Origin of the sequence: Microcoleus sp. D2_18a_B4, from assembly GCF_036702475.1 — a bacterium.
Taxonomy (GTDB): Bacteria; Cyanobacteriota; Cyanobacteriia; order Cyanobacteriales; family Microcoleaceae; genus Microcoleus.
Window position 1 is genome coordinate 1 of sequence record NZ_JAUBTL010000054.1, and the last position, 57,067, is coordinate 57,067.

The window sequence follows — 57,067 nt, forward strand, 5'->3', positions numbered from 1 at the left end:
TGCACAAACAAGATGGTTATCAATATGCGTCAATTAACTCCGCTTTACTCCAATAAAGGCGTTTCTAGTAATTAGACAAAATGGCACAGTTCCCTTTGCAGAATGGTTTACAACCCTGCGGGATGTTAACGCTAAAATTAGGATTGATAAAAGGCTTCAGCGGGTTAGCGGTGGCAACTTAGGAGACTATCGCTCAGTTGGCGCAGGAGTCTGGGAATTAAGGATTGACTATGGCCCGGGCTACCGAATCTACTTTGGACAAGCGGGAGCTACGATTGTGCTTATCCTGTGCGGTGGAGATAAAAGCACTCAAGACCAAGACATTGTTAAAGCTCAGGAATACTGGAGAGATTATGAAAGACGCCAAAGTGCCGACGAGTGATAGTTATCATTCTTTTAAAATTTCCAATTTCAAAGACCCAAATTATGCTGCTGCTTACCTCTCACTGATCTTTGAAGAAGAGGAAGAAGGCGATTTAGAGATGGGAATAATGCGAAAATCGCTTCGAGATGTATTTGAGGCTCTGGGCGAACCAATTATGTCTGATGAGGAGGCCTCATTGCATCTGGAAAAATTAGATGTTTTGTTGTCGCAGAATGGAAGCGCCACAATTTATGCTTTGGCTAATTGGCTGAAGGCTTTGGGATTGAAGTTAACGGTTGTGGTTGATGAAGGGGATAAAGGGGAAGAGGAAGATTCTGTTGGTACTGCTGAATTGGCGGAAGTTGGTAATGTTTGATGACTCGCCCATTTCCCAAACATGGCTTTTTAAGTTTTTTTGATTTTAGGGTAGCACTATGTCAGAAACCGAACTAGATTTAGTATCAATAGCCACGAGAGTATTGCAGATTGAAGAAGAGCAAGTTATTCTGAAAAAATATTTAGCCAAACTTAAGAGGCAGTTAGAGGCACAGGAACAGCGATTTAACGATCGCCCTGAACCGCAAATGCTAGAAAGTTTGACTGCTGAAATTGCGTCCCTGCAACAGCCGTGTGATTTGGGAAATGGCGATATGTCTGTCATTGCCGATCGACCGATCGAGCTTGACACCGAGACAGAAAAGCAAAAGTCAGACTTTCAGTATCAGTTAGTATGCGATCGTCCCAACAGTCGTGCTGTGTTGATGGAAGCGCTATCACTAGGTCAAGAGCGGGTGATTATTGTTTGCCCTTGGCTCAATTGTAACAGCATTAATGATGAATTGCTGCAAAAATTTAGAGAGTGCTTGAACCGAGGATGTTTGATAAATCTTGGCTGGGGTTATCTGGGAGACAGGCATAAAATCGGCAAGGGATGGCGCTACAATGCTTTGGCTGATTTGCAAGAATTAGCCAGCGAATATCCCGATAAATTTTGTCTCTCTTTATTGGGAACTCACGAAAACTTTTTAGTGTGTGATTCTAGTTTTGCCATGTTGGGGAGTCATAATTTTCTGACTAACAGCGACCAAAGTGCAGAGAAAGAAGTGGGAATCCGCACGAATGACTGCCAAATAGTCAAGCAATTAATTGAGCGATTTGAAAGCAGCGAAGTATTAAATGAGGAGGAGATAGAAAGGCGGTTTGTAGCGAGTTCGGATTACTTGGATCGAGCAGATTATTTGGAAGGATTGGCGGTGGATGCTGAAGATATTGCTTTAGAGGATAGCTGTGAGGATGTGGAGGATGAGTCTGAGGAATGTCTGGAACCTGTTGTTAGTGTTGAGGAGTTTTTGCGGCGTTACAATGAGGGAGAAAAGGATTTTACGGGTATTAATTTAGCTGGTGCTGATTTGAGCGGAAAACCTCTAACTTCTGGTGGTGTTAATTTGAGTAATGCTAATTTTAATAAAGCTAATTTGAGGAGTGTAAATTTGCAGAGTGTAAATCTTAGTGGGGCAAATTTGAAGGGAGCAGATATGAGAGATGCTTTTTTTAAGAACACAAATTTTAGTCAGGCTAATTTAGGCGGTGTTAATCTTTCTAATACTAAGTTATCCAGCGCCAATCTGCATCAAGCAAATTTGGTAAATGCCAACCTTTCTCAGGCTAATTTATCCAGCGCCAATCTGCATCAAGCAAATTTGGTAAATGCTAACCTTTCTCAGGCTAATTTATCCAGCGCCAATCTGCATCAAGCAAATTTGGTAAATGCCAACCTTTCTCAGGCTAATTTATGCTCAGCTAAATTAGAAAAAGCCAATTTAAGGAAGGCAATTTTAAGAGGATCGAACCTGGAGAATGCAAATTTCAGTGAGGCTGATTTGAATGGTGTAAACCTCAGCGGATCTCAAATCAGTCAAGATTACCCAACAAAATTCACAACTGCAAACCTGGCTGAAGCTAACTTGAGCGGGCTATGCTTGAGGGAAGCAGACATGAGAAATGCTGATTTGACGAATGCAAATCTGAGCAATACTGACCTTTTAGAAGCAAATCTTGATGGAGCAAATCTCAAGGGAGTTCAGCTTAAAGGAGCGATTTGCAATCAAGCAACTTTATTTCCTGTTGATTTTGATCCTGTGAAAGCTGGTGCTTATTTACTTGCTCCTTATGTATCGCTGCAAAATGCCGATCTAACAGGTAGGGACTTGAGCAGTGTTAACTTGATGGGAGCCGATTTACAAGGAGCTAATTTGAATTCGGCACAATTGAATAGTTCCGATTTGAGGGATGCGAATTTGAGTGGGGCCAAACTTCAGGGAGCAAACCTTGATTTCACTAATTTGAGCAGAGCTAATTTAAGACAGGTTAACTTGAATGATGCAGAATTATCTGAGGCTGATTTAACCACAGCAGACTTAACCGAAGCTGACTTGCGGCAAGCGGGTTTATACGGTGCAAAGCTGGGTGGTGCTGACCTAATTTCAGCAGATCTCCGCGCAGCAAACTTAACAGATGCAGACTTATCTGGCGCTAACTTAACGGGTGCAAAAATAGGGGGAGCAGACTTTCAAGATGCTACGCTGACTGGTGCAATTATGCCAGATGGCTCTACTCACGAATAAAATTAGTTAAGGGGTTTGCTAAACGAACTCTACTCAAAAAGCCTCAATAAACTCTTTCACCATACAATAAATGTTCCGCAGCAACTGCACCTGCAATTCTGACAACCCTTGCTTAATCTTACCTACCAACTTACCCCAGTTGTAGAGTTCTTCCACACTACGAGACTGCCGAAATTTCCCCTCATAAAAATCTACCCAAAATATCGGTGCTTGATGTTGGCTGCTTCTCCAGCGTTTCCGCCACCGAATGCAATCTTGCAGCGTCGGCGGTTCGACTCCTAAAATTGGCGGCATATCTCCGTAGCTGACAAACCGACTAATCCCAACTCCGACAACGTGGATGACGTAAGCCCAGCAGCGAATGTCCCGAATCTGTTCTGGCTTGACTTTCAAGACTTTGGCAACTGCTTCTTTGGTTACAAAGCGAGAGAGTGGATTTATTTGCTTGGCTTCTGAGTTTTGTTTTGGTATCATGGTTGGTGACTCCGACTTGTTTGGGGTGACTCCGACTTTTTTGGGTGAAGGCGACTTGATTTTGGGTGAAGGCGACTTGATTTTGGGTGAATCCTACTTTTTGTTGGTGAATCCTACTTTTTGTTGGTGAATCCTACTTTTTGTTGGTGAATGCCAAATTGTCGGTCATTTGAATAAATAGCTGTTCGCTCTTCAGTTTTCGAGGCCGGGGGGCGATCGCTATTTATGATGTAAATATTTTAAGGCCAATACTGGCCTATTGTCAAGAAATGGGATTGGTTAAGTTGCGGATTCGAGAGCTGGCTGCCGAGAAGGGTTGGACTTTGACAGAGGTTTCTGAGCGATCGGGAGTTCACTACAGCACGCTTAAGAATTATGCTCGTTCGCCGGGGTTAGCAACGGTTGACGTTACTCATTTGCAAAAATTAGCTCGAACTTTTGACCTGTTGATTGAAGATTTGTTTGAGGTTGTGGAAGATTAGGCGCCGGGAGTGCGGTGGCGGTGGTCGGCGCTTTATATCTCATATATAGTATAGGTGAAATTTCACCCTAATGTCAAGAGGCGAATTGGTTAAATTGCGGATCAGAGAGTTTGCTGCTAGGGAAGGCTGGACGCTGAAGGAAGTAGCCGATCGCTCTGGAGTATCCTACAATACTGTTAAAAGTTATGCCCGATCGCCCGGTATGGCAATGGCTGACATCGGTGCTCTGCTAAAATTGGCCCGGACGTTTGATGTGTCGATCGAAGAATTGTTGGATTTTGTCGAACAACAGTAACAAATTACACTTAAAATAAACCAGCGCTACCAGCGCCAACCAGTTCGACCTCGCAGGGACGATCGACTGTGGGCCCAAGCAACAGATGCGAAAGTTGGCGGATGGGACGGGGCGAGGTCAGAAAGAGATGATATATTCTCAGCGGCAATTGTAGCTGTTCGATCGCCCATATCGGTCTACAATTTGTAACGTTGAGCCTTATTGAAGTGCAGGAGTGGAGCTGGCTTGGATAACGCTAGTCTGTCAAGAAAACCCGCGCAAGCCTCGGAGCTTGTCGCCGACGAAATTCCAGAAGCAGTGCGAGATCACCCATACCTAGAAGCAGGCCAGAGTCAGTCCAAGAAAAAAGGGCTGATTTGGAAACTGCTAGGGTTGGCCGCATTAGCCTGTGGGGTCAGCATCTGGCTGCACCTCAACTTTAACTTGTTCCCCGCCACCAGTCAGGCAGAGCAAACTCAAAAAAACCCAGCAACGGTGAGTTCGCCGTCTGCATCGGTCGCGAGTCCAGCTACCACCCCCAAAGCCACCGCCCCCGCCATCCCAGAAAACCTGCTGGGACACTTGCCGTACCCAGAAGCACCAGCAAAAGACTTGGTAAGCGTCACCCCCGACGGTAGCGTCAAACTCCGCACCTCAGCAGCAGCAAAATATCAGGAAATGGCCAACGCCGCAGCAGCATCAGGCATCTATTTCGCTCCCATATCCGGCTTTCGCTCCCTGCAAGACCAACAGCACGTATTTTTTGACGTGAAAGCCGAACGCAGGCAAAACGCCAGCAAGCGAGCGGAAGTCAGCGCCCCTCCAGGTTACAGCGAACACCACACCGGTTACGCGATCGACATCGGCGACGGCACCGCCCCGGAACACAACCTCAGCCCCAGTTTTGAAAATACCGAAGCATTCAAGTGGTTAGAAGCCAACGCCGTCGCCTTCAGCTTTGAAATGTCCTTCCCCAGAAACAATCGCCAAGGCGTCAGTTACGAGCCTTGGCACTGGCGGTTTGTGGGCGACAAGCAAAGCCTCGAAACTTTCTACAAAGCTCATTCCATGAAAAAGTAGAGGGAAGAAGGAAGAAGGAAGAGGGAAGAAGGAAGAAGGAAGAGGGAAGAAGGAAGAAGGAAGAAGGAAGATTTTCCACATCTCCGGCTTGGCCACTCTCCCACTCTCCCACTGCCCCACTCTACCCACTCTCCCCTTCCCCCACTCCTCCACTCCTCCACTCCCCCCACTCCGTTGAGCCAAACTCGTGATTGCAATCTATCCAGGCAGCTTTGACCCCATTACCTTCGGTCACGCAGACATTATCGAGCGGGGATCTAAACTGTTCGATCGGGTAATTGTTACCGTAGTCAGAAACCCCAGCAAAACCCCTCTCTTCACCGTAGAGGAACGGATCGAGCAGATCCTGCGCTCTACCCAACACTTGCCAAATGTAGAAGTAGACAGTTTTGAGGGTTTGACAGTAAACTATGCTAAGATTCGACAAGCCAAAGTGCTGCTGCGGGGGCTCCGGGTATTAACAGATTTTGAAATGGAACTCCAGATGGCCCACACCAATAAAACCCTTCTGGGTGAAATTGAAACAGTTTTTTTGGCAACTTCTAACGAGTACAGCTTTTTAAGTAGTAGTGTAGTTAAAGAAATAGCCAAGTTTGGTGGCTCCGTAGATCATCTTGTTCCGAAACACGTCGCCCTAGATATTTACAAATGTTACGCCAGCAGGAACCAACTCGCATCGAACCCGATAGTACCGGACGCGGCACTGAGAACGAATCACCTCAGAACACAGCCGCCTTCGGAGATCCCACCCGAACCGCAGGAGTAGACATCCAGCGGGAATTGAATCGGCTTGAGGAAATTGTTCTCGACAGTCCGCGAATTCCCCTGACCAGACGCACTCTGGTGGATGAAGAACAGTTGCTCGATCAGTTAGACTTGGTGAGGCTAAATTTGCCGATCGCCTTTCAGGAAGCCGAGACGATCATCCGGCACAAGGACGACTTGCTTCAAGAGGCGGAACTTTACGCTCAGGAAGTGATAGAAGCAGCGGAACAGAGAGCAGCAGAAATTTTAAACGATATGGGCCTGCTCCAGCAGGCGAAGATAGAGGCAGATCAGTTGCGGCAGCAAGTTTTGCTCGACTGCGAGGCAATTCAGCAGGCCACGCTGGCGGAAGTCGAACAAATTCGCTACCAGGCTCAAGAGGAATTGGAAGAGATGAGAGTCAGGGCGATGGCTGAATGCGAGGAAATTCAAAACGGAGCCGATGATTATGCCGACCAAGTGCTCGATAATATCGAGCACAAGTTAAGCGATATGCTGCGCGTGATCCGCAACGGGCGCGAGCAGTTGGATAGTGTTTCTGCGTCGCACATCCATCACAACAACGGTTAGCCAACAGTGAACTCATTGCTTGAACATTTCTAAAAGTCTACCTAATTTAGGTAGATTTTTTTTCGCAATAGTCTTTATAGTCTTTTTTCCTCAATCCCAGCACTCGGTGACTTATTTTTGCAGACATAAGTTTTGTGAAGATTAGAGCAAGTATAAAATTTTATGCTATTGTAATCCTCATACCAAATCCGGTTTAAAGACCCTCTTTATCTCTTAGTCCCCCTTTGCTCGGACTTCGTTTGACTCTATGCAGCGGTTTCAACCGCCGAATGATAAAAGAGGTAGCAAACCGGGATTTGGTATCAGACAAAAAATTCCTAACTTGATTCAAGTTTTTACAATCTAATTTGAACCATGCAAAAAGTTTCTAATCGGTTCGCTGAATTTGATTTGATCCGAGCTTTAGCGATCGTCAGTGTTGTGATTACTCATGCTGGGTTCTTCGCATTTCGCGATCGCAGAATTTTATTTGTGGGGATCGATACATTTCAACTATTTTGCGTACCTGCATTTTTACTGTTGAGCGGTTTTTTTCTCACCAACAAACTGGAAAATCAAAATAATCCCGCACTGGTAGTCAAAAAAAGACTGTCCAAAATTATACCCCCTTATCTGTTTTGGTCAGTAGCTTTGTACATCTTAAATAATTTGGGAGAAATCCAAAAATTTGATTTACTTTCATTACTCAGAGATATCTTGACGGGTTCAGTGATCCCTCCCTATTACTTCATCGTTGTGATTGTTCAATGCTACGGCTGGTGGTGGCTTCTCGTGAAATTAAGATTTTTAGATCCCCGAAAAGTTTTGGCTTTGGGCATAACAATTCAAGCAATTTTTACAATCTTCTTCTACTTAACCGCTTTCCAATACATATCAATACCTCTACCTTTGATGGAGCGCTGGATTTTCAGTTGGATTTTGCCATTTTCAACTGGTCTATTTTTGGGCGGCTCGTATGACAGAATTCAACCCGTTCTCGAACGGAAAAAACTGCCAATTTTAGGGGCAACGCTCCTTGTTTATCTAGCTAGCATTTGGGAATATTACCTGATAAGTGGAGTTAATTCGGAGGGATGGTTTCTCCGCTCGTTTTTTAAACTATCTGCTCAAGGATACGCAATTTTGTTCGTATTATCGATCCTCGCATTTTCTAAGAGTATCGCACTCCCCAGTAGAGTATCTGGGTTAGTCAAAATATTGGCTGCTTACTCATTCCCTATATATCTCCTGGATTTCACAGTAGTGAAATATGTGTTGTTAGTGTTTTATAAGTTTATTGACCCGGTAAATCCCCTGCTAAAGCTCGGCTTTTTAGTTACGGGGACTTTGTTAGGTTGTTGGGCGATTATTTACCTGTTGGAAAAAGTTTTGCCCAAAAATTACAGGTCGTACATTTTGGGAATTTAATCAATTTTTCGGTTTCAGCGGATGTCTTCATAAAACTGCTTGAGATACCTTGGGGAAACGCCAAAACCCCACAAAAAACCAATCGAAAGATAGATGGCAATAGCTTTAAATTCGCCCCAATTCGCAACTCGACGATCGCTACTTTCCACTACCCGATTGACTAACTTAAGTCTCCCCCGTCGCACTAACTTCAAACACAAATCCGCTTCCTCCATAATTGGCAGCGCAGCATCGAAACCCTCGCATTCCCAAAAATCGGTACGGCGACAAAACATAACTTGGTCGCCAAACAGCAGGCGCAATCCTTGGAAAAATAAATGAGGTCGAAATAACAGCGGCGCGTAATAAGTTTTCAGGTAATTGTGGACGGAAAAACCCCATCTTGTTTGCTGCGAACCAGCCATCAGGGAGATAAACCCGCCGCCGGAAATTTCGGCATCGGACAAGGTTTTCTGGATGACCGCTACAATGTCGTCGGGAACTAAAGTATCGGCGTGGAGAAAGCACAGAATTTCACCGGTGGCGACTTGAGCACCTAAGTTCATTTGCAGGGATCGTCCGGCTATACTGCTAGAAATAACGCGGATGCCGGCGGAAAGTGCTATCGCCACTGTTTCGTCTTGACTGCCGCCGTCTACCACCAACACTTCCCAAGCGGGAGGATTAAGGATGCTGAGTTGGCGGAGGGTGCGTTGCAGACAAGTCGCTTCGTTGAGGGCTGGGATGATAATAGAAACGCGATCCATCTGGTTGAAATTTATGCCAGAGCTATTATAATAAAAAACTGTGGCGATTCACAACTAACGATAAAATAGAACTTACGCGCGCGGATTCAGAAACCCGGTGTCTGCCTGCGAACTCGTCACGAAACCTCATAATTTTAACAAAAATTAGGTTGAGGGGCGTCCTATAAAATCAAGCCAAAGTGCAATCGCCCTCTATATTTTCCCCTAAGCAGGACTGAGAAAATCGTGCATAAAACTGAAGTAAAAAATGATTTAGAATTTTATGATGAAAATGCCGATAATTGGTGGGACGAAAATGCTAAAATTTATGCTTTATACCATCTCAACCAACCCAGATTTGAGTTTTTCGACAGACACGCGACTAATTGGCAAGGGCTGAAAACCTTAGATGTCGGGTGCGGCGGCGGCTTTTCTTGCGAGTTTATGGCCCAGAGAGGTGCTATTGTTTCTGGAATAGATCGATCGGAGAAATGTATTGTAGCCGCTCAAAATCACGCAGTTACCAGCGGTTTTGAGATTGACTACAGGCAAGGTTTTGCCGAAAATATGCCCTACGACGACAATACCTTTGATGTTGTAATCTGCGTGGATGTTTTGGAACACGTGGCTGATTACAAAAAAGTGGTGTCTGAGGTTCACAGGATTCTAAAGCCTGGGGGACTGTTCTTTTTTGATACAATCAACCGAACTTTTTCTTCGCAAATTGTGATGATTGGGCTGATGGAAAATATTTTGCAGGAGATTAGGCGGGGCGTTCACGATTGGGAAAAATTTATTACCCCGGAGGAACTATCTGTGGTAATGCAGGATATTGGTTTTGGCAAGATTGAAATTAAAGGTTTTGATATGTTTGGCGAAATTGGCGCTATGTTAGCCGCAATGCACGGGTTTTGGGAAGATTTTATACGCGGAAAGCAGGTGTTTCCTTCGGCGGGTATTTTCAAACAAGTATCTCAAACTCTAACATCTAATCTAGCTAACTATATGGATTACAAAAAGTCGGGGTTGTTTAAAATCAAAATTAATGAGGATCAGTCGATTATGTATGTTGGCGTTGGGGCGAAGAATTAGTCGGTTAATTGTTAACTGTTGTCATTTGGGGCGAGTTGGAGACGGATTTGGGCGATCGACAAATCCGGCTAAAACCCGCCTCTATTGCATTTTTTAGGGTACGCACGCAGCGGTACACCTTATCCTGTTGAGTGCAATACACATATTCCGTAGGCACGGTGCTGTATTCTTACTATATTGCGGGCCATTGAGAATTGCTATATTGGCGATCGCACGACAAACCTAAGCCTGCGGTGAGGGATACTGAGTATCGATAGAATTTTAATGACTCGCCCCAACTCCTCAAATAGCGATCGAGCAAGCATATATACTTAAATGTTAGGGCGGACAGAGTGGCATCGCCCCTACCGGTTCACAATTTATCAAGAATTATGCCAGCAAGTTTTCTGCCAAAATCGATCGCACAACTCACAGAATCTACCTCAATTGCCTTAGCCCAAAGCATTCAACGGGAGGCAATTACAACTCCCCTATCTTCTGGGCCAATTGCCACAACTTACGTGCGCCAAGGCAGCGGCAACACACCGATTTTGCTACTTCACGGCTTCGACAGTTCCTTGTTTGAATTCCGCCGCCTGTTGCCGCTGCTAGCTGCCGAAAATGAAACTTGGGCGGTTGATTTGTTGGGTTTTGGCTTTACAGAACGATCAGCGGGTTTGGCATTCAGCGCGAGGGCAATTGAAAGTCACCTTTACTATTTTTGGAAAACGCTAATTTCGCAGCCTGTAATCTTAGTCGGTGCTTCAATGGGAGGTGCAGCCGCAATTGATTTTACTCTCAATTATCCCGAAGCTGTAAAACAATTAGTGTTAATAGATAGCGCAGGTTTTGCCATCAGTTCTAATAAGGGAAAGTTTTTAATTCCTCCTTTAGGATATCTGGCAACTTCATTTTTACGCAATCCCAAAATTCGCCAGCGAATTAGCGTCAATGCTTATTTCGATAAAAATTTGGCTTCTCTAGACGCTCAAACTTGTGCTGCTTTGCACTTGGAAATGCCCAACTGGAATCAAGCTTTAATTGCGTTTACCAAAAGCGGCGGTTACGGTGGTTTTGGGGAAAACTTATCGCAAATTCAGCAGCAGACGCTGATTTTGTGGGGAAAACAAGACCGGATTTTGGGGACGGCGGATGCGGAAAAGTTTGCAAGGGCGATCGCAAATTCTCAACTAATTTGGATACCCGACTGCGGGCACGTTCCCCACTTAGAAAAGCCACAGATTACCGCGCAGCATATTTTAGAATTCATCACAAAAAGCGGACTCACGCAAAAAAATTAAACCTAGGCTGCGCTGCGGCGCACCTTACATATATGTTTTCCCTGGCACATTGGTATAGTTTGAGGTCAAATAGACAGGTTTCAAACTTTCGGCAAATACTTTTGTACTATCGTCCATCCTGTAAGCAACACAGTCAGAAACCCCCCAAACAAGGCCACATTAGTGCCGATGTGGAGGGGACGCGCCCAAGGATGTTTAGGGCCAATTTGCAGCCCGCTTCCAACAGAAACCAACACCAAAGCCACAACAGCTAACCCCGCCGGTAAATGAGCCGAGTGACCCAAATTGCCGTAGTATCCTAGGGTACCGACTACACCAATTCCCAGCAGTAAAATTACCAAAGTCGCCATCCCCGCACCAGTGGCTAAATGAAAGGGACGCAGCCATTTTGGGCGCGGTTGTTTGGTACTCCTAGCGGCAAACATCCACGTTCCAGTAACGGCCAGCAACAGGTAAGCCAACAGGGAAACACCCATTGACCAAGCCGCTATTTTCCACAACCACAAGAAAGAAGGCAGATTCATCGGTTGCATCCCTAATTAGGATTTTCCACAAAAGGTTTCTTTCCGATTTTACCTGCACTTGAAAGCAAAAATGAATTATTTTGAGAGAAAGTGCGATCGGACTATCCACAGATTGCATCAGTCTTACCTTGAAGTCAAACCCACTTTCTCCGATACTCAGCTTAATTTACGCTAGAGATTTGTGGCTCACCTTTTTAGGAGCCACCTTTCCATTCTAGCTGGCTGGTTTTGCTCTCCATGAAAGGCATTTTATAAAACCCTAATTTTTGTTCTAAGATTAATCGGAAAAAAGGCAGACCTTCAATCAAATATCTTTTCCACAACCTTCTCGGTTCACTTAACAATCGGTACGCCCATTCTATGCCGACTTCGCTCATCCATTTGGGAGCTCTGGCTTTGGAACCAGCTTCAAAATCAATGGTTGCACCTATCCCTAAGAAAATTTTGACGTGTGTAAATTTGCTCCTGTATTTAACCAGCCACTTCTCTTGCTTGGGGGACCCCACCCCTATTGCCAGAACTGTCGCTCCTGATTTATTGATCGCGTCAATTATTGTTTCACATTCTTCCTCATTTTTTTCAAAGCCAAAAGAAGGAGAAAGTGCTTCAACCACTATTTCTCTACCAATTTTTTGGTTAATTTTTTCCTGGGCTTTCCTAGCAATACCTTCAGCAGCTCCTAGCAAAAATATTTTAATCTTCTCGTTATCTTTGTGATACATATAAAATGCAGGAAACAAATCCGAACCTGAAATTTTTTCTTTGAGAGGAGTACCCAAAAACTTCGAGGCATACATCAATATTTGACTGTCGCAGACTCTATAACTAGATTTATTGTAAGCTTCATAGAAGTCGCGGTCATACTGCAACTTAATCAAGTGGTCTACATTTGGTGTAAATACAACACCGCCTTCGCAGTCGAGTTTTTCAAACAACTCTGTTATTGAGAAGTTATCTATCGAGACATTCAATAAATTAACTGTTTTCATGTATTATTCCCTTCCTGCTTTATATTAAACTACAACTCAAACTATTATAACCCACAATACAGTTTCGTGTTTTCACTGCTTGGGCGCTTCAGTGAACATACTTTTCTCAGTATATCCTCGTACACCCTACCTGTCCAGTCAGGATTTTTAAAGATTGTGTAAAGAATCAGCTAGTTTTAGAAAAAGTGTATAAAGCCAATTTTTAATTTTACAACTCGCAACACAGTTTCAATAAAAAAGCCATGCCGTGCTAATACTTGTTGAAGCACGGCCAATGAATGTAAAAAAGAGTTTATGAGATTAAAATTTTCACCGAGTGACAAATATCTCGCAACTTCCGAACTGGATTTGATACAAAAGTGGTAGATTTTTTAGTTTTTGTCTCCTGGGAAGGCAAGATAGTGTCAAGCTTGAAGTGAAGCGGCTCGCCTTCATGAAAATCATCCTGATTTTTGGTGAACTAGCGACTGTCTTCTTGGTGGCGAAGTGGTTTTCTTGGTCTTAAGACTTTCTGGAGCTTTTAAGACCAGACCCGATATTCCTCCAGCAATCATCGCAAAAATCGGGTTAGTCATAGCGTTCAAAACACAGTCAAACACGTACATAGTTAAGGCTACTACTAGGGCGGCTGCGGGTGCTACTTTGGGATTAGACCAGGTTCTGGCGGGATACTTGGACAGGCAAAAGACGATAACAGGAAGTAACAAAGAAGAAAATAAACTAGCTAAACCGACTGCACCGTTGGTGCCAAATGCAATAATCCATAAGCTGTCGGTGACCGAGATATCATTACCGTACCCGTCGTACACGCGGTTTCCGCCGGAATCGCCCCAGCCAAAAAGAAAGCTTTGCCGCGCTTTTTCCCCCAAAATCTCTTCCATGTCAAATCTAAACTTCAGAGAGGCCGCTCGTTCTTCGCCAAATATTTGAGTGATGAAGTCAATCACGTCTTTGCTAGAAAATTGACCCGATGCAGCTAGGTACAGATAAAACACTATATATCCAATTATGAATAGTAGGGGCAAAGAGGTGCGAAACCACTTGGCAGAGAATAATACGATCAACGCGAATACAAATAAACTGTAGGCGCCAGTCGAACGGCACAGGAAAAAAGCGATAGTTAATATAATTGCTAAAGTCTTGATGTTGCGACCCTGAAACTTTTTGAGCGTCCCAGTTTGCCAAAGCCAAACTGCAATTAAGGCGGCTGTCATCATCCACAGGCCCACCATCAAACCGTGCTGCATAAATACTACCGGTCTCCACCCCCCCAAACGCCTTGCTTGACCCCAGTCCTCAAAGGCATTGACGCCGTAAACCATTTGGTGCAGAATTGGGCCCCTCACCCCTTCAATTAAAGTAAAAGGCATGTAGGCCAACCCACCTGCAAAAATCCCGATCGCCAATTGTCGCAGCCCGTCTAAACTACCCACATACAAGCGTCCTAAAAAATAAGGCAGACCCCAAGCAACGATTTGGTTGAGAGTCGGAGAAATCGGGCTGCCACCATTACTAAGTTGTGAAACGATTGGGCACAAACAGTAAATTACCATTGGCAAATCCAGCCAACCGGGCTTAAAAGATGTGAGGCGCGCAGTATCGTAGATAAGAGTCCCCAGCAAAATGCCATAGCAAGCTGCAGAGATTTTGGTATACGCTGGCAATGAGGGGATGGGATAAGAAGCTTGTGGCAAAAAAAGCCACGCTGCTACAAAACTTATAATTACCGCCCGCTGAGCCGGAAACCTCACAAACAGGTAAAAAACGAGTGGAATAAAGCCGAACATAGCAAGTGGGATTAATGCAACCATAAGTCTTTTTTGGCAGTAAAATTGTAGAAAGACAACTCAAATTGCCCGATAAAAATTGTCGCTTAAACGATCGCCCAACCCCAATCTTTTCAATCAACCTCAATTTTACGTCTTGTTCGTTAATTGTGCTTGACGTTCCAAAGCAGTGTATAGTGCCGCCTCGAAGAGATTAGTTGCATCCTCCCAAGAATAATTTATTACCGTCTCCAAAGCAGTCTCGGACATTGCGCGCCATTCCGCATCAGGCAAGTGACAAATCTGCTCGATCGCTTTTGCCATATCCTCTGGGTCTTCTGGCTTGACAAGTATGCCACCCCCGCCAGCAAGTAGTTCCGGAGCCGCACCAGCAGGAGTGCCGATGACTGGAGTGCCGCAAGCCATAGCTTCTAAAATTGGCAAGCCGAAGCCTTCGGAGCTGCTGGCAAACAGCCAAGCATCGCATTTGCTGTAAAATTCTTTTAGTTGGTCTTGAGTAGGTGCTTTATTATACTCAGTACCCGGGGGCAGAAAATTGGGAGGAGGAGTATCGCCGGAACCAAAGGCAACTAAACGAAGGTTAGGAATTTTTTCAGCAGCTATTGAGAAAGCTTTCAGGGCCAGAGCGCAGCCTTTCCAAGGAGTTGTAGTATAGTACATCCCGACTGTGGGAACTAATTGCTTGCCTCGCGGCTGCTTCGCTCGCGACTGGGGGTCGTAAAACTGTTTGGTGTCCACGCTGGGACGGACGAGAGATACAGACAAATCCCCGTATTTATTCCGAGCTATGTCGGCCAGCCACTGGGCCACAGCGATTTTGTGCATCGGCAGCAGCCAAGTTGCCTCTACTCGACCTTTTGGTACGTAGTCAAAAGCCTCATAATGTTGGAGAAAATATACTTTCGTTCCTTTGCTGGGAGAGAGTTTTGCCACCCACTCGGCAGTTTCCCACCAAGTAGCCATGACAATATCGGCATCAGGTACGTCCACATCGGTAATGGGGCGGTTGGTTTCGAGAACTCGACTTTCGACCTCCACTTTATCAAAGTGAGACTTTGGTGTCTTGGGAGGGGACTCCCAACCCCTACCCCTCAGCAACGAGCGCAATTGTTGGATCAAAGCCGGTTGCCACGGGGGTTGAGAGACGATAAATATTTTGTGTCCTCGCTTTTGCAGCAGTTCTGTGTAAATAGATAACACCCTCATGCCACCTGTAAGACCAAGGGTAGGAAGGACAAAAGTAATTTTCATGAGTAGATGCTGAAGATTGATACTGGTTAAAACTCCTCCATAACAAAAACTTCGCACTTACCAGCCTCTGTTTGCCTTTTGTGGGGGGTGCGGCTTTCTGCAGGAGGGATCGTCACTTGATAGTCAAGCCGATCTTACTTTGTCGTCAGGGACTTTTCCCAATTACAAATGGGCAGATGTTTGACGACAAGACAAGTTTAACCGGTAACGGAGCCAGCCTTAAAACCTCCGTTGCCCTCTGGTTCAGATTTTGGCAGATCAATTTATAACCAGTATTCCCTCGTCGCAGCAGTCAGAATTCGTCTCTAGACTGCTGGGTAGAAAACAGGATATGGGCGATTTTAGTTTTGGCAGAAGCACCCCACCAAACGATATTGAGTTTCTGCTGAGAATGCCGCCCCACAGCGAGTGGCTAGCGCAGAATTTCAAATGGCTGCAGTTAGCAAACCGGAATTGGTGGGTTTGCCACTACTGGGTCGGCATAGGGAGAAAAGGAATCTATGTTAACCTCGCGCTGCTTAGATTTGTCTACAGCAACTTTCAATGCCGCTTCAAAATGAGCCGCGGCATCATCCCAAGTATAATTGTTCACCTTGGCATAGGCTGCTTCGGACATGGCTTGCCACTTGGAATTTGGCATCTGACAGATACGCTCTATGGCTTTTGCCATTTCTTCGGGATCTTCTGGTCTTACAAGTATGCCAGTACCGCCGCTCAAAATTTCAGGAGCAGCGCCTGCGGGGGTACTGATGACGGGAGTGCGACACGCCATCGCTTCGATAATTGGCAAGCCGAAGCCTTCTGAGCGGCTCGCCAGCAGCCAAGCATCGCATTTGCTGTAATAGTCTTTGATTTTGTCTTGGTCGGGTTGAATTACATACTCGGCATTGGCCGGTAAGGGCAATTCCGAGGAGGGGGCTCCTGTACCGAAGGCAACCAAACGCAGGTTGGGGATCTTTTCTGCTGCTAGGGAAAAAGCTTTGAGGGCGATGTCGGTTCCTTTCCAGTAGATTGTAGAGTACATTAGGCCAACTGTAGGAACCGATTGTTTGTTGCGAGGACAGGCGTAAAATTGCTTGGTGTCCACGGTAGGAGGAGCTAAGGAAACTTGGTCATCGCCATATTTAGTCCAAGCTAGGTTAACTAACCACTGAGAGATCGTAATTTTGTGCATGGGCAGCATCCAGGTTGCTTCTACTCTTCCTTGAGGTAGATAGTCAAAAACTTCGTGGTGCTGGATAAAATAAGCTTTGGCTCCTTTGCTGGGAGAGAGTTTGGCTACCCACTCGGCGGTTTCCCACCAGGTTGCAACTACTACGTCAGCATCAGGTACATCTTTGTCTTCTACCGGGCGGTAGTGATCGGTAATTTTGTGTTCTACACCTAAGTTATCGAAAAATGAGGGTTCGTTTTCAGGTGGGGAAATCCAACCGCGTCCCCGCAGCAGCGACTTGACTTGCTGGCGCATACTCGGTTGGGGGTGGGGTAGAGAGATGACGAACACGGAGTGTCCTCGCTTTCTCAAACGTTCTGCGAAAATAGATATTACTCGTATTCCACCAGTCAGAGACAGAGTAGGAAGAACAAAGGTGATTTTCATTTTTAAGTCCCGCTGAAGACTCCGACTCGCTTACGACGCTGCTACCAGCGCTGATTTGAGAGCCCTAAAGGAAAGAGGGGCGGGTGAATATTAATTACCGCTTTCCTGGTGTTTACATAGAATCTAACCGAGTGACTGTTCGCAACACCCCAATATCTATCTACCAAAACTTCGCTGTCATTGCAATGATAATAACGATTGATGTGAGCGCCAAACAGTTCCTATAGGGATAATTTGCAGGTAAGCGAAATTTCCTCCCGAAGATGGATACCTCATCAAATAGGAGCTTTTTTCGCGACAAACACCAAGCTAGACAACACCCTCTGTTAAACATAACATCATTTACTATCCAACGAACAGGGATGTACGGGAAACCGAATATCAGCCCACTTTTAATGTGGGGATTAAGGTAGCATTAACAACAATAGGCAGGATATTGACATCGCCTTTGACCAAATTTTATACTGCATTCAAGAGGGAAATTCTTACCTTGAGAATGGTGATTTCCCATCGCTATAATACATCTAAATATCGATCGGTGGCTATGATTTTTGGGTAACGGTACAGTCGGTATTGCTTGACATAATATCCTATTTGGTCAAGATTCAGAGAGGGTGGTTTTCTCTGATACCTGCAGGGGCGCGATCGCGCGAATGACCGTTGTGGACGCGCGAATGAGGGGAGAAACCCTGTTTTTCAAGCGATATCCCTCGCCCTCACTTGTCGTATGTTCCTGAAAAAACCTGCTTGAGGCGTCCACTGTTTGAAAAAATAGGTTGCCCAATCGTGCTACAGAACATAGAGTTTCACCGATATAAATTTAATTAGCTGCCTGAGTTTTAAATGTGTTAATAAAAGGCGATCGCCTGAAAAAAATGCCACAAGAAACTGCCACTGCGGGGCAGAGTATATGTAGCGTTCCTGCCCAATTCCTGTCTAAGTAATTACCGTAACAAAAATTCAGCAGCAAATTATCAAATGACCCTATAAAGATCAAAGGAATACTCAAGGTGGATCGGCCTATCTCGTGCAAACCTTGACTCCTAAGCAGTAGCAGCAGCTTCGTGGTATGTATCAAACGATTTCGCCTACAAAAAATTTGATGTTATGAAATCATAATTTTTCCTAAGTTGGCAATTCCAGATGACAATCGGTGTGCTCTTGGGGGCCGGGCCGCCGATGCTTGTAGCGATATGTTGGCCAGTTTTCATGCAGCTAAAATTATGCGATCGCAAGCAAAACACAAGCTAGAATTAAAAGCAGATGTCTTAACCGCCGGCATCTTCCTGTGGGAAGATATGAACGTTCGATTATTGCACAGCATCAGTCAATAGCCGAGTTCGGATATTCCGGCTGCTGAAGAATGGATTAGTTTTAAAGTCAGCGATACTGGAATTGGAATGAATACAGAGTAAATTGAGAGAGTATTTCAAGCTTTTAGCCAAGCGGACGAGTCTACTACTCGCCGATACGGCGGTACGGGTTTGGGATTGGCAATCGCCCAGAAATTCTGTCAGATGATGGGGGGAGATATTATAGCAATCCTAAATCATTTGCATAATTATTGTAGGGGCAATCCGACCCCTACTCCCCGTGGTTGCCCGATAGATAGGGGGTAGGCACGGGGAGTAGGGGTAGCACTACCCCTACAAATTTATCTGAATCATTTAGGATTGCTATAGTCGGGAGAACGAGTTGGGAAAAGTGTCAATTTTTACTGTATAATTGCCGACGATAGTCGCTGAAAAAGCAGCTAGTTAAAGAGGATTTGCCAACCAATAATTGCCAAGGCCAAATCTGCGATCGCGTGGCTGATATAACTCGACCAAAGCGAACGGTAAGTCACATAAGAGTGCGACCAAATTATCCCGGCGGCGAAGACAGCTAAGGAACCTAATATCACAGCCGGCCAGTCGCTGTAAGCTGCTATTACAAAAATGTGGTGGAGGGTGAAAAATAGCGAACTCAGAAATATTGCTTTTGTGCCCGGTATGAGAATCTGGCACTTGTTGCAGACAAACCACCGCCAAGTAAATTCTTCAATCAGCGAGTTAACTAGCACAAAATATGCTTCTACAATCAAGTAAATAGTAGGGCTGCTAATACCTAATTGGTACGATTTTTCTTTAGCAACTACAGGATCGATCCAGTGCTGACCAAAAAGGCTATAGATACCCAGAATTACCGCAAACATGAATATTCCCCAAATAGCTCCAGCCAGCAATTCTTGGCGCTTGGGCAGGGATAAACTGAGCTTTTTGCGATCGACAAAAACAGACCACGCGATCGGAAAAACTAACAACCAAACTTGACAAAAGACAGACAGTGTTTGTCCCCAGCTTCCAGGGGCAATATACAAGGCTGCTATGATACCAATACTAGCCGCAGGGACAAGTAGTGTTAGAGCCAATAGTGCTGTTTTGCGATCGCCCATATCCAGCATTTTGCACGCTTCCTTTAAAAATAGGATTGAGCTCAAAGGAAAAAGCTTGGTGGCGGCGGACAAGTTATACCACTTTCAATAAACAATGCCACTGTAGGCCAGTGTTCCAAACCCTTATGCAGTCAGCCATTCCCAAGTGTTTAATCTAAAAATTCAAATGGTATGAGTTTTGTGCCGCTTATAAAAGTGGCGCTTATTTGTTGCAACCAAAAATATGCAGTTGCACAAAATTGAAGACTCCGCTGCTAAAGCAGTTTTGATTGCAACTAAGTATTTATGCAAGCACAAGTTGATAATCTATTTGCATTTGGGGTTCAAAATACAATAATATGATTGAATCCTTCGTAGCTGTGTATTTTGGCTGAATGGCGATCGCAATTGACTTTGGAACTAGCAACACCGTCGTCGCTCGCTGGAATCAAGTCCTCCAGCAGCCCGAAACTTTGAAATTACCGGGATTGTCGGCAATCTCGGCTCAAAATCCGCCCCTAATTCCCAGTTTACTCTACGTTGAGGACGCTGCTCAAAGTAAAGTCATACTCGGTCAGCAAGTCCGCGACAAAGGCCGGGATTTGAGTGGAGATTCTCGGTTTTTTCGCAATTTTAAGCGGGGAATTGGCACTTCCGTTCAGGGTTTTGTGCCGGAACTTGACGGGCAACTTATTACTTTTGAACGAGTAGGCGAGTGGTATTTGAGCCAAATTGTGAACTCAATTCGCGAACTGCCTTTGCCGATTGACTCTTTGATTTTTACAGTGCCTGTAGATAGTTTTGAAGCTTACCGCCATTGGTTGGGCAAAGTGTCTCAATCTCTAGAAGTAGAACAAGTGCGGATGTTGGACGAACCTACGGCGGCTGCTTTGGGTTACGGTTTAGCCGATCGCGAAAATCTGTTAGTCATTGATTTCGGCGGCGGAACTCTAGACCTTTCTTTGGTGCGTTTGGACGCTTCCTCCGACAAAAAGCCCCTCGGTTTTATTCTTAAGTGGGGCGAAAAGCTATTAGCTGAATCTTCAGCGCAAAAAACAAAAGTTGCCCGGGTTTTGGCTAAAGCCGGACAAAATTTAGGCGGTTCTGATATTGATAATTGGCTGGTTGACTATTTTGTGCAAACAAAAGGGCTGGCAAAATCTCCCATTACAACGAGATTGGCAGAACGGTTAAAGATTCAGTTGTCTTTAGTGAATCAGGCAGTTGAGGTTTATTTTGATGATGAAAATTTTGAGAGTTACGAATTAGAATTAGATCGATCTCGTTTTGAATCTATCCTCGCGGAACATCAGTTTTTTGATAAACTCGACGAGTGCATGAATCAAGTATTGCAGCAAGCGCGGCGCCAAGGCTTAGAAATTGGCGACATCGACGCAGTTTTGCTAGTTGGCGGTACTGTGCAAATTCCCGCTGTCGGGCGTTGGGTGCAGCAATATTTCGATACGGCAAAAATTCGCTGCGACAAACCCTTTGAGGCGATCGCCCAAGGTGCTCTGCAACTGAGTCAAGGCATAGAAATCAAAGATTTTCTCTATCACAGTTACGGAATTCGCTACTGGAACCGCCGCGAAAATTGCCACAGTTGGCACAGTTTAATTAAATCCGGCCAGTCTTATCCGATGAGCGAACCGGTAGAATTAGTCTTGGGGGCTTCTTTAGAAAGTCAGCCAAGTATAGAATTAATTATCGGCGAATTGGGAGCGGAAACTGGCGGCACGGAGATATATTTTGACGGCGACAGGCTAATTACTCGCCAACTCGCGGGCCAAACATCGGTACAGCCCCTAAATGATAAAGAAGGAGCCCGCAGCATCGCGCAATTGACGCCGCCTGGGTATCCGGGGAGCGATCGCATCAAAATCTTATTCCGCGTTGACGAACAGCGCTTTTTACGCATTACGGTGGAAGATTTGCTGACAAATGCAACTTTGTTAGAGGATAAACCAGTGGTGCAGCTAAGTTAAGCATTCCTGAACGCATAGGAGCTCAGAAACCGGGTTTTTTAGGAAAATCATTCGTTGCAGCCCGCCGATTAAGTGAAAAACCCGGTTTCTTTGATGGAGTGTGTCCAAGACTAAAATTATTAAAAGCAGATGAACTACAAACTAGAATGTCCACTCTCTCCAGAACTAGAAAAGTATCGCGACAGAATCGAAGCTACCATTAAACCTTACATCGAAATTCAAACCCAGAATAATGATGACGTTAATTGGTGGCAGAGTAAATTTGGGGGATTGCCCTATTTACCTAAAGGCTTTGAATATCCCAAAACTTGTGACGGTAAATATTTATTTTTGCTAGCGCAACTCAACTTTGATGAAATACCGCCTTTAGATGGTTTTCCCGATCGGGGCATCTTACAGTTCTATATAGCTGACGATGACCTATATGGTTTAGAATTCGGCAATTCCGCCGATGTAGATAATCCCACAGTCGAAGACAGATTCAAAATAATGTATTTTCCTCAGCCAGACTTCAAAGTTGAAAACATCATTACCAATTATGATTTTTTGCCGGAACCCGAACTTTTTCCTATCTCAGGCTGTTGCAGCTTACAATTTACTAAAAAATATGCGCCGATTAGTACAAGTGATTACCAATGTACCGAAATTTTAGGCTCGGAAATTGATGAGTTATTTATGAATCATGAAATAGAGGATGAATACCTAAAAATAGCGTCTTTTTGTGGTCATAAAATAGGTGGTTATCCTGATTTTGTACAAAATGATGTTAGAGAATATAGCAGTAAATGCGATCGGGAACATAAGTCAGATATTCTTCTATTCCAAATGGATACCGATCGCAATGATACAGTAGATATCAAGTGGGGAGATATGGGTATAGGTAACTTTTTTATTAATGAATCAGCACTCAGACAATTAGATTTTAGTAAAGTTTTATACAATTGGGATTGTGGTTAATACCAATTATCTAAAGTCTTGCAACAATGATGAGTGTGGGTTTGTTTACGCTCACCCGCTCGTGTAAGGTGCGTCGCTCAAAGATTGTGGATATTCTTTAAGATTTAAGGGTGGCGACGCACCCTACAGATACTGTTGCATGAGTTTTGAGAATTAGTATAAAAACAGCAGTAAAGTAAGCAAGCTAAAAAAAACCAGAACTGATGAACTCCGATCGAAGAAACCGGGTTTTTGACCGAATCTACGGCTGTAACGCAGTATTTCGCAAAAAAACCCGGTTTCTGACCACCATAAGTTCTAATAATGTTCGACTATGCCCGATGCCCGATGCCCAATTCCCAATTCCCTAAACCTGAGATTTGTGCACCACCACGGGTGTTCCCACCGATGCCCATTCAAATAGCCATTTAGCATGATTGACAGCTACATTTGTGCAGCCGTGAGTAACGGGATTGCCAAACAAATTGTGCCAGTAAGCGCCGTGAATTGCCATGCCTCCGTCGTAATACATTGTATAGGGAACGTCGGGCACGTCGTAGTCCGGCCCAGTCATTCTAGTAACGCGGTGTTTGGTTTCAACGGCAAAGGTTCCCGTGCGGGTGGGAGTCGATGATTTGCCGCTGGAAATAATCACCGCGTAAACAGGTGTATTTCCTTCCCAAGCTATTAACCTTTGTCTTGACAAATCTATTTCAATCCAGCGTTCGCTGGATTGCTGCAACAGCATAATTTTATTGGCAATTATGTTGTGCTGTTCGCTGGCAAATGCGGTCATTGAACCGCCGCAGAATGTAGCAAAAGTGAGGGCGCAGCCGGCACAGAAAGTTCCAGCGCGACGGAAGTAAGTTGAGTTGATAATGCTGTTCATTTCTCACACCTCGTACTATTTTAGATTTTAGATTTTAGATTTTAGATTGGCTTGTCCTATTTTAGATTGTAGATTTGAAATGTTGGATTTGGAAACTGGACTTAACAAGTTGTTAAATTTTGGGCGAGATTCCGGGCAATTTGGACGATCGCACGCCAATCGCTATTTTCCACTAAGTGTTTAGGAAATAAGTCTCCGGCTAAACCAACGGCGATCGCCCCGGCGTCAATAAATACTTTCGCATTTTCCAGCGTCACCCCCCCAGTGGGAATTAAAGGAATGTTTCCCAGGGGGCCTTGCAGGCTTTTCAGGTAAGCCGCGCCTCCCAAAGCCGATATCGGAAACACTTTAACGCAGGTAGCGCCTGCTTGCCACGCGGTGACAATTTCCGTGGGAGAAAAAGCACCTGGGACGATCGGCACTCCGGCGTCAACTGCTGTTTTAATCATAGCTACATCGGTGTGCGGAGTAAACAGAAATTGAGCGCCGCAGTCTATTGCTTGTTGCAACTCTTCTAAGTTTAATAAAGTGCCGGTACCAATACTAAAAGTTGGGAATTCGGAGCGGAGTTCGGCAATTAATTCAGCAGCTTTGTGGGTATTCCAAGTAATTTCAATAAACTGGATTCCTCCTGCTGCTACCGATGATGCCATCTGCCAAGCAAGTTCTTTTTCGGAGGAACGGATAACTGCGATCGCGCGGTGTTTTTTTAGTAGTGTCAACCAAGATAGATGATTCATACAATTTTAGATTTTAGATTTTAGATTTTAGAATTTGGCGTGCTCAGTCGAAGGATTTTAAATTGGGCATATCCCAAATTTGAAACTCATATCATTCTGACTCGCCTCTAATTTTAATACAGGTTGCTAACTTCGATATAGGGCAAATTACAATATGTGCGGCGTTCAATTTTTAACGGACAATCTAGGCAACAAAACCGCTGCAATTTTTGACATCAAAAACCACAGAGATTTTTGAGCTGACGTGCTGGCTGAATGCGGCGAACCGACTGACTTTCAGTTTTTATATCAATTCCTGTTGTATCGGAATGATGAAACCGCTCTTGACACAGAGGATACAGAGAAAGGGAAGAGAGAGATGAATACAGGACGATGCCAACGGATTTGATATTAGTTGAGTCGCAAGGCTCAAAAGTCCCGGTGCTGCTTGACTTCCAGTACCCAGACGATATCTGGGAGGATGTTTACGACTGTGTGATTATTGAATCTAGAAAAGATGAACCAAGAGTTCCCTGGGAAGAATTTAAGCGCTAGCTGCTGGAAAAAGGTATGCTGAATGTCTGATATCATGTCCGATCGATTGACCATAATATCCCGGCCGGGCGGGTTTTTGAGATTGTCAATTATTGGCCGATATTATTGGTGAACCCGCCCCTACCTGATTTCGGGCGAAGCGACCGGACATAATATCATTCTTTAGATTTAATCTAAAATCCAAAATTTAAAATCTAAAATCGATCGATCGCACTCATAAAAAAATCGGGGAGATTCCAGACAATCCCAGAATCACCCCAATTATTGATTTCAAACTTTAGATTTAATCTAAAATCCCAAATCCCAAATCCAAAATTGATTAGGCGATCGTCGCCATTTTCACATCGCTATTAGCTAACAAATTTTGCAATTCATCAGCATCCACCGTTTCCTTTTCAACTAGCATATCTGCCAAAGCATTAAGGACATGGCGGTTGCCGACGAGTACATCTTTAGCGCGACGGTAAGCTTGTTCTACCAACAAACGCACTTCATCGTCGATCGTCGCTGCGGTTTCTTCAGAGAAATCGCGTTCGGCCATGATATCGCGACCCATGAACATATTGCCTTGTTGGCGACCGAGAGCTACAGGGCCTAGCCGATCGCTCATTCCGAAGCGAGTCACCATTTGCCGCGCTACTCTTGCCACTTGCTGCAAGTCGTTCGACGCGCCAGTCGTTACTTCTTCTTCGCCGAAGACAATTTCTTCAGCAATGCGGCCGCCCAAAGCTACCGCCATTTGATTTTGCAAGTAAGACCGAGAATACAAGCCAGAATCCATCCGATCTTCGCTGGGTGTGAACCAAGTCAAACCGCCAGCGCGGCCGCGGGGGATAATGCTAATTTTCTGCACGGGGTCATAATCGGGCATCAGCGCGCCGACTAAAGCGTGACCGGCTTCGTGGTAAGCTACCAAAGTTTTGCGCTTTTCGCTCATCACGCGGTCTTTCTTTTCCGGGCCAGCGAGCACGCGGTCGATCGCATCGTTGACTTCATCCATCGAGACTTCGGTCAAGTTGCGACGGGCGGCTAAAATTGCTGCTTCGTTGAGTAGGTTGGACAAATCCGCACCTGTGAAACCGGGTGTCCGGCGGGCGATTTTTTCCAAGTCCACGTCTTTCGACAAAGTTTTGCCGCGGGCGTGAACGTTGAGAATTTCTAGGCGGCCTCCGAAGTCGGGGCGATCGACTACAACTTGGCGATCGAAGCGACCCGGACGCAGCAGCGCCGCATCGAGTACATCGGGGCGGTTCGTAGCAGCAATCAAAATGATGCCAGTATTGCCCTCAAAGCCGTCCATTTCTGTCAGCAACTGGTTCAGGGTTTGTTCCCGTTCGTCGTTACCACCGCCCAAACCAGCGCCCCGCTGGCGACCTACGGCGTCAATTTCATCGATAAATACGATACAAGGAGCGTTAGATTTAGCTTGTTCAAACAAGTCGCGGACGCGGGAAGCACCGACACCCACGAACATTTCCACAAATTCTGAGCCGGAAATCGAGAAGAAGGGAACGCCTGCTTCTCCAGCCACTGCTTTTGCCAGCAGGGTTTTGCCTGTTCCGGGAGGGCCCACCAGCAGTACGCCTTTGGGGATTTTTGCTCCGACTGCGGTGAAGCGGTCTGCATTTTTCAGGAAGTCCACGACTTCTGCGAGCTCTAGCTTGGCTTGTTCGATGCCCGCCACGTCGCCGAAAGTCACCTGAGTTTGTGGCTCCATTTGGACTCTAGCTTTGGATTTGCCGAAGTTCATGGCTTGGTTGCCGGGCCCGTTTTGCGCGCGCCGCACCAGGAAAAACAGTCCCACCAAGAGCAAGATCGGGAAGAACAGGCTGCTGAGGGCTTTTACCCAGAAGCCTTCGTCGCTTTGGGGCAGAACTGAAATATCTACGTTATTTTTGGTCAGGATGTTGATCAGTTCTGGGTCGTTTGGCAGGTTAACGAGTACCTTGTTGCCGTCCTGGGCTGTGACCAGGGCTTTGCTGCGATCTGAACTGATATTTATTTTGTCTACTCTCTTGCCTTCGACTTCCTGAATGAATTGACTGTACTTCCAAACTTCGCGGCTTGGGGGCTGTTTGTCAAAAAAAGCCGTTGCTAAGGCAATGACTACAATAGCCAGCAGTGCGTACAGGCCAGCGTTTCTCCACCGTTTATTCACCGAGGTCGATCCTCCTAATTTTTAGTCCCTGTGATTTGGGAATTTTTATTTATGTTCATCAATCTTAACGTAATTGTAACTTGTTTTTGTGGGGTGAGGAATCCCGGCCATGCTGCGACGGTCTCAGGTGAGGTCGTGGGAACGGAACTTCTCATCTGCCCGCGAGTAAGCCATCACTTACAATATTAAATGATTTTTGTCAAGAGTTGGCGCCCCCCAGCCCACAAGGTTTTCGGCGATCGGCGGGCGATTTTCAGTTAATCTAGTAGAAACCAAGAAGTGAGCAGCGATGGGAATTACCTACACTACCTTAAAAATTAGAAATTTTTTGACTGACAGCGAGATAGTGGATCAGGAGGCAAAAGTAGATACAGGAGCGACGATGCTAGTTTTGCCAGAATCAACTGCTGCACAGTTTAACTTCCCTAAGATTAGGAAGCAGATAGTTAAGTATGCTAACGAGGAGACGGCCCAAAGAGATATTGTTGGTGGGGTTGAAGTCGAAGTGTGCGGTAGGAAAGGTTGGTTTGAAGCAATCGTCTCACCTGGGAAAAAGTATGCTTTACTCGGTGCTATTGTGATGGAGACGCTCGATTTGATTGTCGAGCCCAGAGGGTTGCAAATATATCCAAATCCGCGCTCTCCGAATATGCCTATGGCTGAGATAGAGTAGAGCGTTAAATTTGTCAATGGAACGAGAGAGAGTGATGTTAAAGCTGCTCGCTTGCGATCGGATGTCTCAATCCTCAGCGTTTTCTATGTAAAATAATCCTGTGTGCGTGCAAAAACGTTGTATAAAATAGTAGGGACTATTCTGGGAACAACCAAAAGGGGTGTTCAGCCCTTGCAAGCTTAAAGAACCTAGGAAACGATTACCAAGCAAACTCTAAATTCAGGAAGGTTTTATGATTTCAGATCTAGAAAAAATGTTTGATGCTTTTGCTAGTTCCCGATCTGTAAATATCAATGCTCCCCAAATTCAAAAGTATAAACAAGACTTTATTGATTATTTTACCCGCTTTAACGAATCCGAAGAATCAAAAGAATTCCCTAATACCATATTTTATCCTTGCCTGGGCGATGACCTGCCGAATACCCCAATAGACAAATATTATTTATACCAAGATACTTGGGCCAGCAGAAAAATTTTTGAACAAAAACCTTCGGCGGTCGTAGACATTGGTTCAACGGTACTTTATGCCAGTATCATCTCTCAATTTGTCCCGACAACTTTTGTCGATATCAGACCCCCAGAAATCAACTTACCTGGATTAAAATTAGTTGCTGGAAGCATTCTAGATCTGCCTTTTGAAGATGCCTCTCAAAGTTTTGTAACTTCCCTATGCGTTGTCGAACACATCGGTCTTGGCAGGTATGGAGACCCAATCATGCCCAATGGAACCCGACGTGCTTGTGCAGAAATAGACCGAATTCTTAAGCCGGGAGGTGAGTTAATTGTCAGTGTTCCATTGGGAACCAGTTGTATTGCATTTAACGCTCACCGCATCTTTTCAAAACAGCAATTTCTTTCCTATTTTCCAGGATACCAAATATTGGATGAAGTTTACTTAGCCCCTCACCCTTCAGGAGCTGATGTTGTAAAATCTTTGAGAGTGGGCGAGATGTGTGTTTATGTCGTTCATCTTAAAAAAATTCAAAGTAAAAGCGAGCTTGAAGTCCAATATTGGATCGCATCTGGCAAGCCCGTACCGCCTCCCCCAGCAATTAAACAGCAAGTCGTGAAAGATTATGCTCAGAGATTTTCACTAACTACTTTGGTAGAAACAGGAACCTACTTGGGAGACATGGTTTTCAGCATGAGGGATGTTTTCAGACAGATATTTTCTATTGAACTCAGCGTTCCGCTTTACTTAGAAGCCAAAGAAAGATTTAGCAGCCGATCCCATATCCATATTTTACAGGGAGATAGCGCTCAAGTATTACCGAAAACTTTGACTTATCTTAATGAACCCTGCCTTTTTTGGCTGGACGGGCATTACTCAGCCGGAATCACGGCAAAAGGAGATTTAGAAACGCCTATCATGCAGGAGTTAGAAGCTATTTTATCACATTCCATTAAAAATCATGTCATCCTCATAGATGATGCCCGTGAATTTACAGGAATGAATGATTATCCAACTGTGAGTCAACTAAAAGAGTTTGTCGCCAAAAGCAGACCGGATTATCAAGTTGATTTAGAAAATGATATTCTGAGAATACACCAGCCTAGTTAGTCAAATTATTCGATTTATAAATAGAGAATAATTTCCTTCAATTGATGCTTAGATCAAATGGCCGAGCCATAAATAAATTAACAAAGGATACCCGAAGATGCTGTCAGTTATAGTTTTTTCCAAACATCGGCCCCTCCAACTGCAAGCTTACCTAGAAAGCCTGCTTTATTACTCAGATTTAGAAGAACGTAGCATCTATGTTTTGTACAAAGAGACAGGAGGAATATCGTATTGGGAGTTAATCAAAAAATACCCAAAAGTCAACTGGATAGAAGAGACAAATTTTTTGAGTGACTTAAAAGACATTTTTAAGTATGTAAAGCCATACGTTTGGTGGGGCTGTGATGATGTTTTTTATAAATCATTTTTTGAGCTTAAAATTTGTATTAAAGCTCTTAGCGAAAAGCCCGAACTCTTTGGCTTTTCGCTAAGACTTGGCAGGAATATTCAGCCCTACCCTGAACTGATTAACCAAAAAAATTTTTTAATGTGGGATTGGACGCGGGTAGAATTGCCTCATCAGTCTTACGAAGCTGGTATCAGTGATTGGGCTTATCCCTGGGAAGTCAGCGGTTCTATTTACCGCAAAAGCGATATTTCAGAGTTTTTGCAGTTATCTAATCAACCAGTTAATCCGAACTACCTAGAAAGCAATGTAGCAGACTACTGCAATCGAACCAAATTATCTCAAAAGCGCAAATATCTTGCTTGCTTTGAACAGAGTAAGTGTCTAACTCTGACTATTAATAGAGTCCAAAAAACTCATAAAAATGCGTTTTGGACTACAAAAAAAACAGATGTAGATAGCCTTTTTAGATTTTTCCAGAGTGGGTATAGGCTGAATTGGAAAAAATATCAGAATTGTCAAAACCCTTCAGTTCATGTGGGTTCTGACTACTTTGAATTAGAGAGCGAAAAGTTAGAGGGAAAGTCTGTGCCGAAAATTTCTGTAATTATCCCTTGCTACAACCAAGGGAGATATTTGTATGAAGCGCTTGAAAGTGTTGTCAAACAAACTTACCAAAATTTTGAAGTAATTATCGTCAATGATGGTAGTACCGATAATACTCAAGAAGTAGCTGAAGAATTTATTCGGATTCATCCTCAATATCAAATAAAACTGATCGCTCAAGCTAATTCTGGACAACCTGCTATTCCTCGAAATCGAGGAATTTCAGAAGCGAAGGGGGAATACATACTACCTCTCGATGCTGATGACCTGATTGATCGAACCATGCTAGAAGAATGCCTGAATTTATTAGAAACTAATACTTCAGTGGCTATTGCTTACAGCGATAGACAAGACTTTGGTGAATCCACTCAACTCATTTATGCTGGAAATTATGATTTTTCTAAACTAATCTACGCTAATCATATTTCTTACTGTGCGCTGTACAGAAAGACAGTATGGGAAAACATTGGCGGCTATCGCACTAATGTTAAGGGTTGTGAAGACTGGGATTTTTGGATTGCTGCGGGTGTCAGAGGTTACTTTGGATATCGAATTCCTAAACCTTTATTTAAATATAGAAAAAACAACACAGGACTCTATCAAGAGGTTTTGAGAAACTACAAGAAGATATTTGCCCAAATTATTATCAATAATCGAGAGGCTTACAAGCGGGAAGAAATTTCTGCTGCTGAGCTTTTTGGGGATCAAATTTCCACTCAAGGATTAGAGGCAAATTTAGCGATAACAAGTACAGTAAGTTTGGCCGATACTGCGGTAAATAGCAATTTAAATGGAGTAAAATCTCCTCTAATATCTGTAATTATCCCCTGCTACAATCACGCAAATTTACTCAGAGAAGCTGTTGAAAGTGTTGTCAGTCAAACTTATCCAAACTGGGAGTGCATAATTGTCAATGATGGCAGCACTGATGATACCAGCAACTTGGGAAAATATTTAATTAAACTGTATCCTCAAAAATCGCTTCGCCTCATAGATAAACCCAACACGGGGCCCGCTGATTCGAGAAATGTTGGCGTTCAGCAGTCGTCAGGAAAGTTTATTTTATTCCTAGATGCTGATGATAAACTTCATCCCAAATTTCTAGAGGAGTGCCTGGAAATTTTATTAGCAAAACCCAAGGTTGGTTTTGTCTATACAGATGTGCAGCACTTCGGAGCAAACTGCGATTTAGTTGTTCACGGTGACTTTGATGCCAATCGGTTTTTGAGAGAAAATCAAGCCCCTGCTACTTCGCTCTTTAGAAGGGAGATTTACGAGCAAGTAGGTGGCTTGAAAAAAGTGATGAAGCTGGGATGCGAAGATTGGGAGTTTTGGATTTCTGCCTATGAAAAAGGCTGGTTAGGCGATCGATTACCTAAGCCTTATCTCTATTACAGGCAGCACGGCGACGGATCTAGCAGAACCCAAAAAATGGCTGGCGATCGCCCAAAATTAGACTTAATGAGAGCTACAATTATTCACCTCCACTCTCAACTTTACAAACCAGAAGAAGTGCGTTGGTCACAGCAGATTTTGCAGCAACACGGCAATTTAATAGCTAATGAATTAGTTGAATTTAACAAACCAGAACAATTTTTAACTTTGCTGTCCCAATATGTGGGAGAGTATCAAAAAGACCAAGCTAATGAAGTAAACCTCGCTAACCTCCGCCAATCCCGGCAGCAACTTGCCAATTATTGGCTGAATCTGCCCGCAGAACAACTGGCAAATGCCTATGGCGGTGATGCAGGTAAGGCGCATCAGCTACTGCTAAACAGCAATATCAAAGATGAAGCGCTGACAGATGCCGAAAAGACTGTTATCGATCGACTAACAGCACATCTCTCCCAGGGAATTAAAACTCCGAAAGATATTAACTACCTACTAGCAGCCGCCCTCTATCGTCGTGCAGATCAGTTACTGCTGAACTATGAAAATGCAGCTATACCTAACTGGTTTGTCAACGACTACCTCAAATTTATGTTTGCGGCCCCTACTCTCTTTCAACAAATAGGAGAAGCTGACAATTATTGCCGGTATGTGCAGGGATGGGTCAGTTATTTGCATAGCAATATCTTCAAGAACCAAAACTCACAAGTGTGGCAGGAAATCGCCTCGTTTTTCACTAAAAGCGCTAACTTTATTCCTCTGTACTTCAACAGTGAAAATCTCAAAGATATATACACAAAGCGGGCAGATATTATTGAATATGCCATGAAAAATCGTGGCGCTGCGATTGATTGCATTTTTCCGGCTAGACCTGCGAACAGGCCGAAAATTCGCCTCGGTGTCCTGACTAAACATTTCGGGGCTATGACGGAAACTTTCGCTACCTTGCCAGCTTTTGAATATCTGAATCGAGAGCAATTTGAAATTATTTTATATGCTCTCAATCTAGACGGGAATAAACTAGAACAGTATTGTCAGACTCGCGCTGACAGACTGGTGAAACTGTCTAATGACTTGCCCAGTCAAGTTCAGACAATCCGGGCTGATGACTTAGATATTCTGCTGATTGCTACGAATATTACTGCGGTTACTCATCCGATTAGTTTACTGGCGCTGCATCGATTAGCGCGGGTACAAACTACCTGTTTTAATTCTCCCATTACCACAGGAATGCGACACATTGACTATTACATTGCTGGTAAGTTGATGGAACCTGCACCTGAAGGAAAGGAGCATTATCGCGAGGAATTAGCAACTATTGACGGGCCTGGCTGCTGTTTTAGCTATACCCTCGAACCTTACACTCCTAACGTTAATTTCACCAGAAATAGTATCGGCATTTCCGAGGAATCGGTGGTCTTTATTTCGAGTGCGAATTTGTATAAGCTAGTGCCGGAGTTAAGGGAAACATGGGCAAAAATTATGGCGGCTGTTCCTAATTCGGTGCTGTTTTTAATGCCCTTCGGCCCTAGCTGGACTAATCATTATCCTGGGGGGGCTTTTGTGAATAATATGAAAGCCGTTTTTGCTAAGTATGGGATTGAGAGTAATCGTTTGCGGGTGTTGAAGAGTTTTCCTAACCGTGCGGATGTTAAAGAAGTTTTGAAGTTGGGAGATGTTTATTTGGATTCCTATCCCTATGCGGGGACTACTTCGCTTGTAGATCCGTTAGAGGTGGGACTTCCAACTGTGGTTAGGGATGGCGATACTTTGCGATCGAGAATGGGGGCTGCGGTGGTACGATCGCTCTCTATGCCTGATTTAATTGCCAATAGCGAAGCATCTTACATTCAGCTAGCCGTTACCCTCGGCACTAACCCGCAGTTGCGGCAGCAAAAACGGCAGGAAATTCAGCAGAAAATGCAAGCTAATCCGGCTTGTTTTGATAGTGTTGCATACTCTGGGGCGATCGGCAAATTATTCCAAGAACTCTTTGGCAACTGGCAAAGCAGCCACCTGGAAGCATCGCGCAACTTACAGGATAGCATTCCCAAGCAGCCAGATTTTGACGAGATTCTCTCGAACACCGTCAACCTTTATCAGAGAAACTCATCAAACATCTCAGCAATATCCGAACTGCGTCAAATCCGCAAACAAATCGCTGATTTTTGGCTGAACGTTCCCGCCGAAAACCTCGAAACCGCCTACCAAAGCGCTTCAGGTAACAGCTATAAAATCCTGCTCAAGAGCGATTTCCAACGTCAACCGATGATCGAAAGCGAACAAATATTTTTGCAGCAATTAACCCAGATTAGCAAAGGATTAGTGCATCCCAAAGCTGTCAACGCCTTGCTTGCCGCGATGCTGTATTTCCCGCCGGAAACCATGCGAATCCCCGACGCTCGCAACCGTTTGCCGCACTGGTTAATTGAGGATTACGAACAAGTTTTTGAGGCTGAAGCCGCCGTCAAGTCTGATTCAACTTCTGACTTGCTAGCTCAATACATTCAATCGCCACAATTTGCGAATCAACTGTTAGGATGCGTCAATCTTTACCGCATCGATCCGTCTGACGAATCGGTAGTTTTGGAACTCCGCCAAATCAGAAAACAAATGGCTGATTTTTGGCTGACTCTTCCTTCAGAGAAACTCGAAAGTTTTTACCGAGGAGACGTTCGCAAGGGATATCAAGCAATACTCGGATGTGGCTTGCAAGCAGAATCAATGACTGAAGCCGAACAGCAGTTTTTGCAGAAATTGACTGAAATTAGCAAAGGGTTGGTGCAGCCTCAAGCTATCAATGCTCTGCTGGGGGCGATGCTGTATTTTGTACCAGGTAAAATGCGGGTTCCCGATGCTCGCACCCGCTTGCCGCAGTGGTTGGTTGAAGATTACGAAAAGGTGTTTGAAAGCGCATTTACGACAACACAACAACCACTTGTCAAACAAGATTATCTGCCACAGTTTCTCAATCAATTAACTGCTGCCGTCAATTTCTATGAAATCGACCCGACGGCTGAATTTGTAATAGCAGATTTGCGGCATATTCGCAAGCAAATTGCCGATTTGTGGCTGAGCGTTTCCGGCGAACAAGTAGAAGTTTTGTACCGGAGCGATTTTGGTAAGGGTTACAAAGCAATGCTGGGCAGCGGGTTTATTAACGAGCCGCTGCATGAGAGCGATCGCGAGTTTTTTAACTCGTTGGTTGTTGAGTTAAGTAAAGGGTTTGGAGCGCCTAAAGCTGTAAATAATTTGTTGGCAGCGATGCTGTATTGTCGCCCTGGACAGTTGCGGGTTCAGGATGCGAATACTTGTTTGCCTCCGTGGTTGTTGGCGGATTACGAGCAGTTTGTTGGGGGTGCCGTTAAGGTGGCTGTGGGGTAAACGAAGGCGGAGTAGGCGATATCTGTAGGGAAACGGCACTGCCCATTAGTGTCAACTTAAGCTTTTAGTCCGCCAGTTCTCCCGCTCACCCGGCAGTCCGCCAGGGAATGAATTCCCTGTCTAATAGCGAAAGTCCTCTGAAAGAGGACTGAGAAGAAGAATTCTTAACTCATTAGTCCTCTTTGAGAGGACTTTCGCTTTGAGGCAGGGGTTTCAACCCTTGCCGGACTATGGGTTTTACCTTAAGTTGACACCCCTTGGGCACGGCGCCGTGTCCGTAAGAGGAGACGGCAGTGCCGTTTCCCTACTGGAATACGCTTGATTGTTAAGGGCAAAAGAAATGCTTCAATTATATAGAAACGGTGAAAATGGAGAAATAATTAGAGGCAAAGGGTTGTCGGCATTTATACACAACGGGGACTACTACGCCGAAACTATCGGAGTTTTTGAGGACGGTATGATCGATTGTTGGGAATTGGTTAACTTTGAGGAATTCAAAACCAAAGTTGCTGAGGGATGGGTTGTTACCGAAGTTCCCCAGGGTGCGAGGATAAGCTGTCACCATCTCTACTACGGAAATTCGACTTTAGAGTTTTATATAGAGATTGATGAGTTTGTAAAAGAAGTAGAAGATACCATCGCTCAGCTTCAGGGAAAGCAAACAGTTGCAGATACTTGTGTTCAAGCCTTTGCTAAATTCCTAACATTCCCAACAAAAGAAAATAAAAGTAGCTTGCGAGAAGCTTACAATGCTATTCCAAAACATCTGAGAATTTATGTTCTTGGCGATATGGATTGTAAAGATTCCGCTATCATAACCTGTATCAAAGATACAGAAGTTTCCCAGGAAATACTAAAAAGCGTCCATAGGCGCTATGAATATATCTGGCAAAGGTCAAATTAAGCCAATATCTGAATCTTCAGTATTATCCCAAACTGTATCTAGTGATGTTTGACTCGCTTGAAGCCAAAACTCAGCTTCTTCATCAGGTAAGAGTGTTACTCATACTTTTGCCCCTTCGGGTAACTCTGATAACTCCAGCAGTTCAATTTTCCCTTGTCGAACAGTAGCCCAAAGTGTTTTCAGCATATCCACCTCATAAACTGTGCTTTATGCAATTTGCAGATTTTTGGTACATTGTCGCACTGAGCGACTAATTACAACCTAACACTGTTTTAGCCCGATCGCCTGACGGGGAGTGGCTGGCAATCTTTCGCCCTGAAGATGGACAAGCTGCGACATTACGCGATCGCTCTTTGCACCGCAGCAGTCATTTATCTGCAGGAAAGGTTTGTAGTGGCGCATTGCAATGCCATGATCGCGGTTGGATCTACAATCAAATTTGAACCCCGATTTGCTATCTACTCACTGCGAATTCTGGCTGCTGAGTCTCAAACAAAGGGCGAGTTACCTGACGCACTAGCACTGTTTGTAAACTGCCTTCTACTACATTTGCTGCTTCTATTTCCAACTCGCCCCACAATAGCCGATCGCCTTGATTGGGCATTTTACCTAAATTGTGGATCGCGAATCCGGCGATTGTTTGGTAAGCTTGGTTAGTCGGCAGGTTTAACCCGAGTTTTTCGTTAACTGCTGTCACTTCCCATACGCCAGAAATTAGTGCGGAATGAGCATCTTTTTGGACGAGAGTTGCCTCGGCAGGGGACACCAGCGGTTGAGACTCTTTACTGGTAATCCAACCAGTCAGCAGCCGCACGGTACCGTTGAGAATTGCTAGCAGCGGCCACAGTAATTTTGAGCAGATTTCGAGGGCTGGCATCAACAGCAAAGCGGTGCGTTCTGGGGCGTGGGTTGCTAATACTTTGGGGATTAGTTCTCCTAAGACTATTTCTACGTAAGTTACTAAGATAAAAGCTGCGGGAACTGCGATCGAATGAGCAGTCAGCACGGCCGACAAATGACCGATCGGCAATTTGTCGATCCACGGTTCGATCCAGTGTACAGTCGCTCCCTCACCCAACCAACCCAACAGCAAACTCCCTGCTGTTGTGCCAGTTTGAGTCACAGACAGGTAATGCGGTATGTTCTTTTGAGCTTGGTGGACGAGTTCGGCGGTTTTAGCGGTTGGGCGATCGTCCGAGTGAGCAAGTTGGCGGATTTGATGGCGATCGGCTGATACTAATGCTAGTTCTGACGCCACAAAAAAGGCGATTAAAAGTGTTAAGCCCACCAACATTGCTAATCTCAGCGTTGTTTGAGCGACTTCTATTTCCAGGCAAGTAAGGTTGTTCAAGATAGATATCTAATATGATAGATGTTTTAGGTTAATTCTTTTATTTTAGCTTGGGATTCAGATAGGTTTATCCCCCCACATTTCGGATATCCCCACTACCCTTATTCGTAGGTGCGCCGAGGCTCACCTTACCCGTAGAACTTGTAAACTCTTTCTCTTCTCTTCCTTCGCGCCCTTCGCGTCTTCGCGGTTCGTTTTAACTGAGATATTGTACCATCCTCAATTACTTGTTTAGGAACAGGCAAGATGCCTGTTCCACAAAAGATGAATTTTATTGTGGAACAGGCATCTTGCCTGTTCTTGACAATGATGCAAGATGTGAGTTAAAAGAAAGAATCTAATTCACAAAACCGGAACTCATTGCTGTATCAACTCTCCCTTACTCCCCGGAGCGAGTTAATTTCCGTAAAAGTCTGCACCGGATCGGACTTCAACCCGCCTTGAATGTAATTCAACTTCACTTCTTCTAACAAATCCGACAGCAGCGACTGCAATTCTCCGAGAGTTTTCTCATCTTGCAATTCCCGCCGCAAACTTTGATTAAATTCTTGGCTGAAATTATCCAGAATTTTTCTACCTTTATCGTCTTCATAAGTAGTAGATACCACATCAACAGCAGTTTGAGCCAAATAATTCGCTAGCTGTTCCGTCATCTCAGTAGGCAAAATATTAATCGGAGAGAAAGTTTGCAGGATTTGATAAAAATCCGACTGTTTGATGGTTGTTTCCAAATTGTGGTGCAGCAATTCTTCCAAATCCGGTTGCACCTGCGGCAAAACTTTGTAAATTGTCAGATCCAAAATCCGCTTGGTAATTTGTTCGATCGTATTTTCCTGATTGACGTGAAGGTACGGCTGCTGCGCCAGCAACATCTGCGCCGCGTCGCCCTGTTTGATCGAACTTTTAGCTTGATTGATAAACCGCACCATCATGTATTCCGACATCGTATGGGCTAAATAAGCCACCGGTTCGTAGGTAACTTGAGCAACTACGCGATCGAGATTCACCAAACCCGACTTGTGCAGCCGCACCAATACCGGCAGAATGCGGCACCCCTGCCAAATCGGGATCACCAGAAACACCTCGTACCAGCGCCTCAGCAGAAAATCCAACCAAGTTACCCCCGGTTTACGGCGGGTGTGGAACAGACTTTTCATCAAAAATTCCGCCCCAAAAAAACCGATAAAAAACGTATCAATTCGCCAAAACTGGTCAGCGCTTTTCAAATATTCGGGATTTGGCAAACTCGAATCAAGGCCTTTAATCGGGTCATAAATTTTAACTAAACCCGGAAAAAAGCTCTGATAAACAGGGCGCAACTGAAGGTAACTGAAATGGAAAAGCACCAGCAAGAAATTGACCACCGCTACTAATGCGCTCAATTTGGCCCAATAAATTGCTTTTTTAGACAATTTTAGATCGGTGCTGTTAACAGTTCTGTTGGAATTTGACATAAAAGTAATTTTCCGAATTTGGTAATCGATAAATCTATCTTGTGGCCGACGCTAAAAAACTCCTAATCTGTTAAAATCCCTTGATGGACGATAAGTATAAGGAAACCAAATGCCGTGAACTTAAAAACAGTCATATCGCTGCTCAAACAAACTTTTACTGAATGGCAAGAAGATAAAGCGCCAACCTTAGCCGCCGCCCTAGCCTATTACACAGTCTTCTCCCTCGCCCCGCTTCTAATTATCGTAATTGCGATCGTCGGTTTAGTCTTTGGTGCAGAGGCAGCCGAAGGTCAAATCGTCGCCCAACTGCAAAGTTTAATCGGCAAAGATGGCGCCCAAACCGTCCAAGAACTCATCCTCAAAGCCTCCGAACCCAAGTCGGGAATGATTGCTACTATAGTCGGCATCGCTACACTTTTGTGGGGCGCTTCCAACGTGTTTACTAATCTCAAAGAAGCCCTCAATACTATTTGGAATGTTTCACCGCCTCCGGGTCGGGGCATCTGGGGATTCCTGCAAGACCGCGTATTGTCTTTTGCGATGATTTTAGGCATAGGCTTTCTACTGCTAGTATCTTTAGTAATTAGTGCCATTTTAGCCGCCGTCAGCTATTGGTTGAACGGCTTGCTGCAATTACCAGTCGGCATTTGGCAGATTGTGGACTTTGCTCTCTCCTTTGGCGTAGTTACGCTGCTTTTTGCCTTAATTTACAAACTCTTGCCCGATGTCCATCTTGCCTGGAATGATGTTTGGATCGGCGCCGCCATCACCTCAGTGCTGTTTACGATCGGCAAATCCATAATAGGAGTTTACCTCGGAGGTAGCGGTATCGCCTCTACCTACGGTGCTGCGGGCTCGTTCGTGATTATCCTGCTTTGGATTAATTATTCCGCTCAAATTCTCTTCTTAGGTGCCGAGTTTACCCAAGTTTGGACTAACCGATACGGCTCCAGAATGCCCGGTTCGCGAAACAATATCCTCAACAGCGAAAACGGGGAACCCTCCGCACGCAAACCTCGGAAGAACTCTTAACATTAGACAAACGGGAAATTTGAGGTTAAACTCGCACTTCTGGTTTGACAGAAGAAGCAAGAAGGAAGAGGGAAAAAGGCAGAAGGTGCAAGGCGGAACGAAAGAAAAATTTTGAATGCAATAACTTTGCTTTTTTTTTCGCTTCCCCTGTAACATTCGGTCTTAGGGACGACCGACTTCTGCTTTCTCGAAAGCCCTACTTATTTATTCAGAGGGGTAGAATTCTACCTTCTGCTGACCTCGCATCTCTAGCAGCAAGCTGAAAGCAGGCTCTAGTTAGATATGGCTGAATCTGCGAGTTTGACAAAGGCAAGAATACGGAAAATTCCCTTCACCCTCGTTCATTTCTATTTAAATTATCTATAGTTTTATCTGCTGCACGTCTCTGTCAGCAGAAGGAAGTCGTCTGTCAATTTTTCCCTGTAACTTATCCCTGAAGGATGATTTCTCGATCCCGCGTTTTCACTTTAATACAAATTAGCTAGAAGATGACTGTCCCGGCGCAGCAGCCAAAATTGTACTTTCAATCTTCTCCTGAAATATTTTTAATTTTTGGTAAAGAATCATGATTTCATTAACTAAAAAACGCATCGCTCTCATATCCGTACACGGTGATCCCGCTGTGGAAATTGGCAAAGAAGAAGCGGGCGGGCAAAATGTTTACGTGCGTCAAGTAGGGGAAGCTCTGGCTCAACAGGGGTGGCAAGTTGATATGTTCACCCGCTCATCCGATCGCCAACAAGCAAGAATTGTACAGCACAGTCCGAATTGCCGGACAATTCGGCTAGTAGCAGGGCCGCAAGAATTTATTCCCCGCGACGAACTCTACGGATATTTACCAATCTTTGTTCAAGAATTTCAAAAGTTTCAGTTAGAGTCAGGCTTTCAATATCCCTTAGTTCACACAAATTACTGGCTGTCTTCTTGGGTGGGAATGGAGTTGAAAAAATCGCAACCTCTGCAGCAAGTTCACACTTACCATTCTTTGGCAGCAGTTAAATACAAGTCGGTTTCGACAATTCCGATGATTGCCAAAACCAGGCTGCAAGTCGAAAAAACACTTTTGGAAACAGCCGATCGCGTCGTGGCTACCAGCCCTCAAGAAAAAGAACACATGAGGTCTCTGGTTTCCTCAAAAGGAAATATTGACATCATTGCCTGCGGTACCGAAATTGAACGGTTCGGCTCGATCGCCCGATCGACCGCCCGTCGCTACTTGGGCATAGCCCCCGAAACCAAAGTCGTGTTGTACGTCGGCCGTTTCGACCCCCGCAAGGGCATCGAAACCTTAGTCCGCGCAGTCAGTCTGTCGGCGGTGCCCAAAGCCGATTTAAAACTCATAATTGGCGGCGGATGGCGTGCGGGGGAAAGCGACGGCAAAGAGCGCGATCGTATCGGCAGCATCGTTGAAGAACTCGGGCTGAGCGAGATTACCAGTTTTCCTGGCGCCTTGAGCAGCGACATTCTCCCCGCTTACTACGCCGCCGCCGATGTCTGCGTCGTTCCCAGCCACTACGAACCCTTCGGTTTAGTCGCCATTGAAGCGATGGCCAGTGGCACACCCGTAGTTGCCTCCGACGTGGGAGGGCTCAAATATACTGTAGTGCCGCAAGAAACAGGTTTGCTCGCGGCGCCGAAAAATGAAGCAGTTTTTGCTGATGCGATCGATCGCTTGTTAGCTGACTCAGTATGGCGCCAGCAACTCGGACACACAGCCCGCAAGCGCGTCGAAACCTATTTCAGTTGGGACGGTATCGCCTCCAAACTTAGTCAACTTTACACTCAACTGCTCGAACAATCGGCCCTTGAGCTTGACCCCGTGAGCGCTTAGTAGTATCACTTAGTATGGTTGAAGCCAGTTTCCCTTGATCCCTGTTTCACTCATCCGTTCTAACTGGGAACCTTCAACTATAAGTGATATCAGGAGGTACTCTTGTACGCGCCAGAACATCTGGGAAGCCATCTGCAACCCATTTCAGACATGGAGCTAATTCGCCTCTGGGTGGAGCGCAAATCCCCCCGCAGCAAGCGCTTTAGCAGGCAGGCGGCCAACCGTTTTCGGTTGTTTGTAGAAAAACCGCTGGCAGAAGTCACTCTGACTGATGTCGAGACTTTCGCTGCAGCAATGAGGGCGAGCAAACTTGCACCCCGTTTCTACAAGCAAACCTTGCTAGCGCTGAAATCGCTGTTCGCCTTCGGCCAGCAAACAGGAATCTTGCCCGCAGCCCTCCCTCTGCACGGGTGGCCGGTGCGGCAGCGCAGGCAACTGTCCAAACGCCTCCGTTTTAAACTTTCCTGCACTTTATTAATCTGTTTGTGCTTTTTCTTAGGTCGAATGACGCCGAGACTGTGGGGGCAATCGGTCTCGGCAGAAAGCTCGCCCACCCCGAAACGCCTGCCGCAAGTTGCGGCCCTCAATTCACCAGACAAAGGAGAGGATAACATCGATCGCGATCGATCGCCCGAAACTGCAACCCTGAATTCACCAGATCCGAGACAGGATAGCAGACTCGATAGCATCGCGCCCGAACTTCGAGTCAAAGCCTTTCTCGACACCATAGCCGCCGCCGAAGGAACCGCTAGCCCCGACGGCTACCGCATCCAGTACACCGGCACGAAATTTGTCAGCTTTCAAGATCATCCCAGGGAAATGAGGTGCGGCCGTCGCTACGGCAAAAAACTCTGTTCCGACGCAGCGGGGCGATATCAGTTTCTCAGCACCACTTGGGACAGATTTGCCAAAAAATTTGGCGTCCGCGATTTCAGCCCAGAAAATCAGGATTTGATGGCTATAGAGTTAATCCGAGAAAAAGGTGCATTAGAAGATATAGAAGCGGGTCGATTGGAGGCTGCAGTCAGAAAACTCGCTTACATCTGGCCTTCTTTTCGCCGTTATGGCGGTTCTGTGGAATCCTCGATGCCCAAACTCGAAGCAATGTACCTGCAAAATTTGGGGATTTATCGGCAAGGATTAGTTGTTAGCAATTAGTCAACAGTCCCAGGACGAGTTTAGATTGGGCTTTGGCAATTTTGGATTAAATTTTGACATCCAAAATTGAAAATGGGGTAGTTATGGGTGATGTCTATTCTTCGGAAATTTAAAAATTAGGCTAATTTTCCATCTTCCATGTGAACGATGCGATCGGCAATATCCAAAATTCGGTTATCGTGGGTTACTAACAAAATAGTACAACCCTGCTCTTTAGCAAGTTTCTGCATCAAATTCACCACTTCGCGACCGGATTTGCTGTCCAGGGCGGCTGTTGGTTCGTCCGCTAAAACAATTTGCGGTTGACTGACCAAAGCGCGGGCGATCGCAACTCTTTGTTTCTGTCCCCCTGACAAATCATCTGGATAATAGTTAATCCGCTGTTCCAGTCCTACTAACTCTAGCATTTTTGCAGAGCGATCGCGCATTTGAGAACGCGACAAATTCCCGTGAACTTCCAAACCCATCTGCACGTTTTGCAGCGCCGTCAAACTCCGGTGCAAGTTGTGCGCCTGAAAAATATAGCCAATTTTGCGCCGCGCCTTTACCAATTCGTCTGCACTCGCTTTGCACATTTCTTTGCCGAGAATTTTGAGACTTCCCGATTGACCGGACCTCAATCCGCCAATCAAAGTTAAAAGCGTAGTTTTTCCCGAACCCGAAGGCCCAGTCATCAGCACGATTTCACCTGCTTTAATTTCGAGATTAATGTTGAAAAGTACCTGTTTTCGCAGTTGACCTTGACCGAAGTAGTGGTCGAGTTGGTGCGCGGAAATTATAGGCGCAGGAATCTGTAATGCGTTGGTTGTTGGGTAGAGAGTAGTAGAATTCATAACTTATTGGTTTGAGGTTTTAGATTAAAGGATAAACAGCTTTATTCGCGGAAAATGCAGAGGAAAAACAAGAGAAGGATTACAAAAAATATGTGTGTAGTCAGGAGTTTATACAAAATCTGGCTTGAATACCCCTTTATTCTTTAGTCTGCGGAGGCGGACTTCGTTTGACAAGGAGCGGTTTCAACCGCCGAATCTTATACTATCAGGTAAGGTGCGTCGCTTTGAGATTGTCGCTATTTTTTAGGATTTAAGGGTGGCGACGCACCCTACAGCTACTGTTGTATGACTTTTGAGAATTAGTATTATCTTATTCATTTTCCCTTAAAACATATCTGCTGGATCGGCTGATTGCAGTTTGCGAGTGGCAATTGCTCCCGAAATAGTGCACATAATTACGTTCAAAAGTAATACTATAAATGCTCTAAGCAGCGTCATATAAAGGGGTAAATTTGTAGCTGTGCGAGTTAAAGAGTAAAGTCCGAAAGAGACTCCTACTCCCGGCAAAAAACCGAGGAGGGAAAGAATTAGAGCTTCTTCAAAAACGATGCCGAGTAAATAAACATTGCGGTAGCCCATCGCTTTGAAAGTAGCGTATTCTCCCATGTGGTCGCTGACATCGGTTGAGAGAACTTGATAAACAATAATCACCCCAACTACAAAACCCATCGCGACGCCTAAATTAAACACAAAGCCGATCGCAGTATTCTTAGCCCAATAGTTTTTCTCAAAATCGATAAATTCTTGTTTGGTTAGTACCTTGACATCCGGCGGTAAATATGCTTTTAAAACTTGTTGAACTTCCACGGGGTCAGCACCCGGTTGCAGTTGAATTAATCCGGCATTAACACTCGCGGCGTTTTGTCTCGCAAACAGGCGCAGGTAATTTTGATCGCTAGTCATCAAAATACCGTCGGCGGCAAAAGATGCTCCAACTGTGAATAAACCGCTGACGTTAATCCTGCGTCGCTCTACCTCAGCTTTAACGGCTTGGCCTCGATCGATTTGTGCGATCGTTTTTTGGTAATCTCCCCTAGAAGCTCGATCGAACAACACGGTATCCGGCAATTTAATCGCGCTCAAATTTTGGTTAACTTCTGGAAGCGCAAACGCCGGGTGATTCGGATTGAAACCCACCACCATCAGCGACGTTTCGCGCCGAGTTTCGGGATTTTTCCAGTTAGCAATTTTCACGTAAAGCGACTCTGCTGATTTCACGCCCGGTACGTTCATTGCTTGATACAATCTACGTCTGGGGAAGGAAGACAAATTAATCAAATTTCGCGCTTGGGGGTGAATCAAAACTAAGTCTGTTTCCAAGCTTTGGTGCAGCCGCGTATTGCTGGTGTAAAGCGCATTTTGAAAGCCCAACTGCATGAACATCAAAACGTCAGCAAAGGCAATTCCTGCTACTGCAACCAGCATTCGCCCTTTGTCGTGACTCAGTTGCAGCCATCCGAGGGAAGTTCTGCGTCTTAACTGTTGTAATGGTTTTATGAGTCCAAGCATAGGATTTTAGATTTGGGATTTGGGATTGAAGAGATAGGGCTGATGGTTTACTCTCTTCGTACTGAAAGAATATGTGATTATTGAACCGCGAAGACGCGAAGGACACGAAGGAAGAGAGAGGAAGAAGTAGAGAGTTTTTTACCGGGGAGAAAGTAACATTTTTTACTTAATCTTTAATTTCCCCGATCGCCACTTTGACTTGCAAATTGGTGAATCCCGCTACTTTCTGGCTGGAAGCTTCATCTAAGCGCACTTTTACTTCGACAATTCGACTATCAATATTCGCAGAAGGATCGGTGTTAACAATGTTTTGCCGCTGCACTTGCAAACCAATATGTTCGACAGTTCCCCGCAATTCGCCGGTCAAAGCATCGCTAGTAATTTTGGCGGTTTGTCCGAGGCGTACTTTGTCCACATCGCTTTCGTAGATTTCCGCAACAGCCAGCATCTCGCGAGTTTGTCCGAGTTCGACAATGCCCTCGTTTCCGACTTTTTCCCCCGGATGCGTGTGAATTTTCAGGACTTGGGCGTCTCTGGGAGCACGGATGTAAGCTAGATCCAGATTGGCTTTGGCTTGTTTGGCGGCTGTTGCGGCCAAACTGACTTCGGCGGCGGCTGCTGCTATGTCAACGGGACGCACTTCGGCGATGCGATCGAGATTTGCTTTGGCTTCGTCGATTTGCTGTTGTCGAGATTGCTCAACTTGGCTGAGTTTGGCTTGCGCTTCGTTAATCTGCTGTTGGCGGGATTGTTGAATTTGATTTAGTTTGGCTTGGGCTTCGTTAATTTGTTGTTGGCGGGATTCCTGAATTTGATTCAGTTTTGCCTTTCCTTCGTTGATTTGCTGTTGGGCTGTTTCGGCGGCGAGGCTTTTGCTGTCGCTAGTTGAGGCGGAAATTGCTCCCTGTTCATACAGTTGGGAGTAGCGCCGATCCTCGCTTATGGCGTTGCGGAGTTCGGCTTGTAGACGGGCAATTGTGGCTTGTTGGGTTTGAATTTCTCCTTGTTGTTCGGCCCTCAACCGCGCAATTGTGGCTTGTTGCGCTGCCATTTCGGTGCTGCGATCGATTTCGAGACGGGCAACGATCGCCTGTTGCGCTGTGATTTCGTTGCTGCGATCGGCCATTATGCGGGCAATGGTGGCTTTCTGCGCTTGGATTTCGCCGTTTTTGGCTCCAGCTTTGACTTTTGCTAGGTTTGCTTCGGCGACGCGCACTTGTTCTTGAGCTTGGTCGAGGGCGGCTTGCAGGCGATCGCGGCTGTCCAAAATTGCGATCGCCTGGCCTGTTTTCACCCTGTCTCCTTCTTTTACCAAAAGTCGATCGATCCGGTTTCCTTCGGCTGCACCGGAGGCGGAGACTTTAATTACTTCTCCTCTGGGTTCGAGTCGCCCCAAGGCTGTAACTGTTTTTAATTGGGATGCTGTGACGGCTGCTGCTGCGGCTACTGCGTTGGGATCGGGTATGCGCGATCGCCAGATCGTGTAGCCTGTGGTTCCCGCTGCCCCCAGGGTTGCTACTGCTGCCACAACTAGGAGTTGTTTAACTAGGGATGGATTTGAGGATAAGCCGTCCGCTGTTGCCCGGTGTACCATGACATACCTCTTTGTGAAAAAATAAAACTAAACGGTTTAGTTATCTTTAAATACTAAACCGTTCAGTATAATGATGTCAACACCCGAAGCAAGAATTACAAAAACAAGCGATGGCCAGGACAAAACCCAGCGAACCAGACAGCGCCGCAGCAAGTGACAAAACCGAGCAAATCCTGCAAGGCGCGATGCAAGAATTTTTAACCCACGGCTACGCGGGGACGAGTATGGACAAGGTAGCGAAGACGGGAGGAGTTTCCAAAGCCACGGTTTACAGCTATTTTGCCGATAAAGAAGGATTATTCGCGGCCTTGGTACAGCGGCTGGCGCGAAAAAAAGTCCATTTTACGGTTCTGGATGAAGAACCCGCCGTAGCGCTGCGATTCGTTGCCACAACTATATTGGATCAGGTGACCCAGGAACCAGAATATCTCAATTTTGTGAGGTTAGTGATTGCGGAGTCGGGGCGTTTTCCCCAGCTAGCGCAGACTTTTGTGAGAAACTTAGGTAAACCGGGGATCGAGCGGCTCACTGAATATTTGGCATCGCATCCAGAGTTAAAATTATCCGATGCGGAGGCAACGGCGCGGATTTTTATTGGATCGCTGGTATATTTCCAGTTAACGCAGCATATGATGCACGGCAAAGATATTATCCCAATGGAGCGCGATCGACTGATAGACGCTCTGCTGCATTTGATTTTATCCCCGCAGTCCAATTCCTAAGTGCGATCGACAGAATCTAGGAATTTTATTTGAGAATGATTTAAATGCCATAAAGAGCGAGATGCCTTTATGGCTGCGATCGCAGGTTCTATTCAGGTGTTTTCCCTAACCTCTCCCTCAATTCCTCCGCCGATAACTGTGGCAGTTGTTCTACAAACAATGTCAATTCTGCCACAGGCAATGCCAATAAATTAGTAACGGCTGTAGGCAGAATATCATCCAATTCAGGCGATCGCATTTGCAACGCACTTTCAGCCAACAATTTAACCGCTGATTCCCGCCCTGCTTCATCGACTGTCAGCATCGATATTGCCAGCAACAGCACTGTAAATTCCGCCGCCGCCAACTTGGATATTGGAGATAGAAAAGCCGTCATTTTTGGGCTTAATTCTCCAAATCGAACTCGCAGAAAGTTTTCTAAGATTAAGCGCTGTTGTTCTTGTCTGCCTCGTTCTAGTCCTTGTTCTAGTCCTCGTTCTAGTCCCCGTTCTAGCCCTCGTTCTAGCCCTTGTTCTAGTCCTTGTTCTAGTCCCTGTTCTAGTCCTTCTTCTCTAGCTTGTTGCTGTGCTGCTTGTATTTGTTGTTGAAAAAGTGGTGCAATGGCCATAATTAACTCCCGCTCTTCTGGCTGTAATTCTTGTGGCGCATCGGTTACCAAATTTGACTGTAACCGATACAGCAATTCTAGCGCGATAATCCGCAACGGATCGTCGGCAGCTAAAGCGCTTAATTGGGAAATAGCCCTTTGCTGCACTCCCCCTTTGCCCAAAATCCTCAACCACAGAGTTTCTGGAGTTTCTGGCAACTGGTGAATCGCCACAATTGCAGTCCGCAAAGATTCACCCAAAAAATAAATTCCCTGCATCCAATTCTCTGTGTCTGGTATCGCATTAAAGCTATCTACCAATGCTTTCGATGCTGTGGGCATCAAAATCCACAGTTTTGGTAACTGAGCGTCATCATAGCGAGTATTTTCTCTCCTAAATTTTCGCTCCAATTCACCTCGCACGTCCAATAACTTGCCCAGACAGCTACAAATTTCGCTGACGTTTGCCGGATTGCGAAACGGTTCAAAAATTGCAGTTGTGTTTGCCATTTTTCCCAACAATCCCAGGGTTTCTGAGTATTCGGGAATTGCGGTGCTGGGAGTGAAATAAACATCGATTTCTCGAACTTCGGAACTCACATCGCGGCCGATATTAACCGTTCCGAGCGGCGACAGCAATTCCTCCAGGTATTCTTTGGCAAAGAGATCGTGAATAAATCGCGTCATAGAAATTATTTCAAACACTAAATAGATTTTTTAGCCGTTTTCTCACCCATTCTACTGGACTTTCCTCCTCTTCTGCTGCCTCTACCAATTCCATTTCTCGCAATAATTGCTGTCTCTCGCTGAGTTCTTCTTTGTGTTTGACTATTTCTTTAATAATCTGTTCAGATAAATCAGGCCTTTCAGTTAAAACTTTCTGGAAACCTTCTTTATTGATGGCAAACAAAATAGTTTCTTCTAAAGCTCTCACCGAAGCTGTTCTGGGGATGCCCAACATCAAAGAAAGTTCCCCGAAAAACTGACCAGAACCGAGGTTATTCAGATGTTTGTTAATAGCTTCTACAAAAACTTCTACTGAACCTGAAAGAATCATGTAAAAAGCATCTCCGGGGTCGTTTTCGTGAAACAAATATTCTTGCGATCGCAGCCGTTTGCGATATCCAACTTCAATCAATTGCCGCAATTCAAGATCGGTCAGATTTTCAAAGTATTCCACCTCTCGTAGCAAACAGCTAAGCGACGATGGCTTTTTCAGTTTCTCGGCAAAAAGTGGCGGTTTTTGCTCATTTTCCGAGTAACTGTTCGGGATGTCAATTGCAGTTTCTTTTTTGTTAAACATTGACACCAGAACTTCGGGGTTTTGCAAATAAATTTCTCTGTCATTGAACGGAAATTCAATTTTTTGATGGCGGAAATTGTATTCAATTGCAAAATTCAAAGAACTTTTAATTACTTCTCTTTCAGTCGGCCTGTCCGTCCAAACTAAAAGTTCAAATTTAAAACTATCATCGCCAAACTCGACAAACAATACTTTCGGAGTCGGTTCGTACAAAACTCCCGCTTCCGCGTAAGCAATATTTAACAAAGTTTCTGTCACTAACAGCGGGTTACTATTCTCGGCTACTTCTACGGGAACTCGCAGACAGAGTAGCGAGTTTTCGTAACTCCAGTTAACAATTTTGTTGCTAATCATTTTGCTGTTGGGAACTATGACGCTGGAGTCGTCATTGGTTTGGATGATGGTCGATCGAATCGATATTTTTTTGACGATTCCCATTAATCCTTCTAATTCCACAAAGTCTCCGACTTTCACAGGTCTGTCTAAAAGCAGCGTTAAGCCGCTGACAAAATTAGTTGTTAAATCTTGGATTCCGAAGCCAATTCCGACTCCCAATCCCCCCGCGACTACTGCAAAAGAAGCGAGGTTGAAGCCGATGCTTTGGATGGCGACTATTACCCCCAAAGCTACTATTAAATACCCAATAATAACTGCGATAGCTTCCCGGTTCCCCTCGTCAATTCCCAGTCTAACAAGCAAGCTTTCCTTAAGAAAGTTCGTAAAAAAGCGTGCTATGACAAGGATAGCCATAAACAATACAAGCAGTTCCACCAGTGACTGCAGCGATACAGGATTCTCACCTATTTTAAATAGGGTGGCTGTAAATATTTGGGAGATATGTGTCAATACTTCTTCTGGTATTGTATTAAATTCAAATTCCGGTTCTAATGCTTTTGGTGTTGTCATTTTTTAAGTTGGTAGTAGTAAACAATAAAGTCCTCAGTGTCCAATTTAAAAATAAAATACTGAAGTCTTTATCACAAATGTTAGCCTATTTTGGTAAAAAAACTGAATTTTTTACAGAGATATGGGGTTCCTCATACTACGCAGTTATCCCCATTGCCAATTTTTCGGATACCTTGTCTTCCCAAACCTGCGGTTATTGTGCCACTTTTTCGCGAGACTATATGCGACTCATCTATTATTAAAGCGAACCCTCTATAGCAATCCTCGCATCAGTTGTGAATTTCTTACTCCCTCCCCGAACCCGCTCTGAGGGTTGGGGTGGGGGAAAATTTTTATGACTCCTGCAAGGATTGCTATAGTAAATTTATTCAAGATTAACTCTAGGCGATTTTATCTGACTCTCCACTAATTTTTTTTTAAAGTTCCGTTATCAATTTAAGCGGTAATTATTCAATGAGTATTTAAGTGGACAAGTCAAATATCCCAGTATTACAATGAGTTTAACTGGTGGGAGAGATATTGCTATTACTCTGCCAGTTGCGTCCGTCTTGTGTATTATCTAAGTGAAAATTTAACCGCTCTAGCTAAAATTGATAACGTTCCAAGAATACTTGGTATTCTACCGATATGGGGGAGACATTCTAACTTAATTGCATTTGTCAATCCGTAAATTTACTGAAAATACTGCTTTGCTTATTTAGGAGTGGAAAATTGGCGATTTGGGGGTGGGTGGGCATAAATATGCCGATCGCCATGATTGCTCGATCGCCCAAATCTAAGTTCTACACCCAAAATCTGAGTAAATGCTGAGCATAATTGCTGATTGACCAATGCTTCCCTAGCTTAAGTTGTCACCCCTGTTCTACCAATAGGATTGATTAGCAATAGAATTGATGAGAAATAGAAATGCTTGGCGATACATCCGAAGAATTAAGGGAAATAGTGTCGCCAGGGATACATATATCGCAGATTGAAAGCCTAATAGTCGCGCTACTGAACGTTTTCTTCATTACCCAAATTGGAGGCAACGAAAACCTTGCGATCGCCCCATTGGACAGAAGTTCTAGAATAAAAGCTGAAATGCACGATCGAACATGAGCAAATTCCCACCACAGAAAACCCAACCGCCACAGCAAGAGAGCGCAACAGCACAGGCATTGCTGCAGGCTCACTTCGAGGCTTTTTTTGCAGGTGCCAACGCCGGAATGGTGATTTTTGACCGCCAACTGCGGTATGTCCAAATAAACGAAGTTCTGGCAGAGATCGATGGCATTTGTGTGGCAGACTATATTGGTCGGTCGCTGCCTGAAATGCTGCCAGAATTGGCTCCGACTCTGGAACCGATGCTGCAAGGCATTCTGGATACGGGCCAGCCGATACTTGAGTCTGAAGTAGTGGGTGAAACGGCGAAAGAACCAGGCATCATCCGCTACTGGGAAACATCTTACTATCCTTTGCGGGATGAAAATGGCATCATTTTTGGTATTGGTGGGATTGTAATTGAAATTAGCGCTCGCAAGCGGGCAGAACAAAAGCAGGCACGACTGACGGCAATTTTGGAAGCAACTTCCGACTTAGTAGGAGTTGCGGATGCGACTGGGCATAGCGTCTATCTCAACAAAGCCGGACAGGAAATGCTGGGGATGTCCCCAGAGGAAGCACGCTCTCCGTTTACTATAGATTCTGTATTAGCTCCCTCAGCAAAAGCAAAATTCCACAACGATATAATTCCCACCGCCTTGCAAGATGGTAGGTGGGCTGGTGAAATCCTATTTTTGTCACGCGATGGGGAAGAAATTCCAGTCTCCCAGGTTTTGATAGTTCACAAAACAGAAGCGGGGGAAGTCGAGTTTATTTCCACTATTGTGCGGGATATTCGCGATCGCAAAAACGCAGAAGATGTCCTGAAACAAAGTGAAGAACGATTTCGTTCTTTGATCGAAGCTACCGCTCAAATTATTTGGATCGCTAATGCTGAGGGCGAATTGGCCGGCGAGCAACCTACTTTATGTGCATTTACAGGACAGACATTTGATGATTACAAGGTAGGGGGTGGGCTCAACGCTATCCATCCAGACGATCGCTCGTCTATTGCCACTGCCTGGTCAACTGCTGTTGCTAATCGATCGTTCTATGAAGTTGAATTTCGTATGCGCCGCTATGACGGGGAATATCGCTACATGAGTTGTCGTGGTGTCCCAATTCTGAATGCGGATGGTTCAATTCGGGAATGGATTGGGGCTAATACAGATATTACCGATCGCCAACAAGCTGAAGAAGCTCTGCGCGAACAGCAAGCTGCGCTGCGCGATCGCAACGTCTTGCTGAGCTCTATTTTGGAAAGTACGCCAGACATAATTGTGGTTAAAGACCGGGAAGGCCGATATGTTGCCCTTAATTCCGAGGTGGCAAAATCCTTTTACGGTAGATCCATTGAGGAAATTATCGGTAAAGATGATTCGGAACTCCTTCCCCCGGAGGCCGCCGTTGCAATAATGGCAAAAGACCGCCAGATTATGGAAGCAGCCATTACTGAAACCTACGAAGAAGAGGTTTTCAATGGTAAAGAGAATACTTCTTTTTTAACCACAAAAGCCCCTTGGCGGGACGCTCAGGGAAATATTCTCGGCCTGATTGCCATAGCACGAAACATTAACGATCGCAAACAAATGGAAGCAGAATTGCGCGATCGTAATGCACTGCTAAAGTCTATTTTGGAAAGTACACCAGACTTCATTGTCGTTAAAGATCGGGAAGGGCGTTATGTTGCCGTTAACTCCAATGTGGCAAACTTCATGGGCAAGCCAATTGAGGAAATCATCGGCAAAGATGATTGGGAATTCCTACCGCATGAGAGTGAGAGTGTCCGTGAAATTATGGCAAAAGATCGCCAAGTGATGGCAACAGGAATCGCTGAGACTTACGAGGAAGAGGTCTCTCAGGGTGAGACCACCGGGACCTTTTTCACTACCAAGACTCCTTGGCGGGATGCTAAGGGCAATATCCTCGGCATTATCGCGATATCACGAGATATTAGCGATCGCAAAAAAGTCGAGCAAACACTCCGTCAAACCCTAGAACTACTGGACTTAGCCAGCGATGGTATCATTATTAGGGACATGGATGACCGCATCATCTACTGGAACCAAGGTGCAGAAAAGCTCTATGGTTGGACAAAAGCGGAAGTAGTCGGGGAGTACATTCACACCTTCTTGCAAACCGTCTTCCCTAAACCGTTAGAAATCGTAACGGCAGAGTTTTTTCAGCAGGGAACTTGGGAAGGAGAACTGCAGCACACCACCCGTGATGGTCGGGATATTATTGTGGCAAGTCGCTGGACATTACAGCGCGATGGGGAAGGAAAGCCTTGTGCCCAACTCGAAATCAATAATGACATTAGCGATCGCAAACAAGCGGAAGATGCTATCAAGCAAAGCGAAGAACGCTATCGTTCGCTAATCGCTGCTACCTCCCAACTTGTCTGGACAGCGGATGCTGAAGGAAGATCCGTGGATCAACCGAGTTGGAGAGCTTACACCGGACAAACCGAAGCCCAGATGGCTGATGGTTTTGGCTGGTTAGATGCAATTCACCCGGACGATCGCGAACGAACGCTTCAGGTGTGGATGGAAGCAGTGCGAACGAAAACCCTGGTTGACATAGAATATCGAATCCGGGGAGCGGATGGAAACTATCGTTATTTTCAAGTTAGAGGGGTGCCAATTCTGAATGAAGATGGTAGCATCCGGGAGTGGATTGGCACTTGCACCGATATCCACGATCGCAAACAAGCGGAAGATGCGATCAAACAAAGCGAAGAACGCTATCGATCGCTAATCGCTGCTACGTCCCAAATGGTCTGGATAACGGATGCTGAAGGGCGATGTCCAGATTTACCGACTTTCAGAGCTTACACTGGACAAACCGTAGACGAAGTGGTTGGTTTTGGCTGGTTAGATGCAATTCACCCAGACGATCGCGAACGAACTGCTCAGGTGTGGATGGAAGCAGTGCAAACGAAAACCCTGTATGAAATAGAATATCGAATCCGGGGATCGGATGGAAACTATCGTTATTTTCAAGCTAGAGCGGTGCCAATTCTGAATGAAGATGGCAGCATCCGGGAGTGGGTTGGCACTTCCAGCGATATCCACGATCGCAAAGAAACAGAAATCGTACAGGCAAAAGCCAGGGAAGCCGCAGAAGCAGCTAGTCGGGCTAAAAGTGAATTCCTGGCCAACATGAGCCACGAGTTGCGGACTCCCCTTAATGGCATCATGGGATACGCGCAGATTCTTCAGCGTTCCAAAGTCTTGAATGAAGAAGAGCGATCGCGCATTGATGTTATTTATCAGTGCGGTTCGCATTTACTGACGTTAATCAATGATATTCTCGATTTGTCGAAGATTGAAGCACAGAAAGTGGAACTAATGCCCACAGATTTTCATTTCCCGGCGTTCCTGCAAGGTGTAGCAGAAATGTGTCGCATCCGAGCTGAAATTAAGGGAATTCACTTTCATTTTCCATCCAGCCCCGAACTGCCGATCGGCATTCATGCGGATGAAAAACGCTTGCGACAAGTGTTAATTAATCTTTTAAGCAACGCTATTAAATTTACGGATGAGGGCAGTGTCACTTTTATAGTCAGTTTTGCCACAGAAGGAAAAATTCGCTTTGAAATACGCGATACAGGTACCGGCATTGCCCAAGAGCAACTCCAAGCTATCTTTCAGCCCTTCGAGCAGGTAGGCGATCGCAGACGGCAGACGGAGGGCACCGGGCTGGGATTGGCAATTAGCCAAAGGATTGTAGAACTAATGGGCAGTACCATTCAGGTTCAAAGTGAGATGAATGTTGGCAGTATTTTCTGGTTTGATGTTAGTCTGCCTCAAGCCGATGAATGGGTGAAAACGTCTCAAATCGACCATCACGGGCAGATTATCGGCATCAAAGACCGCCAACCTAAGATTGTGGTTATTGATGACAAATGGGCTAACCGTTCGGTAATTAACAATTTGCTCAGTCCGATCGGCTTTGAGGTGTTTGAAGCGAACGATGGGCTTGAAGGCTGGGAAAAAATTCTAGAGGTGCAGCCAGATTTAATTGTTACCGACCTATTAATGCCCGAACTCGATGGCTTCGAGGTGATTAAGCGGGTTCGAGAATCGGAAAATTTCAAAGACACCGTGATTATTGTCTCTTCTGCCAGCGTATTTGAAACCGATCAATACAGAAGTTTAGAGGCAGGAGGCAACGCCTTTATTCCAAAACCTATTCAAGCAACTGAACTCCTGCAAAACTTACAACAGTATCTTGATTTGGAATGGGTTTATGAAGCTAATGAAGAGCCACTGGCGAGCTCCTCAGACACCGATGAGCTAATTGCCCCACCTGCTACAGAAATGGAAATGCTATACGAGCTCGCTATGAAAGGAAATTTCCTAGAAATAGTTAAGCAGGCGGTATTACTTGAAGAACTAGATCCCCAATACATTCCCTTTGCTAAAAGATTGCATCAAATGGCAAAGGACTTTCAAGACGAAGAGCTTTTAACGTTTATTGAGTCCTACAAGTAAGGTTATGAATTCAGAAATTCAAGCAAATGGTACGATTCTTATAGTTGATGACAATTCAGCTAACTTGGGTGTCTTATCTGATGCCTTAAGCCAAGAAGGATTTGAAGTTCGGGTTGCAAAATCTGGCAAAATGGCACTAGAGCGAGTCAAATATGCTCTCCCCGATCTAATCTTGCTAGATGTCATGATGCCAGAAATTGATGGATTTGAAACCTGTCGTCGATTACAGGCTAATCCAGAAACTAAACAGATTCCCATTATATTTATGACTGCGCTCTCGGATACGGCTAATAAAGTTGAGGGGTTTAAGCTTGGGGCTGTAGATTATATTACCAAACCCTTCCAACAGGAGGAAGTATTAGCTCGCGTCAAGCTGCATTTAAAGCTTCATGTTCTAGCTGACAAATTAGAAGAAAAAAATATCTTATTGGAGCAAAAAGTTTTAGAAGTCAGCCAAGCCTATGAAGATTTACAACAAATGCAGCTTAAGTTAATCCAAAGCGAAAAAATGTCCGGCTTAGGGCAAATGGCGGCTGGGATTGCTCATGAAATAAACAACCCTATAAACTTCATATCCGGCAATCTTGGTTATGCCCAAGAGTACGCTCATAATTTACTAAAAATTATACATCTGTATCAAGAAGATTATGTAAATACCACCCCTCGGATTCAAGCAGCAATGGATGAAATAGAACTGGAATTTGTGGAGGAAGATTTTATCAAAGTTCTTAACTCAATCAACTTAGGAACCCAGCGCATCCAGGAGATTGTCAAGTCTATGCGAATCTTTTCTCGCCTAGATGAGGCAGACGTGAAAGCTGTAAATATTCATGAAGGAATTGATAGTACACTCACCATCCTGCATCATCGTTTAAAAGCAAGACCAGAGCATCCTGAGATTGAACTAATAAAAAAGTACGGTCAGCTTCCACCAGTAGAATGCCATGCCGGACAATTAAATCAAGTGTTCATGAATATTCTTTCCAATGCCATTGATGCTTTAGATGAATCGAATCAGCAGCGTTCCTTTGCAGAAATCCAACAACACCCGAACCGCATTCAAATTTGTACAAAAGTAATTGACGAGAATTGGGTTGCTATTCATATTAGTGACAACGGTAGGGGAGTTTGCGAAACTTTACAACCGAAAATATTTGACCCTTTTTTTACCACCAAACCTATCGGTAAAGGAACTGGATTGGGGTTATCTATCAGTTACCAAATTATCGTTGAAAAGCATGGGGGCAGATTATACTGCCAGCCTGGATTAGGAAAGGGAATAGAATTCGTCATTGAAATTCCTATTCGGCAGCAAGCTTGTAAAGCTGCTTAGGATCGCGAATTAAATAACTTACAATTTTAATTGTTATTGTGGGATGGGCGTCCCGCCCGTCCAAAAAGGACGG

General features: G+C 45.0%; 46 protein-coding genes and 2 pseudogenes. 29 read left to right on the forward strand and 19 right to left on the reverse strand.

Annotation, left to right across the window (positions count from 1 at the left end; all coding sequences use genetic code 11):
* The first annotated feature begins 52 nt into the window (after positions 1–52).
* Genes QUB04_RS25070 through QUB04_RS25080 form a run of 3 tightly spaced genes read left to right on the forward strand, consistent with a single transcriptional unit; the run spans position 53 to position 2,988 of the window.
* Positions 53–382, forward strand: coding sequence for a type II toxin-antitoxin system RelE/ParE family toxin (locus tag QUB04_RS25070; protein WP_333288624.1), 330 nt, complete (start codon positions 53–55; stop codon positions 380–382).
* A complete protein-coding gene (locus QUB04_RS25075; protein ID WP_333140888.1) occupies positions 354–740 on the forward strand; it encodes a transcriptional regulator in 387 nt (128 codons plus the stop codon). The genes QUB04_RS25070 and QUB04_RS25075 overlap by 29 nt, the downstream gene beginning before the upstream one ends.
* Positions 741–798: 58 nt before the next feature.
* Positions 799–2,988: a pentapeptide repeat-containing protein gene (locus QUB04_RS25080; protein ID WP_333288548.1), complete on the forward strand. Its 2,190-nt coding sequence runs from the start codon at positions 799–801 to the stop codon at positions 2,986–2,988.
* Positions 2,989–3,021: 33 nt separating this feature from the next.
* Here QUB04_RS25080 and QUB04_RS25085 read toward each other — a convergent pair whose 3' ends face one another.
* Positions 3,022–3,462, reverse strand: a complete 441-nt coding sequence (locus QUB04_RS25085) for a hypothetical protein (protein WP_333288550.1) — start codon at positions 3,460–3,462, stop codon at positions 3,022–3,024.
* Between QUB04_RS25085 and QUB04_RS25090 the strand changes: the two genes are divergently transcribed.
* From QUB04_RS25090 to QUB04_RS25100, 3 genes are all read left to right on the forward strand, one after another.
* Complete coding sequence (locus QUB04_RS25090) at positions 3,461–3,592, forward strand: hypothetical protein (protein ID WP_333288552.1); 132 nt, start codon at positions 3,461–3,463, stop codon at positions 3,590–3,592. The genes QUB04_RS25085 and QUB04_RS25090 overlap by 2 nt on opposite strands.
* 139 nt (positions 3,593–3,731) lie before the next feature.
* Complete coding sequence (locus QUB04_RS25095; protein ID WP_333140882.1) at positions 3,732–3,944, forward strand: helix-turn-helix transcriptional regulator; 213 nt, start codon at positions 3,732–3,734, stop codon at positions 3,942–3,944.
* Positions 3,945–4,014: 70 nt separating this feature from the next.
* Positions 4,015–4,239 (forward strand): helix-turn-helix transcriptional regulator, encoded by a 225-nt coding sequence (locus tag QUB04_RS25100; protein ID WP_333055442.1) that lies wholly within the window; start codon positions 4,015–4,017, stop codon positions 4,237–4,239.
* A gap of 26 nt (positions 4,240–4,265) precedes the next feature.
* On the opposite strand, the gene QUB04_RS25105 is transcribed toward QUB04_RS25100, so the two are convergent.
* Entirely contained in the window at positions 4,266–4,409 is a 144-nt protein-coding gene (locus QUB04_RS25105) for a hypothetical protein (RefSeq protein ID WP_333288554.1), read from the reverse strand.
* A 55-nt stretch (positions 4,410–4,464) separates the two neighbouring features.
* Here QUB04_RS25105 and QUB04_RS25110 point away from each other — a divergent pair, with 55 nt between their 5' ends.
* The 4 genes from QUB04_RS25110 (at position 4,465) to QUB04_RS25125 (ending at position 8,040) form a co-directional block, all read left to right on the forward strand.
* The gene (locus tag QUB04_RS25110; protein WP_333288556.1) at positions 4,465–5,298 is read left to right on the forward strand and encodes a M15 family metallopeptidase; all 834 of its coding nucleotides are present in this window, start codon (positions 4,465–4,467) and stop codon (positions 5,296–5,298) included.
* A gap of 187 nt (positions 5,299–5,485) precedes the next feature.
* Positions 5,486–6,064, forward strand: a complete 579-nt coding sequence (coaD, locus tag QUB04_RS25115; RefSeq protein WP_333228688.1) for a pantetheine-phosphate adenylyltransferase — start codon at positions 5,486–5,488, stop codon at positions 6,062–6,064.
* Complete coding sequence (locus QUB04_RS25120; RefSeq protein ID WP_333288559.1) at positions 5,947–6,633, forward strand: DivIVA domain-containing protein; 687 nt, start codon at positions 5,947–5,949, stop codon at positions 6,631–6,633. Before coaD ends, QUB04_RS25120 begins: the two co-directional genes overlap by 118 nt.
* A 354-nt stretch (positions 6,634–6,987) precedes the next feature.
* Positions 6,988–8,040 carry an acyltransferase gene (locus QUB04_RS25125; RefSeq protein WP_333288561.1) on the forward strand — a complete coding sequence of 351 codons (1,053 nt, stop codon included), beginning with the start codon at positions 6,988–6,990 and terminating at the stop codon, positions 8,038–8,040.
* A 14-nt stretch (positions 8,041–8,054) separates the two neighbouring features.
* Here the strand turns inward: QUB04_RS25125 and QUB04_RS25130 are convergent, their stop codons facing one another.
* Positions 8,055–8,786: a TIGR04283 family arsenosugar biosynthesis glycosyltransferase gene (locus tag QUB04_RS25130; protein WP_333288563.1), complete on the reverse strand. Its 732-nt coding sequence runs from the start codon at positions 8,784–8,786 to the stop codon at positions 8,055–8,057.
* 225 nt (positions 8,787–9,011) lie between these two features.
* On the opposite strand from QUB04_RS25130, the gene ubiG reads away from it, so the two are divergent.
* Both ubiG and QUB04_RS25140 read left to right on the forward strand, forming a co-directional pair.
* Positions 9,012–9,857 (forward strand): bifunctional 2-polyprenyl-6-hydroxyphenol methylase/3-demethylubiquinol 3-O-methyltransferase UbiG, encoded by an 846-nt coding sequence (ubiG, locus tag QUB04_RS25135; protein ID WP_333288566.1) that lies wholly within the window; start codon positions 9,012–9,014, stop codon positions 9,855–9,857.
* 371 nt (positions 9,858–10,228) lie between these two features.
* Positions 10,229–11,137 carry an alpha/beta hydrolase gene (locus tag QUB04_RS25140; RefSeq protein WP_333288568.1) on the forward strand — a complete coding sequence of 303 codons (909 nt, stop codon included), beginning with the start codon at positions 10,229–10,231 and terminating at the stop codon, positions 11,135–11,137.
* Positions 11,138–11,217: 80 nt separating this feature from the next.
* On the opposite strand, the gene QUB04_RS25145 is transcribed toward QUB04_RS25140, so the two are convergent.
* The 5 genes from QUB04_RS25145 to QUB04_RS25165 all read right to left on the reverse strand — a co-directional run bounded on the left by QUB04_RS25145 (position 11,218) and on the right by QUB04_RS25165 (position 17,288).
* Positions 11,218–11,661, reverse strand: coding sequence for a DUF4079 domain-containing protein (locus QUB04_RS25145; RefSeq protein ID WP_333288570.1), 444 nt, complete (start codon positions 11,659–11,661; stop codon positions 11,218–11,220).
* Positions 11,662–11,855: 194 nt separating this feature from the next.
* Complete coding sequence (locus QUB04_RS25150; RefSeq protein ID WP_333140852.1) at positions 11,856–12,650, reverse strand: WecB/TagA/CpsF family glycosyltransferase; 795 nt, start codon at positions 12,648–12,650, stop codon at positions 11,856–11,858.
* 440 nt (positions 12,651–13,090) lie between these two features.
* The gene (locus QUB04_RS25155) at positions 13,091–14,461 is read right to left on the reverse strand and encodes an O-antigen ligase domain-containing protein (protein WP_333288572.1); all 1,371 of its coding nucleotides are present in this window, start codon (positions 14,459–14,461) and stop codon (positions 13,091–13,093) included.
* A gap of 105 nt (positions 14,462–14,566) precedes the next feature.
* Complete coding sequence (locus tag QUB04_RS25160; protein ID WP_333288574.1) at positions 14,567–15,688, reverse strand: glycosyltransferase family 4 protein; 1,122 nt, start codon at positions 15,686–15,688, stop codon at positions 14,567–14,569.
* 439 nt (positions 15,689–16,127) lie between these two features.
* Complete coding sequence (locus tag QUB04_RS25165; protein WP_333288576.1) at positions 16,128–17,288, reverse strand: glycosyltransferase family 4 protein; 1,161 nt, start codon at positions 17,286–17,288, stop codon at positions 16,128–16,130.
* Between the two features lie 1,130 nt (positions 17,289–18,418).
* Here QUB04_RS25165 and QUB04_RS25170 point away from each other — a divergent pair.
* Positions 18,419–18,622, forward strand: coding sequence for a hypothetical protein (locus tag QUB04_RS25170; RefSeq protein WP_333288578.1), 204 nt, complete (start codon positions 18,419–18,421; stop codon positions 18,620–18,622).
* Positions 18,623–18,649: 27 nt separating this feature from the next.
* Positions 18,650–18,907 (forward strand): annotated as a pseudogene (locus tag QUB04_RS25175) (ATP-binding protein); the annotation flags it as partial.
* A gap of 134 nt (positions 18,908–19,041) precedes the next feature.
* On the opposite strand, the gene QUB04_RS25180 reads toward QUB04_RS25175, so the two are convergent.
* On the reverse strand, positions 19,042–19,767 hold the full coding sequence (locus tag QUB04_RS25180) for a type II CAAX endopeptidase family protein (RefSeq protein WP_333288580.1): 726 nt from the start codon (positions 19,765–19,767) through the stop codon (positions 19,042–19,044).
* Positions 19,768–20,096: 329 nt separating this feature from the next.
* On the opposite strand from QUB04_RS25180, the gene QUB04_RS25185 reads away from it, so the two are divergent.
* Positions 20,097–21,686: an Hsp70 family protein gene (locus QUB04_RS25185; RefSeq protein ID WP_333288582.1), complete on the forward strand. Its 1,590-nt coding sequence runs from the start codon at positions 20,097–20,099 to the stop codon at positions 21,684–21,686.
* Between the two features lie 129 nt (positions 21,687–21,815).
* Complete coding sequence (locus QUB04_RS25190) at positions 21,816–22,643, forward strand: YwqG family protein (RefSeq protein WP_333288583.1); 828 nt, start codon at positions 21,816–21,818, stop codon at positions 22,641–22,643.
* Positions 22,644–22,989: 346 nt separating this feature from the next.
* Here the strand turns inward: QUB04_RS25190 and QUB04_RS25195 are convergent, their stop codons facing one another.
* Positions 22,990–23,511: a L,D-transpeptidase gene (locus tag QUB04_RS25195; RefSeq protein ID WP_333288585.1), complete on the reverse strand. Its 522-nt coding sequence runs from the start codon at positions 23,509–23,511 to the stop codon at positions 22,990–22,992.
* 101 nt (positions 23,512–23,612) lie between these two features.
* Positions 23,613–24,251, reverse strand: coding sequence for a bifunctional 4-hydroxy-2-oxoglutarate aldolase/2-dehydro-3-deoxy-phosphogluconate aldolase (locus QUB04_RS25200; protein WP_333288587.1), 639 nt, complete (start codon positions 24,249–24,251; stop codon positions 23,613–23,615).
* Between the two features lie 372 nt (positions 24,252–24,623).
* On the opposite strand from QUB04_RS25200, the gene QUB04_RS25205 reads away from it, so the two are divergent.
* Positions 24,624–24,785 (forward strand): hypothetical protein, encoded by a 162-nt coding sequence (locus QUB04_RS25205; RefSeq protein ID WP_333140834.1) that lies wholly within the window; start codon positions 24,624–24,626, stop codon positions 24,783–24,785.
* Positions 24,786–25,104: 319 nt separating this feature from the next.
* Here the strand turns inward: QUB04_RS25205 and ftsH3 are convergent, their stop codons facing one another.
* Entirely contained in the window at positions 25,105–26,943 is a 1,839-nt protein-coding gene (gene ftsH3, locus QUB04_RS25210; RefSeq protein ID WP_006633639.1) for an ATP-dependent zinc metalloprotease FtsH3, read from the reverse strand.
* 289 nt (positions 26,944–27,232) lie between these two features.
* Between ftsH3 and QUB04_RS25215 the strand changes: the two genes are divergently transcribed.
* The 5 genes and pseudogenes from QUB04_RS25215 to QUB04_RS32630 all read left to right on the forward strand — a co-directional run.
* Positions 27,233–27,616: a hypothetical protein gene (locus QUB04_RS25215; protein WP_333288589.1), complete on the forward strand. Its 384-nt coding sequence runs from the start codon at positions 27,233–27,235 to the stop codon at positions 27,614–27,616.
* Positions 27,617–27,848: 232 nt separating this feature from the next.
* Positions 27,849–29,177, forward strand: coding sequence for a DUF268 domain-containing protein (locus QUB04_RS25220; RefSeq protein ID WP_333288591.1), 1,329 nt, complete (start codon positions 27,849–27,851; stop codon positions 29,175–29,177).
* 97 nt (positions 29,178–29,274) lie between these two features.
* Positions 29,275–34,902, forward strand: coding sequence for a glycosyltransferase (locus QUB04_RS25225; protein WP_333288592.1), 5,628 nt, complete (start codon positions 29,275–29,277; stop codon positions 34,900–34,902).
* A 340-nt stretch (positions 34,903–35,242) separates the two neighbouring features.
* Complete coding sequence (locus QUB04_RS25230) at positions 35,243–35,806, forward strand: DUF7638 domain-containing protein (protein ID WP_333288593.1); 564 nt, start codon at positions 35,243–35,245, stop codon at positions 35,804–35,806.
* A gap of 272 nt (positions 35,807–36,078) precedes the next feature.
* Positions 36,079–36,249, forward strand: a pseudogene (locus QUB04_RS32630) (Rieske 2Fe-2S domain-containing protein); the annotation flags it as partial.
* Between the two features lie 11 nt (positions 36,250–36,260).
* Here QUB04_RS32630 and QUB04_RS25235 read toward each other — a convergent pair.
* Positions 36,261–37,157: a CNNM domain-containing protein gene (locus tag QUB04_RS25235; protein WP_333288595.1), complete on the reverse strand. Its 897-nt coding sequence runs from the start codon at positions 37,155–37,157 to the stop codon at positions 36,261–36,263.
* 368 nt (positions 37,158–37,525) lie between these two features.
* Positions 37,526–38,611 (reverse strand): hypothetical protein, encoded by a 1,086-nt coding sequence (locus QUB04_RS25240; protein WP_333288597.1) that lies wholly within the window; start codon positions 38,609–38,611, stop codon positions 37,526–37,528.
* A 114-nt stretch (positions 38,612–38,725) separates the two neighbouring features.
* Between QUB04_RS25240 and QUB04_RS25245 the strand changes: the two genes are divergently transcribed.
* The 3 genes from QUB04_RS25245 to QUB04_RS25255 all read left to right on the forward strand — a co-directional run bounded on the left by QUB04_RS25245 (position 38,726) and on the right by QUB04_RS25255 (position 42,632).
* Positions 38,726–39,643: a YihY/virulence factor BrkB family protein gene (locus QUB04_RS25245; protein WP_333288599.1), complete on the forward strand. Its 918-nt coding sequence runs from the start codon at positions 38,726–38,728 to the stop codon at positions 39,641–39,643.
* A 565-nt stretch (positions 39,644–40,208) separates the two neighbouring features.
* Complete coding sequence (locus tag QUB04_RS25250) at positions 40,209–41,474, forward strand: glycosyltransferase family 1 protein (protein ID WP_333288601.1); 1,266 nt, start codon at positions 40,209–40,211, stop codon at positions 41,472–41,474.
* A 102-nt stretch (positions 41,475–41,576) separates the two neighbouring features.
* A complete protein-coding gene (locus tag QUB04_RS25255; RefSeq protein WP_333288602.1) occupies positions 41,577–42,632 on the forward strand; it encodes a glycoside hydrolase family 104 protein in 1,056 nt (351 codons plus the stop codon).
* A 116-nt stretch (positions 42,633–42,748) separates the two neighbouring features.
* Here the strand turns inward: QUB04_RS25255 and QUB04_RS25260 are convergent, their stop codons facing one another.
* The 3 genes from QUB04_RS25260 to QUB04_RS25270 form a co-directional block, all read right to left on the reverse strand.
* A complete protein-coding gene (locus tag QUB04_RS25260; protein WP_333288604.1) occupies positions 42,749–43,465 on the reverse strand; it encodes a DevA family ABC transporter ATP-binding protein in 717 nt (238 codons plus the stop codon).
* 324 nt (positions 43,466–43,789) lie between these two features.
* Entirely contained in the window at positions 43,790–44,974 is a 1,185-nt protein-coding gene (gene devC, locus QUB04_RS25265) for an ABC transporter permease DevC (RefSeq protein ID WP_333288606.1), read from the reverse strand.
* 166 nt (positions 44,975–45,140) lie between these two features.
* A complete protein-coding gene (locus QUB04_RS25270) occupies positions 45,141–46,568 on the reverse strand; it encodes an HlyD family efflux transporter periplasmic adaptor subunit (RefSeq protein ID WP_333288608.1) in 1,428 nt (475 codons plus the stop codon).
* Positions 46,569–46,678: 110 nt separating this feature from the next.
* Between QUB04_RS25270 and QUB04_RS25275 the strand changes: the two genes are divergently transcribed.
* Positions 46,679–47,290, forward strand: a complete 612-nt coding sequence (locus tag QUB04_RS25275) for a TetR/AcrR family transcriptional regulator (RefSeq protein WP_333288610.1) — start codon at positions 46,679–46,681, stop codon at positions 47,288–47,290.
* Between the two features lie 88 nt (positions 47,291–47,378).
* On the opposite strand, the gene QUB04_RS25280 is transcribed toward QUB04_RS25275, so the two are convergent.
* Both QUB04_RS25280 and QUB04_RS25285 read right to left on the reverse strand, forming a co-directional pair.
* Complete coding sequence (locus QUB04_RS25280; RefSeq protein ID WP_333288612.1) at positions 47,379–48,563, reverse strand: flagellar assembly protein H; 1,185 nt, start codon at positions 48,561–48,563, stop codon at positions 47,379–47,381.
* A gap of 10 nt (positions 48,564–48,573) precedes the next feature.
* Complete coding sequence (locus QUB04_RS25285; protein WP_333288615.1) at positions 48,574–50,085, reverse strand: mechanosensitive ion channel domain-containing protein; 1,512 nt, start codon at positions 50,083–50,085, stop codon at positions 48,574–48,576.
* Positions 50,086–50,991: 906 nt separating this feature from the next.
* On the opposite strand from QUB04_RS25285, the gene QUB04_RS25290 reads away from it, so the two are divergent.
* From QUB04_RS25290 to QUB04_RS25300, 3 genes are read left to right on the forward strand one after another with little or no spacing between them, the layout of a single operon-like run.
* The gene (locus QUB04_RS25290; RefSeq protein ID WP_333288617.1) at positions 50,992–51,183 is read left to right on the forward strand and encodes a hypothetical protein; all 192 of its coding nucleotides are present in this window, start codon (positions 50,992–50,994) and stop codon (positions 51,181–51,183) included.
* Entirely contained in the window at positions 51,180–55,661 is a 4,482-nt protein-coding gene (locus QUB04_RS25295) for a PAS domain S-box protein (protein ID WP_333288619.1), read from the forward strand. Before QUB04_RS25290 ends, QUB04_RS25295 begins: the two co-directional genes overlap by 4 nt.
* Positions 55,662–55,665: 4 nt before the next feature.
* Positions 55,666–56,994, forward strand: a complete 1,329-nt coding sequence (locus QUB04_RS25300; RefSeq protein WP_333288621.1) for a response regulator — start codon at positions 55,666–55,668, stop codon at positions 56,992–56,994.
* Positions 56,995–57,067: the final 73 nt, after the last annotated feature.

What these genes read in the sequence shown, in the direction of transcription:
- QUB04_RS25270 (WP_333288608.1), bottom strand. Translation starts at nt 46,568, where the DNA reads ATGGTACACCGGGCAACAGCGGACGGCTTATCCTCAAATCCATCCCTA.
- QUB04_RS25300 (WP_333288621.1), top strand. Translation starts at nt 55,666, where the DNA reads ATGAATTCAGAAATTCAAGCAAATGGTACGATTCTTATAGTTGATGAC.
- QUB04_RS25145 (WP_333288570.1), bottom strand. Translation starts at nt 11,661, where the DNA reads ATGAATCTGCCTTCTTTCTTGTGGTTGTGGAAAATAGCGGCTTGGTCA.
- QUB04_RS25230 (WP_333288593.1), top strand. Translation starts at nt 35,243, where the DNA reads ATGCTTCAATTATATAGAAACGGTGAAAATGGAGAAATAATTAGAGGC.
- QUB04_RS25285 (WP_333288615.1), bottom strand. Translation starts at nt 50,085, where the DNA reads ATGACAACACCAAAAGCATTAGAACCGGAATTTGAATTTAATACAATA.
- QUB04_RS25150 (WP_333140852.1), bottom strand. Translation starts at nt 12,650, where the DNA reads ATGAAAACAGTTAATTTATTGAATGTCTCGATAGATAACTTCTCAATA.
- QUB04_RS25295 (WP_333288619.1), top strand. Translation starts at nt 51,180, where the DNA reads ATGAGCAAATTCCCACCACAGAAAACCCAACCGCCACAGCAAGAGAGC.
- QUB04_RS25155 (WP_333288572.1), bottom strand. Translation starts at nt 14,461, where the DNA reads ATGGTTGCATTAATCCCACTTGCTATGTTCGGCTTTATTCCACTCGTT.
- QUB04_RS25190 (WP_333288583.1), top strand. Translation starts at nt 21,816, where the DNA reads ATGAACTACAAACTAGAATGTCCACTCTCTCCAGAACTAGAAAAGTAT.
- QUB04_RS25095 (WP_333140882.1), top strand. Translation starts at nt 3,732, where the DNA reads ATGGGATTGGTTAAGTTGCGGATTCGAGAGCTGGCTGCCGAGAAGGGT.
- QUB04_RS25120 (WP_333288559.1), top strand. Translation starts at nt 5,947, where the DNA reads ATGTTACGCCAGCAGGAACCAACTCGCATCGAACCCGATAGTACCGGA.
- QUB04_RS25105 (WP_333288554.1), bottom strand. Translation starts at nt 4,409, where the DNA reads ATGGGCGATCGAACAGCTACAATTGCCGCTGAGAATATATCATCTCTT.
- QUB04_RS25160 (WP_333288574.1), bottom strand. Translation starts at nt 15,688, where the DNA reads ATGAAAATTACTTTTGTCCTTCCTACCCTTGGTCTTACAGGTGGCATG.
- QUB04_RS25275 (WP_333288610.1), top strand. Translation starts at nt 46,679, where the DNA reads ATGGCCAGGACAAAACCCAGCGAACCAGACAGCGCCGCAGCAAGTGAC.
- QUB04_RS25100 (WP_333055442.1), top strand. Translation starts at nt 4,015, where the DNA reads ATGTCAAGAGGCGAATTGGTTAAATTGCGGATCAGAGAGTTTGCTGCT.
- QUB04_RS25075 (WP_333140888.1), top strand. Translation starts at nt 354, where the DNA reads ATGAAAGACGCCAAAGTGCCGACGAGTGATAGTTATCATTCTTTTAAA.
- QUB04_RS25090 (WP_333288552.1), top strand. Translation starts at nt 3,461, where the DNA reads ATGGTTGGTGACTCCGACTTGTTTGGGGTGACTCCGACTTTTTTGGGT.
- QUB04_RS25280 (WP_333288612.1), bottom strand. Translation starts at nt 48,563, where the DNA reads ATGACGCGATTTATTCACGATCTCTTTGCCAAAGAATACCTGGAGGAA.
- QUB04_RS25205 (WP_333140834.1), top strand. Translation starts at nt 24,624, where the DNA reads ATGCCAACGGATTTGATATTAGTTGAGTCGCAAGGCTCAAAAGTCCCG.
- QUB04_RS25080 (WP_333288548.1), top strand. Translation starts at nt 799, where the DNA reads ATGTCAGAAACCGAACTAGATTTAGTATCAATAGCCACGAGAGTATTG.
- QUB04_RS25125 (WP_333288561.1), top strand. Translation starts at nt 6,988, where the DNA reads ATGCAAAAAGTTTCTAATCGGTTCGCTGAATTTGATTTGATCCGAGCT.
- QUB04_RS25250 (WP_333288601.1), top strand. Translation starts at nt 40,209, where the DNA reads ATGATTTCATTAACTAAAAAACGCATCGCTCTCATATCCGTACACGGT.
- QUB04_RS25200 (WP_333288587.1), bottom strand. Translation starts at nt 24,251, where the DNA reads ATGAATCATCTATCTTGGTTGACACTACTAAAAAAACACCGCGCGATC.
- QUB04_RS25215 (WP_333288589.1), top strand. Translation starts at nt 27,233, where the DNA reads ATGGGAATTACCTACACTACCTTAAAAATTAGAAATTTTTTGACTGAC.
- QUB04_RS25130 (WP_333288563.1), bottom strand. Translation starts at nt 8,786, where the DNA reads ATGGATCGCGTTTCTATTATCATCCCAGCCCTCAACGAAGCGACTTGT.
- QUB04_RS25220 (WP_333288591.1), top strand. Translation starts at nt 27,849, where the DNA reads ATGATTTCAGATCTAGAAAAAATGTTTGATGCTTTTGCTAGTTCCCGA.
- QUB04_RS25195 (WP_333288585.1), bottom strand. Translation starts at nt 23,511, where the DNA reads ATGAACAGCATTATCAACTCAACTTACTTCCGTCGCGCTGGAACTTTC.
- devC (WP_333288606.1), bottom strand. Translation starts at nt 44,974, where the DNA reads ATGCTTGGACTCATAAAACCATTACAACAGTTAAGACGCAGAACTTCC.
- QUB04_RS25085 (WP_333288550.1), bottom strand. Translation starts at nt 3,462, where the DNA reads ATGATACCAAAACAAAACTCAGAAGCCAAGCAAATAAATCCACTCTCT.
- QUB04_RS25185 (WP_333288582.1), top strand. Translation starts at nt 20,097, where the DNA reads ATGGCGATCGCAATTGACTTTGGAACTAGCAACACCGTCGTCGCTCGC.
- QUB04_RS25290 (WP_333288617.1), top strand. Translation starts at nt 50,992, where the DNA reads ATGCTTGGCGATACATCCGAAGAATTAAGGGAAATAGTGTCGCCAGGG.
- QUB04_RS25165 (WP_333288576.1), bottom strand. Translation starts at nt 17,288, where the DNA reads ATGAAAATCACCTTTGTTCTTCCTACTCTGTCTCTGACTGGTGGAATA.
- QUB04_RS25240 (WP_333288597.1), bottom strand. Translation starts at nt 38,611, where the DNA reads ATGTCAAATTCCAACAGAACTGTTAACAGCACCGATCTAAAATTGTCT.
- QUB04_RS25260 (WP_333288604.1), bottom strand. Translation starts at nt 43,465, where the DNA reads ATGAATTCTACTACTCTCTACCCAACAACCAACGCATTACAGATTCCT.
- QUB04_RS25140 (WP_333288568.1), top strand. Translation starts at nt 10,229, where the DNA reads ATGCCAGCAAGTTTTCTGCCAAAATCGATCGCACAACTCACAGAATCT.
- QUB04_RS25225 (WP_333288592.1), top strand. Translation starts at nt 29,275, where the DNA reads ATGCTGTCAGTTATAGTTTTTTCCAAACATCGGCCCCTCCAACTGCAA.